Source organism: Burkholderia sp. FL-7-2-10-S1-D7 (genome assembly GCF_001524185.1).
Taxonomy (GTDB): Bacteria; Pseudomonadota; Gammaproteobacteria; order Burkholderiales; family Burkholderiaceae; genus Burkholderia; species Burkholderia diffusa.
Map to the genome: position 1 here is coordinate 115,344 of NZ_LOWY01000090.1, position 54,918 is coordinate 170,261.

The 54,918-nt window shown below is 67.2% G+C and carries 60 protein-coding genes and 2 pseudogenes (1 of these 62 cut by a window edge); 36 read left to right on the forward strand and 26 right to left on the reverse strand.

All coding sequences use genetic code 11. From position 1 onward, the window contains the following. Positions 1–46: 46 nt before the first annotated feature. Positions 47–1,000, forward strand: coding sequence for a LysR family transcriptional regulator (locus tag WS75_RS27035; RefSeq protein ID WP_059685074.1), 954 nt, complete (start codon positions 47–49; stop codon positions 998–1,000). A 48-nt stretch (positions 1,001–1,048) separates the two neighbouring features. On the opposite strand, the gene WS75_RS27040 is transcribed toward WS75_RS27035, so the two are convergent. Then, positions 1,049–1,246, reverse strand: a complete 198-nt coding sequence (locus WS75_RS27040) for a hypothetical protein (RefSeq protein WP_059685076.1) — start codon at positions 1,244–1,246, stop codon at positions 1,049–1,051. Positions 1,247–1,438: 192 nt separating this feature from the next. Here WS75_RS27040 and WS75_RS27045 point away from each other — a divergent pair, with 192 nt between their 5' ends. Further along, positions 1,439–2,344 (forward strand): AraC family transcriptional regulator, encoded by a 906-nt coding sequence (locus tag WS75_RS27045; RefSeq protein WP_059685078.1) that lies wholly within the window; start codon positions 1,439–1,441, stop codon positions 2,342–2,344. 197 nt (positions 2,345–2,541) lie between these two features. Beyond that, positions 2,542–3,429 (forward strand): NmrA family NAD(P)-binding protein, encoded by an 888-nt coding sequence (locus WS75_RS27050; RefSeq protein WP_059685080.1) that lies wholly within the window; start codon positions 2,542–2,544, stop codon positions 3,427–3,429. A gap of 34 nt (positions 3,430–3,463) precedes the next feature. Here WS75_RS27050 and WS75_RS27055 read toward each other — a convergent pair whose 3' ends face one another. After that, positions 3,464–4,666 (reverse strand): benzoate/H(+) symporter BenE family transporter, encoded by a 1,203-nt coding sequence (locus tag WS75_RS27055; protein ID WP_059685082.1) that lies wholly within the window; start codon positions 4,664–4,666, stop codon positions 3,464–3,466. 229 nt (positions 4,667–4,895) lie between these two features. Next, positions 4,896–5,921 carry a fatty acid desaturase gene (locus WS75_RS27060; protein ID WP_059685084.1) on the reverse strand — a complete coding sequence of 342 codons (1,026 nt, stop codon included), beginning with the start codon at positions 5,919–5,921 and terminating at the stop codon, positions 4,896–4,898. A 313-nt stretch (positions 5,922–6,234) separates the two neighbouring features. Between WS75_RS27060 and WS75_RS27065 the strand changes: the two genes are divergently transcribed. Then, complete coding sequence (locus WS75_RS27065) at positions 6,235–7,059, forward strand: phosphate/phosphite/phosphonate ABC transporter substrate-binding protein (protein WP_059685086.1); 825 nt, start codon at positions 6,235–6,237, stop codon at positions 7,057–7,059. Between the two features lie 22 nt (positions 7,060–7,081). On the opposite strand, the gene WS75_RS27070 is transcribed toward WS75_RS27065, so the two are convergent. Next, entirely contained in the window at positions 7,082–7,822 is a 741-nt protein-coding gene (locus tag WS75_RS27070; RefSeq protein ID WP_059685088.1) for a GntR family transcriptional regulator, read from the reverse strand. A 1-nt stretch (position 7,823) separates the two neighbouring features. Beyond that, complete coding sequence (locus tag WS75_RS27075; RefSeq protein ID WP_059685090.1) at positions 7,824–9,509, reverse strand: sigma-54-dependent Fis family transcriptional regulator; 1,686 nt, start codon at positions 9,507–9,509, stop codon at positions 7,824–7,826. Between the two features lie 133 nt (positions 9,510–9,642). Here WS75_RS27075 and WS75_RS34785 point away from each other — a divergent pair, with 133 nt between their 5' ends. The 17 genes from WS75_RS34785 (at position 9,643) to WS75_RS27160 (ending at position 23,516) form a co-directional block, all read left to right on the forward strand. Next, complete coding sequence (locus WS75_RS34785; RefSeq protein ID WP_257129461.1) at positions 9,643–10,029, forward strand: phenol hydroxylase subunit; 387 nt, start codon at positions 9,643–9,645, stop codon at positions 10,027–10,029. A 16-nt stretch (positions 10,030–10,045) separates the two neighbouring features. Then, positions 10,046–11,041: a phenol hydroxylase gene (locus WS75_RS27085; protein ID WP_059685095.1), complete on the forward strand. Its 996-nt coding sequence runs from the start codon at positions 10,046–10,048 to the stop codon at positions 11,039–11,041. 36 nt (positions 11,042–11,077) lie between these two features. Then, positions 11,078–11,347 (forward strand): MmoB/DmpM family protein, encoded by a 270-nt coding sequence (locus tag WS75_RS27090; RefSeq protein WP_059685098.1) that lies wholly within the window; start codon positions 11,078–11,080, stop codon positions 11,345–11,347. Between the two features lie 38 nt (positions 11,348–11,385). Continuing rightward, positions 11,386–12,936, forward strand: a complete 1,551-nt coding sequence (locus WS75_RS27095) for an aromatic/alkene/methane monooxygenase hydroxylase/oxygenase subunit alpha (protein WP_059685100.1) — start codon at positions 11,386–11,388, stop codon at positions 12,934–12,936. Between the two features lie 69 nt (positions 12,937–13,005). Next, a complete protein-coding gene (locus WS75_RS27100; RefSeq protein ID WP_059685102.1) occupies positions 13,006–13,362 on the forward strand; it encodes a phenol hydroxylase subunit P4 in 357 nt (118 codons plus the stop codon). Positions 13,363–13,387: 25 nt separating this feature from the next. After that, on the forward strand, positions 13,388–14,452 hold the full coding sequence (locus WS75_RS27105) for an NADH:ubiquinone reductase (Na(+)-transporting) subunit F (protein WP_059685104.1): 1,065 nt from the start codon (positions 13,388–13,390) through the stop codon (positions 14,450–14,452). A 1-nt stretch (position 14,453) separates the two neighbouring features. After that, positions 14,454–14,810 carry a 2Fe-2S iron-sulfur cluster-binding protein gene (locus WS75_RS27110; protein ID WP_059685106.1) on the forward strand — a complete coding sequence of 119 codons (357 nt, stop codon included), beginning with the start codon at positions 14,454–14,456 and terminating at the stop codon, positions 14,808–14,810. A 25-nt stretch (positions 14,811–14,835) separates the two neighbouring features. Then, a complete protein-coding gene (locus WS75_RS27115) occupies positions 14,836–15,780 on the forward strand; it encodes a catechol 2,3-dioxygenase (RefSeq protein ID WP_059685108.1) in 945 nt (314 codons plus the stop codon). Between the two features lie 20 nt (positions 15,781–15,800). Next, positions 15,801–16,250, forward strand: a complete 450-nt coding sequence (locus tag WS75_RS27120) for a GlcG/HbpS family heme-binding protein (protein WP_059685110.1) — start codon at positions 15,801–15,803, stop codon at positions 16,248–16,250. Between the two features lie 60 nt (positions 16,251–16,310). After that, positions 16,311–17,822, forward strand: coding sequence for a 2-hydroxymuconic semialdehyde dehydrogenase (locus tag WS75_RS27125; protein ID WP_059685112.1), 1,512 nt, complete (start codon positions 16,311–16,313; stop codon positions 17,820–17,822). A 28-nt stretch (positions 17,823–17,850) separates the two neighbouring features. Then, complete coding sequence (gene dmpE, locus WS75_RS27130) at positions 17,851–18,633, forward strand: 2-oxopent-4-enoate hydratase (RefSeq protein ID WP_059604944.1); 783 nt, start codon at positions 17,851–17,853, stop codon at positions 18,631–18,633. Between the two features lie 41 nt (positions 18,634–18,674). Continuing rightward, positions 18,675–19,595, forward strand: coding sequence for an acetaldehyde dehydrogenase (acetylating) (locus tag WS75_RS27135; RefSeq protein WP_059685114.1), 921 nt, complete (start codon positions 18,675–18,677; stop codon positions 19,593–19,595). 43 nt (positions 19,596–19,638) lie between these two features. Next, positions 19,639–20,685, forward strand: coding sequence for a 4-hydroxy-2-oxovalerate aldolase (gene dmpG, locus WS75_RS27140; RefSeq protein ID WP_059685116.1), 1,047 nt, complete (start codon positions 19,639–19,641; stop codon positions 20,683–20,685). Further along, positions 20,682–21,470: a 2-oxo-3-hexenedioate decarboxylase gene (dmpH, locus tag WS75_RS27145; protein WP_059685119.1), complete on the forward strand. Its 789-nt coding sequence runs from the start codon at positions 20,682–20,684 to the stop codon at positions 21,468–21,470. The genes dmpG and dmpH overlap by 4 nt, the downstream gene beginning before the upstream one ends. 24 nt (positions 21,471–21,494) lie before the next feature. Next, positions 21,495–21,689 (forward strand): 2-hydroxymuconate tautomerase, encoded by a 195-nt coding sequence (locus tag WS75_RS27150; protein ID WP_257129466.1) that lies wholly within the window; start codon positions 21,495–21,497, stop codon positions 21,687–21,689. Positions 21,690–21,724: 35 nt separating this feature from the next. Continuing rightward, a complete protein-coding gene (locus tag WS75_RS27155) occupies positions 21,725–22,546 on the forward strand; it encodes an alpha/beta fold hydrolase (protein ID WP_059685121.1) in 822 nt (273 codons plus the stop codon). A 67-nt stretch (positions 22,547–22,613) separates the two neighbouring features. Then, on the forward strand, positions 22,614–23,516 hold the full coding sequence (locus WS75_RS27160; RefSeq protein ID WP_059685123.1) for a SphA family protein: 903 nt from the start codon (positions 22,614–22,616) through the stop codon (positions 23,514–23,516). A 183-nt stretch (positions 23,517–23,699) separates the two neighbouring features. Here the strand turns inward: WS75_RS27160 and dbpA are convergent, their stop codons facing one another. The 5 genes from dbpA to WS75_RS27190 form a co-directional block, all read right to left on the reverse strand. Then, positions 23,700–25,097 carry an ATP-dependent RNA helicase DbpA gene (dbpA, locus tag WS75_RS27170; protein WP_059685127.1) on the reverse strand — a complete coding sequence of 466 codons (1,398 nt, stop codon included), beginning with the start codon at positions 25,095–25,097 and terminating at the stop codon, positions 23,700–23,702. Between the two features lies 1 nt (position 25,098). Next, entirely contained in the window at positions 25,099–25,296 is a 198-nt protein-coding gene (locus WS75_RS27175; RefSeq protein WP_040140903.1) for a hypothetical protein, read from the reverse strand. Positions 25,297–25,718: 422 nt separating this feature from the next. Then, complete coding sequence (gene mqo / locus WS75_RS27180; RefSeq protein ID WP_179948958.1) at positions 25,719–27,380, reverse strand: malate dehydrogenase (quinone); 1,662 nt, start codon at positions 27,378–27,380, stop codon at positions 25,719–25,721. Between the two features lie 503 nt (positions 27,381–27,883). Beyond that, a complete protein-coding gene (locus WS75_RS27185) occupies positions 27,884–28,213 on the reverse strand; it encodes a hypothetical protein (protein WP_059685245.1) in 330 nt (109 codons plus the stop codon). Between the two features lie 66 nt (positions 28,214–28,279). After that, the gene (locus WS75_RS27190; protein ID WP_059685131.1) at positions 28,280–28,768 is read right to left on the reverse strand and encodes an Lrp/AsnC family transcriptional regulator; all 489 of its coding nucleotides are present in this window, start codon (positions 28,766–28,768) and stop codon (positions 28,280–28,282) included. Positions 28,769–28,894: 126 nt separating this feature from the next. Between WS75_RS27190 and WS75_RS27195 the strand changes: the two genes are divergently transcribed. Both WS75_RS27195 and WS75_RS27200 read left to right on the forward strand, forming a co-directional pair. Further along, complete coding sequence (locus WS75_RS27195; protein WP_059685132.1) at positions 28,895–29,932, forward strand: histone deacetylase family protein; 1,038 nt, start codon at positions 28,895–28,897, stop codon at positions 29,930–29,932. Between the two features lie 70 nt (positions 29,933–30,002). Further along, a complete protein-coding gene (locus WS75_RS27200; protein WP_059685133.1) occupies positions 30,003–31,148 on the forward strand; it encodes a branched-chain amino acid ABC transporter substrate-binding protein in 1,146 nt (381 codons plus the stop codon). Positions 31,149–31,197: 49 nt separating this feature from the next. On the opposite strand, the gene WS75_RS27205 is transcribed toward WS75_RS27200, so the two are convergent. From WS75_RS27205 to WS75_RS27215, 3 genes are all read right to left on the reverse strand, one after another. Then, on the reverse strand, positions 31,198–32,085 hold the full coding sequence (locus WS75_RS27205; RefSeq protein ID WP_059685136.1) for a mechanosensitive ion channel family protein: 888 nt from the start codon (positions 32,083–32,085) through the stop codon (positions 31,198–31,200). 334 nt (positions 32,086–32,419) lie between these two features. Then, positions 32,420–33,154, reverse strand: a complete 735-nt coding sequence (locus WS75_RS27210; protein WP_059685138.1) for a fucose-binding lectin II — start codon at positions 33,152–33,154, stop codon at positions 32,420–32,422. 197 nt (positions 33,155–33,351) lie between these two features. Then, positions 33,352–33,741 carry a fucose-binding lectin II gene (locus WS75_RS27215; protein WP_059685142.1) on the reverse strand — a complete coding sequence of 130 codons (390 nt, stop codon included), beginning with the start codon at positions 33,739–33,741 and terminating at the stop codon, positions 33,352–33,354. Positions 33,742–34,192: 451 nt separating this feature from the next. On the opposite strand from WS75_RS27215, the gene WS75_RS27220 reads away from it, so the two are divergent. Further along, positions 34,193–34,597 (forward strand): hypothetical protein, encoded by a 405-nt coding sequence (locus tag WS75_RS27220; protein ID WP_059605000.1) that lies wholly within the window; start codon positions 34,193–34,195, stop codon positions 34,595–34,597. A gap of 114 nt (positions 34,598–34,711) precedes the next feature. Here the strand turns inward: WS75_RS27220 and WS75_RS27225 are convergent, their stop codons facing one another. The 3 genes from WS75_RS27225 to WS75_RS27235 form a co-directional block, all read right to left on the reverse strand. Continuing rightward, positions 34,712–35,521, reverse strand: a complete 810-nt coding sequence (locus WS75_RS27225; RefSeq protein WP_059685144.1) for a TlpA family protein disulfide reductase — start codon at positions 35,519–35,521, stop codon at positions 34,712–34,714. A 227-nt stretch (positions 35,522–35,748) separates the two neighbouring features. Further along, on the reverse strand, positions 35,749–36,762 hold the full coding sequence (locus WS75_RS27230) for a hypothetical protein (RefSeq protein ID WP_059685147.1): 1,014 nt from the start codon (positions 36,760–36,762) through the stop codon (positions 35,749–35,751). Positions 36,763–37,066: 304 nt separating this feature from the next. Then, positions 37,067–37,543 (reverse strand): GNAT family N-acetyltransferase, encoded by a 477-nt coding sequence (locus WS75_RS27235; RefSeq protein ID WP_059685149.1) that lies wholly within the window; start codon positions 37,541–37,543, stop codon positions 37,067–37,069. A gap of 131 nt (positions 37,544–37,674) precedes the next feature. Between WS75_RS27235 and pdxR the strand changes: the two genes are divergently transcribed. From pdxR to WS75_RS27260, 5 genes are all read left to right on the forward strand, one after another. Next, positions 37,675–39,153, forward strand: a complete 1,479-nt coding sequence (pdxR, locus tag WS75_RS27240; protein ID WP_059685151.1) for a MocR-like pyridoxine biosynthesis transcription factor PdxR — start codon at positions 37,675–37,677, stop codon at positions 39,151–39,153. Between the two features lie 125 nt (positions 39,154–39,278). After that, positions 39,279–39,578 carry an ArsR/SmtB family transcription factor gene (locus tag WS75_RS27245; RefSeq protein ID WP_059464945.1) on the forward strand — a complete coding sequence of 100 codons (300 nt, stop codon included), beginning with the start codon at positions 39,279–39,281 and terminating at the stop codon, positions 39,576–39,578. A 20-nt stretch (positions 39,579–39,598) separates the two neighbouring features. After that, entirely contained in the window at positions 39,599–40,951 is a 1,353-nt protein-coding gene (locus WS75_RS27250; RefSeq protein WP_059685153.1) for a pyridoxal phosphate-dependent decarboxylase family protein, read from the forward strand. A gap of 140 nt (positions 40,952–41,091) precedes the next feature. Next, positions 41,092–41,559 carry a cupin domain-containing protein gene (locus WS75_RS27255; protein WP_059685155.1) on the forward strand — a complete coding sequence of 156 codons (468 nt, stop codon included), beginning with the start codon at positions 41,092–41,094 and terminating at the stop codon, positions 41,557–41,559. A gap of 69 nt (positions 41,560–41,628) precedes the next feature. Beyond that, the gene (locus tag WS75_RS27260; protein WP_059685157.1) at positions 41,629–42,450 is read left to right on the forward strand and encodes an SDR family NAD(P)-dependent oxidoreductase; all 822 of its coding nucleotides are present in this window, start codon (positions 41,629–41,631) and stop codon (positions 42,448–42,450) included. A 105-nt stretch (positions 42,451–42,555) separates the two neighbouring features. On the opposite strand, the gene surE is transcribed toward WS75_RS27260, so the two are convergent. From surE to WS75_RS27275, 3 genes are all read right to left on the reverse strand, one after another. Next, positions 42,556–43,335, reverse strand: coding sequence for a 5'/3'-nucleotidase SurE (surE, locus tag WS75_RS27265; protein WP_059685159.1), 780 nt, complete (start codon positions 43,333–43,335; stop codon positions 42,556–42,558). A gap of 193 nt (positions 43,336–43,528) precedes the next feature. Then, entirely contained in the window at positions 43,529–43,831 is a 303-nt protein-coding gene (locus WS75_RS27270; protein ID WP_082729762.1) for an AzlD family protein, read from the reverse strand. Then, the gene (locus tag WS75_RS27275; protein WP_059685161.1) at positions 43,821–44,558 is read right to left on the reverse strand and encodes an AzlC family ABC transporter permease; all 738 of its coding nucleotides are present in this window, start codon (positions 44,556–44,558) and stop codon (positions 43,821–43,823) included. The genes WS75_RS27270 and WS75_RS27275 overlap by 11 nt, the downstream gene beginning before the upstream one ends. A gap of 125 nt (positions 44,559–44,683) precedes the next feature. Here WS75_RS27275 and WS75_RS27280 point away from each other — a divergent pair, with 125 nt between their 5' ends. Together WS75_RS27280 and WS75_RS27285 are read left to right on the forward strand one after the other, a co-directional pair. After that, on the forward strand, positions 44,684–45,142 hold the full coding sequence (locus tag WS75_RS27280) for an Lrp/AsnC family transcriptional regulator (protein WP_006486309.1): 459 nt from the start codon (positions 44,684–44,686) through the stop codon (positions 45,140–45,142). A gap of 217 nt (positions 45,143–45,359) precedes the next feature. Further along, on the forward strand, positions 45,360–45,929 hold the full coding sequence (locus WS75_RS27285) for a hypothetical protein (protein ID WP_059685249.1): 570 nt from the start codon (positions 45,360–45,362) through the stop codon (positions 45,927–45,929). Between the two features lie 80 nt (positions 45,930–46,009). Here WS75_RS27285 and WS75_RS27290 read toward each other — a convergent pair whose 3' ends face one another. From WS75_RS27290 to WS75_RS27300, 3 genes and pseudogenes are all read right to left on the reverse strand, one after another. Further along, the gene (locus tag WS75_RS27290) at positions 46,010–46,870 is read right to left on the reverse strand and encodes a hypothetical protein (RefSeq protein ID WP_059685163.1); all 861 of its coding nucleotides are present in this window, start codon (positions 46,868–46,870) and stop codon (positions 46,010–46,012) included. A gap of 62 nt (positions 46,871–46,932) precedes the next feature. Further along, positions 46,933–47,265 (reverse strand): DUF2322 family protein, encoded by a 333-nt coding sequence (locus WS75_RS27295; RefSeq protein WP_059605037.1) that lies wholly within the window; start codon positions 47,263–47,265, stop codon positions 46,933–46,935. A 44-nt stretch (positions 47,266–47,309) separates the two neighbouring features. Next, positions 47,310–47,558 (reverse strand): annotated as a pseudogene (locus tag WS75_RS27300) (flavin reductase family protein); the annotation flags it as partial. Between the two features lie 130 nt (positions 47,559–47,688). On the opposite strand from WS75_RS27300, the gene WS75_RS27305 reads away from it, so the two are divergent. Continuing rightward, entirely contained in the window at positions 47,689–48,015 is a 327-nt protein-coding gene (locus WS75_RS27305) for a thioredoxin family protein (protein ID WP_059685165.1), read from the forward strand. 10 nt (positions 48,016–48,025) lie between these two features. Beyond that, positions 48,026–48,445: a secondary thiamine-phosphate synthase enzyme YjbQ gene (locus tag WS75_RS27310; RefSeq protein WP_059685166.1), complete on the forward strand. Its 420-nt coding sequence runs from the start codon at positions 48,026–48,028 to the stop codon at positions 48,443–48,445. A gap of 58 nt (positions 48,446–48,503) precedes the next feature. Here the strand turns inward: WS75_RS27310 and atsR are convergent, their stop codons facing one another. Genes atsR through WS75_RS27325 form a run of 3 tightly spaced genes read right to left on the reverse strand, consistent with a single transcriptional unit; the run spans position 48,504 to position 51,752 of the window. Next, positions 48,504–50,315 carry a hybrid sensor histidine kinase/response regulator AtsR gene (gene atsR, locus WS75_RS27315; protein WP_059685168.1) on the reverse strand — a complete coding sequence of 604 codons (1,812 nt, stop codon included), beginning with the start codon at positions 50,313–50,315 and terminating at the stop codon, positions 48,504–48,506. 9 nt (positions 50,316–50,324) lie between these two features. Continuing rightward, positions 50,325–50,825 (reverse strand): molybdopterin-dependent oxidoreductase, encoded by a 501-nt coding sequence (locus tag WS75_RS27320; RefSeq protein WP_059685170.1) that lies wholly within the window; start codon positions 50,823–50,825, stop codon positions 50,325–50,327. A 48-nt stretch (positions 50,826–50,873) separates the two neighbouring features. Then, positions 50,874–51,752, reverse strand: coding sequence for a helix-turn-helix domain-containing protein (locus WS75_RS27325; RefSeq protein ID WP_059685173.1), 879 nt, complete (start codon positions 51,750–51,752; stop codon positions 50,874–50,876). Positions 51,753–52,087: 335 nt separating this feature from the next. Here WS75_RS27325 and WS75_RS34990 point away from each other — a divergent pair. Further along, positions 52,088–52,279: pseudogene (locus WS75_RS34990) on the forward strand (sel1 repeat family protein); the annotation flags it as partial. A gap of 79 nt (positions 52,280–52,358) precedes the next feature. On the opposite strand, the gene WS75_RS27330 reads toward WS75_RS34990, so the two are convergent. Then, positions 52,359–53,375, reverse strand: coding sequence for a 1-aminocyclopropane-1-carboxylate deaminase (locus WS75_RS27330; protein WP_059685175.1), 1,017 nt, complete (start codon positions 53,373–53,375; stop codon positions 52,359–52,361). Between the two features lie 191 nt (positions 53,376–53,566). Between WS75_RS27330 and WS75_RS27335 the strand changes: the two genes are divergently transcribed. After that, on the forward strand, positions 53,567–54,076 hold the full coding sequence (locus tag WS75_RS27335; protein WP_059685178.1) for an Lrp/AsnC family transcriptional regulator: 510 nt from the start codon (positions 53,567–53,569) through the stop codon (positions 54,074–54,076). Between the two features lie 275 nt (positions 54,077–54,351). After that, positions 54,352–54,918 carry the start of a ubiquinone-dependent pyruvate dehydrogenase gene (gene poxB / locus WS75_RS27340; protein WP_059685251.1) on the forward strand. It continues 1,155 nt past the right edge of the window, so the window shows 567 of its 1,722 coding nt (coding positions 1–567); the start codon lies at positions 54,352–54,354; its stop codon lies off the right edge, out of view.

Genomic DNA, 54,918 nt, shown 5'->3' on the forward strand with positions numbered 1-54,918 from the left:
TAGTTTTGAACCTACGCGAACAATTTAATGTTTATAAGCAACTCATATGTATTCACTTATAGGAAAGGCCGCGACGTTCCGGCAGCTGAAGGCGCTGGACATGATTGCGCGGCTCGGCAGCGTGTCGCGCGCGGCCGAGGAGCTGAACCTGACGCAGCCGGCCGTGTCGCTGCAGGTTCGCCTGCTCGAGGAGGCGGTGGGCGCTGCGCTGCTGCAGCGGGTGGGGCGCGGCGTGCAACTGACCGCGGCCGGTGAAATCGTGGCGCGCTATGCGCGCGAGATCCTGCATTTGTGGAGCGAGGCCGGCGACGAAGTGGCCGCGCTGACGGGCGACCTCGGCGGCACGCTGCGGATCGGCGCGATTACGACGGCCGAGTATCTGATTCCGCCGCTGCTGGTGAAATTCACCGCGACGCGCCCGCACGTGAAGACCTATTTCAAGGTCGGCAATCGCGACGACATCATCCGCATGCTCGCGACGCATGAAATCGATCTCGCGGTGATGGGCAGCGCGCCGAGGGAGCTGCGCACGCACGCGGTCGAGTTCGCGAAGCATCCGATGGTGTTCGTCGCGGCGCCCGGCCATCCGCTGATGCAGCGCAAGCGCGTCGCGCTGAAGGATCTCGAATCCGCGCACCTGCTCGTGCGCGAGCGCGGCGCGGGCACGCGCTCGACCGTCGAGAGCCTGTTCAAGACGGCCGGCCATCGTTTCCATGTGGGCTCCGAACTGTCGAGCAACGAGGCGATCAAGCAGATGGCCGAAGCAGGGCTCGGCGTCGCGTTCCTGTCGTTGCACGCGTGTGCACTCGAGTTGCGCACGGGGCTGCTCGGGCAACTGCCGTTTCCGGGCAACCCGATCGAGCGCGAATGGTATGTGGTCACGCTCGCCGACCGGCGGATCTCGCAGGTGACGGGGCTGTTTCGCGACTTCCTGATCAAGCAGGGCGCGCCGGTGATCGACGGCGCGACGGCGGCGCCGCACGAGCGGCGGCGCAAGTAGGCGCACGCCCGGGCGCGGGCGGCGTGTGCGGGCCGTGCGTTCGGTCTGTCAAACGATCCCGAAGTCGTCGTTGCTGTCGGGAATCGACGCGAGCAGCCGTTCGAGGCGGTACCAGCCGATCATGCGCAGGCACCGCGCGGCGAAGGCGGTCCGGTTGTTGCGGGGAGCGGGGCCGGCAGGACGGCGAGCCGTACGGGACGGCGAAGCGAGGATGAACGCCGCACGTTGTGGGCACGAATGGGGCATGACGGTCTCCGTAGGTGTCGGATGAGGCCATCGTAATCGCCGAGGCGCCCGTCCGCGCGCAGGCAAGGATGCGGCGGAGCAGGAAAGGATGATCTTTTTCTGCGCGGCGCGGGAAGGGCGGTGCGCGCCCGGCAAGCGGCCCGGAAAAGCGTCACAATGCGCGTTCGACACCCGATCTGGTGGAGGGGAACCATGAGCGATCCGATTCTCGCCGCGCCGACTGACAACGGCGTGCCGGTCAGCCTGCGCTCCAGCCGCGGGCTCGGCTGGCGCGGCTTCGGCGCGTCGCTGCTGGAGATTCGCGCCGGTACATACCGGATTCCGGCCGCGGATCATCACCGCATCGGCGTGCATATCGGCTCGCCCGTGCGCGCGGATTGCGTGTGCGACGGCGAACGCGTGTCGCGCATCCAGGCCCACGGCGACATCGACGTGATTCCCGCCGGCCTGCCGGGCCAGTGGACCGACAGTGCCGACTGCCGGATCCTGCACGTCGCACTCAGCGACACGTTCGTGCGGCGCACGTTCGAGCAACTCGAGCTCAAGCCGTCGCAGGCGCAGATCCGCCGGCGGCTGCAGGTGCGCGATCCCCGCCTGCAGCACATCGCGTGGGCGATGGCCGCCGAACTCGAAGCGGAAGACGCGTCGGATCCCCTCTTTGCGGAGAGCCTGTGCACGGCGCTCGTCGCGCGGCTGGTCGACAGCCAGCCGGTGTTTCGCGAGCGCCGGCGTACGCTTGCGCCGAAAGCGGCGGCGCGCGTGATCGACTATGTCGAGGCCAACCTCGAACGCCGCATGTCGCTGGCCGAGCTCGCGGCGCTCGTGTCGATCAGCGTGCCGCATTTCAAGGTGCTGTTTCGCGAGACGCTCGGGATGCCGGTGCATCAGTACGTGGTGCGGCGCCGGGTCGAGCGTGCGAAGGCGTTGCTGCTCGAAGGCCGGCTCAGCATCAGCCAGATCGCGCTCGAAGCCGGGTTCGCGCATCAGAGCCACATGGCGAGCTGGATGAATCGCGTGCTGGGCGTGACGCCGACGGAGGTCGCGCGGTCCGGGGCGCGTGGCGGGCTGCGGCTCGCTGATGACGGCGAGGACCGTTGATCGGCCGCTGTGCCGGATTGGACCGCGCGGGCGCCGACGATCGGCGAGACCATGATCTGCCGGAGCAGGCGACGCAGCGGACAACCTCGGCAACCGTGTCATCCGTCATCCGTTCCTGCTCCGATCATCCGTCCGTGCGCGTCACGTTGGCTCTGAGCGCCGACAATCACTGCACCATCATCCCCCGGGAGCGGATCGTGTTCGTGATCTTCGGAGCATCAGGCAACGTCGGGCTGTCGACAGTGACGACCTTGCGCCAGGCAGGCCATCCCGTGCGCGCGGTGCTGCGCGACGCACGCCGGCGCGAACGCTTCGCGCAACTCGGCTGCGACGTTGCGATCGCCGATCTGATGGACGCCGGCGCGGTCGCCGCGGCGATCGATGGCGCGCAAGCCGTGCAGATGCTGTGCCCGGTGCCGATCGCCGACGGCGACCCGGCGGCAACGATGGCGCGGACGATCGACCTCGTGACCGGCGCGCTCGTCGCGAATCCGCCACCCGCGCTGCTCGCGCTGTCGGACTATGGCGCCGAGCGCGACGGCAACACGGGCATCACGCGGCTCTTTCATCGTCTGGAGGAAAGGCTGAGGACGGTCCCGACGCGGCTCACGCTGCTGCGCTCGGCCGAACACCTGCAGAACTGGACCCGCGTGCTGCCCGTCGCACTCGCCACCGGCGTGCTGCCAAGCTTTCACCATCCGGTCGACAAGGTGTTTCCGACGGTCTGGGCGCCCGATGTCGGTGTCGCGGCGGCGCGGCTGCTGCTCGATTCCGCCGAAACCGGCAACGGGCCGCGTATCGTCAGCATAGAAGGGCCGCGGCGGGTGAGCGTGCGGGACATCGCGGATACGCTCGGCGCGGTCGCGGACCACGAGATCGTCGCGCGCGAACTGCCGCGCGACGCATGGACCGCGACGCTGTTGCGCGCGGGGCTCAGCGAGCGTCATGCGCAACTGATCGTCGATCTCTATGACGCGCACAACGCGGGGCAGATCGATGTCGAGGCCGGCGTGTCGGAGCGGGTGTATGGCGCGACGACACCGGCGGAGGCATTCGCAACGCTGGTGCGTGAGCATGCGCGGTGAGCGACGCGGCGGCTGAACGGGCGCGTGCCGCGCGTTACGCCTGCCGCCGCGCCCAGCTCGTCACCGCATACGCGACCGACCCGATCACGATCCCCCAGAACGCGGACCCGAGCCCGAGCCACGTCATCCCCGATGCGGTCGCGAGGAACGTGATCACCGATGCCTCGCGATGTGCCTCGTCCTCGAAGATTCCGTGCACGTTCGCGCCGATCGCACCGATCAGCGCGAGCCCCGCGAGGATCGCGACGAACGCCTTAGGCAGTGCGAAGAACAGCGTGACGATCGTCCCCGCGAAGAGCCCGCCGATCAGGTAGATCACGCCGTTCGCGATGCCCGCGATATAACGCCGATCCGGATCCTCGTGCGCATCCTTGCCGGTGCACAGCGCCGCGGTGATCGCCGCGACGACGATCGTGATCCCGCCGAAGCACGCGACGACGAGCGACATCACGCTGGTCGCGGTGATGATCGGCCGCGCGGGCGTGTGATAGCCCGACACGCGCAGGATCGTCATCCCCGGCAGGAACTGGCCGGTGAGACTGACGACGACGAGCGGCAGCGCGAGGCTGAGCGTGGTGCCGAGCGTCCATTCGGGCGCGATGAAGATCGGCCGCGCGAGGCTCGGCGACACGTTGCCGAGATGCGCCATCCCGAGCAGCGTCGCGAGCGCGGCGCCCGTCAGCAGCACGAGCACGATGCTGTAGCGCGGCAGCAGGCGCTTGAAGATCACGTAGGCCGCGATCATCCCGAACCCGAGCACCGGCTGCGCGGTCGCGGCGGAGAACGCATGCATGCCGAACGGCAGCAGGATCCCCGCCATCATCCCGCATGCGATGCCGCGCGGAATGTGGCGCACGAGCCGGTCGAAATAGCCGGTGATGCCGATCACGAGGATGATCAGCGCGGCCGTGATGTACGCGCCGACGGCCTGGTTCAGCGTCAGCTGCGGAAAGAGGCCGACGAGCAGCGCGGTGCCGGGCGCCGACCATGCGGTCACGATCGGCACCTTCAGCTTCCAGCTCGCGAAGAGGCCCGACACGCCCGCGCCGATCGAGATCGCCCAGACCCACGACGCCACCATCTCGTTGGAGACATGCGCGGCCTGCGACGCCTGAAAGAAGATCGCGAGCGGGCCCGCGTAGGAAATCAGCACCGCGAGAAAGCCCGCGGTCACCGCGGAGACGGACCAGTCGTTGCCGATCGAGCGGATCGCGCCGGGCGAGGTGTTCGGTTGCATTGTCGTAGGGGAGTGCGGCGCGCGGCCGGGCGGCTGAGCCGGGGCGAATGATGGTCGGCGTCCCCGGACGATCCGTCATTCTGGGCATTGCCGCCGAAATTGGCAATTTGCCGATGAAGATCGATGTTGTCGGCTTTTCGTAAGAAATGTGCATCGGGGCGGCCGTGCGGCATTGCGCGGGCGTCGTCGCATCGGGCGCCTTCGCGGCGAAGCGCGATTCACTCAAGCACTACGTACTGATCTGCAGATACCCGTCGACGGCGGCGACCTTCGCACCACTGCCCGTCGACAGCGACGCCGTGCCCTGGTCGAACGGATGCACGGGCGTGTCGGTCGGCGTCCACGCATGGCGCGCCAGCAGTTCGCGATAGCCGCCGCGGATCACGAAGCCGCCGCATTTCTCCGCATACGCATCGCGCCGCATCCTGTATGCGCGCGGCAGGTCGTACCACGGCAGCGACGGCAGGTCGTGATGTACGAGGTGATAGTTGTTGTTCAGGTACAGCAGCCGCATCGCGAAGCCGGCTTCGTTGATCGCGATACGCGCTTTCGGATGCCGCGCGGCGCGATGCTCGTACAGCGAACGGATCATCGCGAGCGACAGCGCAGGCCACGTGATGGCCAGCAGGTAGTACCACCACGGCACGCCGATTGCCCACTGCAGCGATGCAAGCATCGCGACCACGCAGGCGGTGTGCGTGATCCACATCCGCAGATGGCGGAAGTCGCCGCGCCGGAACGCGGCGAACGCGTCGGCGAACATCGCGGCGACGCTCGTCGGCGGCCCGAACACGAGACGTCCGGCGAAGGTGGTGCGCGCAACCGTCAGCGCGCGACGCCAGCGCGGCAGCCGCGCCCACCGCTCGCGCGACACGTAGTTCGTTTCCGGGTCGACGCCCGGCACGGTCAGGTCCTCGTCGCGGTGATGGTCGAGGTGCGTGTCGCGATAGAGGGTGTACGGATACCAGATCGTCAGCGGCGGGTAGCCGAGCAGCCGGTTCACGAACGCGGAACGCGTCGGATGGCCGTGCAGCAGCTCGTGCTGCAGCGACAGGTGCCACGCGCCGAGCAGGATCAGCGGCGGTGTCGCGGCCGCGAGCGACAGGCGCTCGGCGCGTACCAGCAGCAGCATGGCGAGCCAGCCGCCGTAGATCGCGACGACCAGCAGCCACGTCGGCCACTCGGTGCGGGCAGTGAAGCGGGCGTTGAGTGCGGCGATCGCGCGCGCGTGGTCGACGTCGAAGTATTCGGCCATGGTGCTGGGGCGGGATGAAGCGGGTGATGCGGGTGCTATACGGGTAACGGGTAGCGGACAATCGCGCCGGCGTGGGCCGCGATGCGGTTGACAGACACGGGGCGCGGCTCGTAGTCGGCCGCTACGGCGGCTCGCGACGGTGTCGCGACACTGGAACGCTAACCGGCTCGCGTAGTCAGGCCAACCAAGCAATTCGCATTTGCTTATCGTTGCGCGGCAGATAAGCATTGACCGCCTCAGCGCGTGCCGGACCGGCGCGAAATCCAGGCGAACGGGCTTTCTCCAATGCATCGCTGGTGCGTAGAATGCACGCATGAGCCCATGGATCGCCGGACTGCCGATGTACAACGTGACGCCGCGCCACGCCGCACTGTGGCGCGCGTTGCTGCGTGACGCGCTCGATGCGTTCGCGCGTGCCGGCGGGCCTGCCGGCGTCGCGCTGCTCGACGAGCCGTTCGGGGATCTGCACGCGCTGTGGCATCGCAACGACTTGCTGTTGTCGCAGACATGCGGTTATCCGTACCGCATGCTCGGATTGCACGATGCCGTGCACCTGATCGCGACACCTGCATTCGATGCGCCCGGCTGCGACGGCGCGCGCTACAGCAGTGTGCTGGTGGTGTCGGCGCGCGTGCACTCGGGCGGCGCGACGACGCTGGCTGCCTGTCGCGGATTGCGGGCAGCATTCAACGGCGCGGATTCACACAGCGGGATGAACGCGTTCCGGCATGCGGTCGCGCCGCATGCGCATGACGGGCGTTTCTTCAGTTCGGTCGAGTCGTTCGGCTCGCACCTGAACGTGCTGCGGGCGCTGGCGGCAGGCGTTGCCGATTGCGCGGCGATCGACTGCGTAACGTTCGCGTATGTGCGTGACGCGCTGCCCGAGTTGTTGAACGACGTCCGGATCATCGGCATGACGGCGTCGGCGCCGGGCTTGCCGTTGATCGCGTCGAAGGCGCTGGACGCCACGCTGGCAGGCGCGTTGCAGGATGCGCTCGATCGCGCGGTCTCGGTCGATCCGGCGCGGGCGAACGCACTGCGGCTGAAGGGTTTCGAGCGTCTGCCGCCGAGTGCCTACGACACGATCGCCCGGTTCGCGCAGGACGCGGCCGCGCACGGGTATCCCGAGCTGGCGTGAGCGCCGCGTCCGCGCGCGGTGGCTAGAACGGCAACGTGCCGGGCGGCGCGTTGCGTACCACGGCGAGCGTCGTGCCGATATGGTCCTCGAGCGCGAGTGCCGCGCGTGCATCGGCGCGGCGCATCGCGGCCTCGAACAGGCATGTGTGCTCCGCATGCACGTCGCGCTTCGAATCGCAGAGCCCGATGCACACGCGCCGATAGCGTTCGCTTTGCTGCGACAGCATGCGCAGGATCAGGTACGTCCAGGGCGTCGCGGCCGCCGAAATCAGCGCTTCGTGAAAGCGCCGGTTGCACGCTTCCCATGCGGTGCGGTTTTCGATGGACACCGGCTGCTCCCAGGCCGACAGCATGTCGAAACTCTGCCGCACGCGTTGCGCCCATGCGTCGTCGCCGCGCCGCACGGACTCGCGCAGCGCGTCGACCTCGATATGAATGCGCAGCCGCGTGATGGCTTCGAGATCGTCGACCGACATCGGCGTCACGCGAAACCCGCGCTGCCCTTCGGCGACGACCAGCGCATCGCTGACGAGCCGCGTGAGCGCCTCGCGCAGCGTGCCCGCGCCGACGCCGTACGCGTCCTTCAGATGCTCGACGCGCAGCTTCGCGCCGGGCGGGTAATGTCCCTCGATGATGTGTTGCCGGAGCTGGTGATATGCATGCTCGCTGAGCGTGCGGGCATGCGGCTCGGCGGCGTCGGCGTCGGCCGGCTCGAGCGCCGGCGGCGGGTCGTCGAACGGATGGGCGGGCACGATGGTGTTCATGTCACGCGTCCTCCTGATCCTGCTTGCGGTTGAGCCGATAGCTGAGTTGCGCGCGCGTCAGGCCGAGCAAGCGCGCGGCGGCCGACAGGTTGCCGTTCGCGCGGTCGACGGCCTCGTGAAGCAGCGCCCGCTCGAGGCCGTCGAGGCCGCCGCCGCCCTGCAACTGGTCGAGGAGGGAGCCGCAGTCGATCGACATCGCGGCCGCCGGCCGGATCTGCCCGGCCCGATCGACCGTCGCGCCACCGGGCGCGCCGACGCCGGGGAACAGGTCCTTAGCGTCGACCGGACGGTTCGGGCGCGACAGGATCACCGCGCGCTCGATCAGGTTCTCGAGCTCGCGCACGTTGCCGGGCCAGCGGTAGCTGCGCAGCGCGTCGTACGCGTAGTCGGTCAGCGCCGGCGTCGGCTTGCCGTGCACGGCCGCGAAGCGTTCGAGCATTGCGTCGGCGAGCGGCGCGATGTCGTCCTGCCGTTCGCGCAGCGGCGGAATCAGCACCGGGTAGACGTTGATCCGGTAATAGAGATCGGCGCGAAAGGTGCCGTCGCGCACGGCCTGCTCGAGATCGCGGTTGGTCGCCGCGACGACGCGGACGTCCACCTTCCGGCCGTCGGTTGCGCCGAGCCGCTCGACCTCGCCCTCCTGAAGCACGCGCAGCAGCTTTGCCTGTACGTCGAGCGGCAGCTCGCCGATCTCGTCGAGAAACAGCGTGCCGCCGTCCGCGCGCTCGAAGCGGCCGGCGCGCGCGGCTTGCGAGCCCGTGAACGCGCCTTTCTCCGCGCCGAACAGTTCGGACTCGATCAGCGCATGCGGAATGGCCGCGCAGTTGATCGCGACGAACGGCTTTTGCGCGCGCGGGCTGAGGCCGTGCAGCGCACGCGCGAAGCGTTCCTTGCCGACGCCCGTTTCGCCGGTGAGCAGCACGGCGACCTTGGTCGGTGCGGCCGTTTCAAGCAGCGCATAGGCTGCACGAAATGCGTCGGAACGTCCGACGAGCCGGGTCCGGCTGTCGTCCGGCGTGATCTCGAGGCGCAACGATTCGACTTCGGTCTGCAGGTCGCGGATCGTGTTGATCAGCGAGTCGGCCTTGAACCACGACGAGATCTCGTCGGCATCCGGCCATTCCTCGGCAGGCTTGCCGACGATCGTGCAGTGCGGGTCGTGCATGCCGACGCAGGCCGTTTCCTTGAACAGGATCGTCCGGCCGATGAATGCGCTGGTGTAGCCGGTCGCATAGCCGATCAGCATCCAGCAGACGGGTTCGGGCTGCGGCCCGAACGTGCGGCGGTGCACGTCGGCCTCCCATGAATGTTCCCAGCGGTACTCGCAATAGAACGCGCCCGTCGCGGGATCGGCCTCGAACCGCAACGGCGTGACCTGAACGGCGCCTTCGAGCATGTGCAGTTGCGGGCCGACATGGAACATGTCGAACAACGACGCGCCGCTGCGAATTTCGCGGGCGAGCGCGGCGTCCCGTTCTCCGGCGGCGAAGCCGACCCGCGTGAAGAAGCGCCGCGTCTGTGCCGGTCCGACGCTTTCCATCAGTTCCTGGCGCAGCGTCGCCAGCGCGCCGGCATGCAGCAGCACCATCCGCTGACCGGCCAGCCAGATGCGACCGTCGCTCGCCGAAAAATGGATCAGCTTGCGCAGGTCGGTGTCCGGCGGCAATGGGGGCAGGCTGGGCGGCATCTTGTCTCCTCCGTCGAGATTTCTCGTGATTTTCAAGGTTTTCGCCAGCGGCGCCGCAGCGGGCGGATCGATTTGATCATTTCGTCAAATGCGTTCGACCGGGTTGCTCAAATGATGAAAAGCGCCACTGGATATGGGTTCAGGCGCGGTCGCCGGCGAGCGATTCCCGTTCTGGTTAACCGCCATTGTGGATCGCGAATTTGAACTTCGCGTCAGGGCTTTCCCTGAATTATCGAGATTTTTTGGGCGCCTGCCCGGACGTGGCACGGATGCTGCATTGAAGTGCGGCATGGAGGCGACACCGATCATGAATCAGCACCCGACCGACCTTTCCCCGCTCGACCCTGGCCGCAAGTGCGCGCGAGTGACCGGCACGAACGCGCGCGGCTTCGTCGAATTCGAGTTTTCGCTCGGCGGCGCGCCGGATCTGTTCGTCGAGCTGACGTTGTCTCCTGCCGCCTTCGACGCGTTCTGCCGCGAACAGCAGGTGACGCGGCTCGACGTCGAAGCGAACCCATGACCTTGAGGAGCAAGAAGTGACCATCGAGCTGAAGACAGTCGACATCAAGCCGCTCCGGCACACCTTCGCGCATGTCGCGCAGAACATCGGCGGCGACAAGACGGCGACGCGCTACCAGGAAGGCATGATGGGCGCGCAGCCCCAGGCGAACTTCCATTACCGGCCGACCTGGGACCCGGACCACGAGATATTCGATCCGTCGCGTTCGGCGATCCGGATGGCGAACTGGTACGCATTGAAGGATCCGCGCCAGTTCTACTACGCGTCGTGGGCGACGACACGCGCGCGCCAGCAGGACGCGATGGAGTCGAACTTCGAGTTCGTCGAATCGCGCCGGATGATTGGCCTGATGCGCGAGGACGTGGCCGCGCACGCGCTCGACGTGCTGGTGCCGCTGCGCCATGCCGCGTGGGGCGCGAACATGAACAACGCGCAGATCTGCGCGCTCGGCTACGGGACCGCGTTCACCGCGCCCGCGATGTTCCATGCGATGGACAACCTCGGCGTCGCGCAGTACCTGACGCGCCTCGCGCTCGCGATGGCCGAGCCCGACGTGCTCGATGCGGCCAAGGTCAGCTGGACGAACGACGCCGCATGGCAGCCGTTGCGCCGCTACGTAGAGGACACGCTGGTCGTGGCCGACCCGGTCGAGCTTTTCGTCGCGCAGAACCTCGCGCTCGACGGCCTGCTGTATCCGCTCGTCTACGACCGCTTCGTCGACGAACGGATCGCGCTCGCGGGCGGCTCGGCGGTCGCGATGCTCACCGCGTTCATGCCGGAATGGCACGCCGAATCGAATCGCTGGATCGACGCGGTGGTGAAGACCATGGCCGCCGAATCCGACGACAACCGCGCGCTGCTCGCCCGCTGGACCAGAGACTGGTCCGCACGCGCCGACGCGGCGCTCGCACCGGTCGCGGCGCGCGCGCTGCAGGATGCCGGCCGGGCAGCGCTCGACGAAGTGCGCGAGCAGTTCCATGCACGCGTCGCAAAGCTCGGCCTCGCGCTCTGACGCCGCGCATATCCCCTCACCCCAAGGAAAGCCAGCATGTCGAACGTATTCATCGCCTTTCAGGCCAATGAGGAGTCCAGACCGATCGTCGACGCGATCGTCGCCGACAACCCGCGCGCGGTGGTGGTCGAGTCGCCCGGGATGGTCAAGATCGACGCGCCGGACCGGCTGACGATCCGCCGCGAAACGATCGAGGAACTGACCGGCACGCGCTTCGACCTGCAGCAGCTGCAGGTGAACCTGATCACGCTGTCCGGCCACATCGACGAAGACGACGACCAGTTCACGCTGAGCTGGTCGCACTGAACGCCGCGCAACACGTACCGACAACACCGGAGACACGAATGGACACGCCAACGCTCAAGAAAAAGCTCGGCCTGAAGGACCGCTACGCGGCGATGACGCGCGGCCTCGGCTGGGAGACGACCTATCAGCCGATGGACAAGGTCTTCCCGTACGACCGCTACGAAGGCATCAAGATCCACGACTGGGACAAGTGGGTCGACCCGTTCCGCCTGACGATGGATGCGTACTGGAAATACCAGGGCGAGAAGGAGAAGAAGCTGTACGCGGTGATCGATGCGTTCACGCAGAACAACGCGTTCCTCGGCGTGACCGACGCGCGCTACATCAACGCGCTGAAGCTCTTCATCCAGGGCGTGACGCCGCTTGAATATCTCGCGCATCGCGGTTTCGCGCACGTCGGCCGGCACTTCACCGGCGAGGGCGCGCGCATCGCGTGCCAGATGCAGTCGATCGACGAGTTGCGGCACTACCAGACCGAAACGCACGCGATGTCGACGTACAACAAGTTCTTCAACGGCTTCCATCATTCGAACCACTGGTTCGACCGCGTCTGGTACCTGTCGGTGCCGAAGTCGTTCTTCGAGGACGCGTATTCGTCGGGGCCGTTCGAGTTCCTGACGGCGGTCAGCTTCTCGTTCGAATACGTGCTGACGAACCTGCTGTTCGTGCCGTTCATGTCGGGCGCCGCGTACAACGGCGACATGTCGACCGTCACGTTCGGCTTTTCCGCGCAGTCGGACGAATCGCGTCACATGACGCTCGGCATCGAGTGCATCAAGTTTCTGCTCGAGCAGGACCCGGACAACGTGCCGATCGTGCAGCGCTGGATCGACAAGTGGTTCTGGCGCGGCTACCGGCTGCTCACGCTGGTCGCGATGATGATGGACTACATGCAGCCGAAGCGCGTGATGAGCTGGCGCGAGTCGTGGGAGATGTACGCGGAGCAGAACGGCGGCGCGCTGTTCAAGGATCTCGCGCGCTACGGCATTCGCGAGCCGAAGGGCTGGCAGGACGCGTGCGAAGGCAAGGACCACATCAGCCACCAGGCATGGTCGACCTTCTACGGCTTCAACGCGGCGTCGGCGTTCCACACGTGGGTGCCGACCGAGGACGAGATGGCGTGGCTGTCCGCGAAGTATCCCGACTCGTTCGACCGCTATTACCGCCCGCGCTTCGACTACTGGGGAGAGCAGGCGAAGGCCGGCAACCGCTTCTACATGAAGACGCTGCCGATGCTGTGCCAGACCTGCCAGATCCCGATGCTGTTCACCGAGCCCGGCAACCCGACGAAGATCGGCGCGCGCGAGTCGAACTACCTCGGCAACAAGTTCCATTTCTGCAGCGATCACTGCAAGGAAATCTTCGACCACGAGCCGCAGAAGTACGTGCAGGCGTGGCTGCCCGTGCACCAGATCTATCAGGGCAACTGCTTCCCGCCCGATGCGGACCCGAGCGCGGAAGGCTTCGATCCGCTCGCCGCGGTGCTCGATTACTACGAAGTGCAGATGGGCCGCGACAACCTCGATTTCGACGGCTCGGAAGACCAGAAGAACTTCGCGGCCTGGCGCGGCCAGGCCACGAGCAACTGATCGATACACAACCTTGAACGAGACCGGCGTACGCGCGAATGCGCAAACGCCGGCCGACAGGAGACAAACATGGCAGTCATCGCGCTCAAACCCTACGACTTCCCGATCAAGGATGCGGTCGGGAAGTTTCCGGCGCCGCTGCTTTACGTGTGCTGGGAAAACCACCTGATGTTTCCCGCGCCGTTCTGCCTGCCGCTGCCGCCCGACATGCCGTTCGGCGCGCTCGCCGACAAGGTGCTGCCGCCGGTCTACGGCTATCACCCCGACTTCGCGAAGATCGACTGGGGCCGCGTCGAGTGGTTTCGCTCCGGTGAGCCTTGGACGCCGGACGCAGCGAAGAGCCTGGCCGACAACGGCCTCGGGCACAAGGACCTGATCAGCTTCCGCACGCCGGGCCTCGACGGCCTCGGCGGCGCGAGCTTCTGACCGCCACGCGGACGAGCGAACCATCATGAGCCACCAACTTACCATCGAGCCGCTGGGCGTCACGATCGAGGTCGAGGAAGGACAGACGATGCTCGATGCCGCGCTGCGCCAGGGCATCTACATTCCGCATGCGTGCTGTCACGGCCTGTGCGGCACCTGCAAGGTCGCGGTGCTCGACGGCGAAACCGATCTCGGCGACGCGAACCCGTTCGCGCTGATGGATTTCGAACGCGAGGAAGGCAAGGCGCTCGCGTGCTGCGCGACGCTGCAGGCCGACACCGTGATCGAGGCCGACGTCGACGAGGAGCCGGACGCGGAAATCATTCCGGTCAAGGATTTCGCGGCTGACGTGACGCGCATCGAGCAGCTCACGCCGACCATCAAGTCGATCCGGCTGAAGCTGTCGCAGCCGATCCATTTCCAGGCGGGCCAGTACGTGCAGCTCGAGATTCCCGGTCTCGGTCAGAGCCGCGCGTTTTCGATCGCGAACGCGCCGGCCGACGTCGCGGCCACCGGCGAGATCGAACTGAACGTGCGGCAGGTGCCGGGCGGGCTCGGCACCGGCTACCTGCACGAGCAGCTGGCCACCGGCGACCGCATGCGGCTGTCGGGCCCGTACGGGCGCTTCTTCGTGCGTCGCTCGGCCGCGCGGCCAATGATCTTCATGGCCGGCGGATCGGGGCTGTCGAGCCCGCGCTCGATGATCGCGGACCTGCTCGCCAGCGGCGTCACCGCGCCGATCACGCTGGTCTACGGCCAGCGCAACGCGAAGGAACTGTACTACCACGACGAATTCCGCGCGCTCGCCGAACGCCACCCGAACTTCACGTACGTGCCGGCGTTGTCCGAAGGCGCGCCGGATGCCGGCGGCGAAGTCGCGCAAGGGTTCGTGCACGACGTCGCGAAGGCGCATTTCGACGGCGACTTCTCGGGGCACCAGGCCTACCTGTGCGGCCCGCCCGCGATGATCGACGCGTGCATCACGACGCTGATGCAGGGGCGCCTGTTCGAGCGCGACATCTATCACGAGAAGTTCATCTCGGCGGCCGACGTGCAACAGACGCGCAGCCCGCTGTTCCGGCGGGTGTGACATGGATGCGGGCCGCGTATGCGGGACGGTCAGGATCGCGCAGACCGACGAGCGCTATGCGTGCGTGTCGGGCGAGTCGTTGCTGGCGGGCATGGCGAAGCTCGGCCGACGCGGCATTCCGGTCGGCTGCCTGAACGGCGGGTGCGGCGTGTGCAAGGTGCGCGTGCTGCGCGGCGCCGTGCGCAAGCTCGGGCCGGTCAGCCGCGCACACGTCAGCGCGGAAGAGGAGGACGACGGCTATGCGCTCGCGTGCCGTGTGGTGCCGGACGGCGACGTGGAACTGGAGGTGGCCGGCCGGTTGAAAAAGCCGTTCTTCTGCGGCGCGGCCGGTGCCGGCGCGCCGACGATCGACAAGTAACCAGGAAACCAGGAGGAGACACATCATGGGTGTGATGCGTATTGGTCATGTCAGTCTGAAGGTGATGGACATGGAAGCGGCGCTGCGTCATTACGTGCGCGTGCTCGGCATGCAGGAGACGATGCGCGACGCGGCGGGCAACGTCTATCTGAAATGCTGGGACGAATGGGACAAGTATTCGCTGATCCTGTCGCCGTCCGATCAGGCGGGGCTCAAGCACGCCGCGTACAAGGTCGAACACGACGCCGACCTGGACGCGTTGCAGCAGCGTATCGAGGCCTACGGGATCGCGACCGAGATGCTGCCCGAAGGCGCGCTGCCGGCGGTCGGCCGTCAATTGCGGTTCCTGCTGCCGAGCGGGCACGAACTGCGGCTGTTCGCGAAGAAGGCGCTGGTGGGCACCGCGGTCGGCTCGCTGAACCCCGATCCGTGGCCTGACGACGTTCCGGGCTCGGCCGTCCACTGGCTCGACCACTGCCTGCTGATGTGCGAACTGAACCCCGAAACCGGCGTGAACCGTGTCGAGGAGAACACGCGCTTCATGGCCGAGTGCCTCGACTTCCATCTGGCCGAACAGGTGATGGTCGGCCCCGGCAACACGATCCAGGCCGCGACGTGGATGTTCCGCAGCACGACGCCGCACGACATCGCGTTCGTCGGCGGCCCGCGCAACGGCCTGCATCACATCGCGTTCTTCCTCGACGACTGGGCCGACGTGCTGAAGTCGGCCGACGTCATGGCGAAGAACAAGGTGAAGATCGACGTCGCGCCGACGCGGCACGGCATCACGCGCGGCACCACCATCTATTTCTTCGATCCGAGCGGCAATCGCAACGAGACGTTCGCGGGGCTGGGTTATCTCGCGCAACCCGATCGCCCGGTCACGACGTGGACCGAGGAGGAGCTCGGGCGCGGGATCTTCTTCCACTCCGGCGAGCTGAACGAAGCGTTCACGACCGTCTACACCTGAGCCGCGAGGAGCCCAGCGTCATGGATCGAAACGACACGAAGCGGAGCATCGACATGCGCACGATCGCCTGGCCCGCCGCGGCGCGCGCGGCGCAAGCGGCGGCCGAGGCCGCCGAACGGCTCGGCGTGCGCGTCAACGTCGCGGTCGTCGATGCGGCCGGACTGCTCGCGGCATTCGTCCGCATGCCCGGCGCACCGCTGCATTCGATCGATATCGCGATCGACAAGGCGTACACGGCCGCGAGCTTCGGTCTGCCCACCGGCGCGTGGCACGCCGCATTGGCGTCGCACTCGGACGCGGTGCGGCAGGGCCTCGTGCTGCGGCCGCGCTTCGTCGCATTCGGCGGCGGGTTGCCGATCGTCGAAGACGGCGCGTTGATCGGCGGCATCGGCGTATCGGGCGGCAGCGAGGCGCAGGACGAGCAATGCGCGAACGCGGGGCGCGACGCGGCCGGCTTCGGCGGGCCATGACGCACGGCACGAAAGCGCGCTCCACGAACCCACGGATTCACGACTATCGGCACACACATCATGTACGACACCGAACCCATCGCCGCGACACGCGGCCCCGCCGGCGGGCAGCCGGAACCGCGGCTCGTCCGCAACTTCATCGACGGCGACTATCGCGCGGGTGAACGCTGGTTCGACAAGCGCTCGCCGCTCGACAACGCGGTGATCGCGCGCGTTGCCGAAGCGAGCCGCGCGGACGTCGACGCGGCGGTACAGGCCGCACGCGCGGCGCTGGCCGGCCCGTGGGGCGGCCTGACCGTCGCGCAGCGCGTCGAGCTCCTGTATGCGGTGGCCGACGGCATCACGCGCCGCTTCGACGATTTCCTCGAAGCCGAAGTGGCCGACACCGGCAAGCCGGTGAGCCTCGCGAGCCATATCGACATCCCGCGCGGCGCCGCGAACTTCAAGGTGTTCGCCGACGTGGTGAAGAACGTGCCCGGCGAAACCTTCGAGATGGCGACGCCGGACGGCGCGGGCGCGCTCAACTACGCGATCCGCCGGCCGGTCGGCGTGGTCGGCGTGATCTGCCCGTGGAATCTGCCGCTGCTGCTGATGACGTGGAAGGTCGGGCCCGCGCTCGCGTGCGGCAACGCGGTGGTCGTGAAGCCGTCGGAGGAAACGCCGCAGACGGCCGCGCTGCTCGGCGAGGTGATGAACGCGGCCGGCGTGCCGCGCGGCGTCTACAACGTCGTGCACGGCTTCGGGCCCGGCTCGGCTGGCGAATTCCTGACGACCCATCCGGGTGTGAACGCGATCACGTTCACCGGCGAGACGCGCACCGGCGCGGCGATCATGAAAGCCGCGGCCGACGGCGCGCGGCCCGTCAGCCTCGAGATGGGCGGCAAGAACGCGGCGATCGTGTTCGCCGATTGCGATTTCGATGCGGCCGTCGAGGGTACGCTGCGCTCGTGCTTCGCGAACGCGGGGCAGGTGTGCCTCGGCACCGAGCGCGTGTATGTCGAGCGTCCGCTGTTCGAGCGCTTCGTCGCCGCGCTGAAGGCTGGCGCCGAACGGCTGCGGCCCGGCCGTCCGGAAGCGGAGTCGACCGGCCTCGGCCCGCTCATCAGCCAGGAGCATCGCGACAAGGTGCTGTCGTATTACCGCAAGGCGGCCGAACTCGGCGCGACGGTCGTGACGGGCGGCGGCGTGCCCGACATGCCGGCGGACCTGCGCGGCGGCGCGTGGGTGCAGCCGACGATCTGGACCGGCCTCGGCGACGATTCGCCGATCGCGCGCGACGAGATCTTCGGGCCGTGCACGCTGGTGATGCCGTTCGATTCCGAAGCCGAGGTGATCGGCCGCGCGAACGCGAATGCGTACGGGCTGTCGACCGCGATCTGGACGACCAACCTGTCGCGTGCGCACCGCGTCGCGGCGTCGATCGACGTCGGCATCGCGTGGGTCAATTCATGGTTCCTGCGCGACCTGCGTACCGCGTTCGGCGGCGCGAAGCAATCGGGCATCGGCCGCGAGGGCGGCGTGCATTCGCTCGAGTTCTACACGGAGCTCCGCAACGTCTGCATCAAGCTCTGACCCCTCTGTTAACGACCGGAAAACTCTTATGGACTCCACGTTGATTACCACGCTGGGCGACCGGCTGTACGACGCGATGACGTCGCGCGAGCCCATCGCGCCGCTGACGTCGCAGCACGAGGATCTGTCGGTCGACGACGCGTACCGGATCCAGCAGCGCTTCGTGCAGCGCCGCCTGGATGCGGGCGAGACCGTCATCGGCAAGAAGATCGGCGTCACGTCGAAGGCGGTGATGGACATGCTCGGCGTCTACCAGCCCGACTTCGGCTACCTGCTGTCGGGCATGGTGTACGGCGAGGGCGAATGCATCGCGCTCGACACGCTGATCCAGCCGAAGGCCGAAGGCGAGATCGCGTTCGTGCTGAAGCGCGACCTGCTCGGCCCGGGCGTGACGAACGCGATGGTGCTCGCCGCGACCGAGTGCGTGATGCCGTGCTTCGAGATCGTCGACTCGCGCATCCGCGACTGGAAGATCCGCATCGGCGACACGGTGGCCGACAACGCGTCGTGCGGCGTGTTCGTGCTCGGCGACCGGGCGGTGAGCACGCGCAGCGTCGATCTGTCGACCTGCGGCATGGTGCTCGAGAAGAACGGCGACGTGATCGGCACCGGCGCCGGCGCGGCCGCGCTCGGCTCGCCGGTCAACGCCGTCGCATGGCTCGCCAACACGCTCGGCCGCCTCGGCATCCCGCTGAAGGCCGGCGAAGTGATTCTGTCCGGCGCGCTCGCTGCGATGGCGCCGGTCGGGCGCGGCGACAACTTCCGCGTGTCGATCGGCGGGATCGGCGCGTGTTCGGTGCGGTTCGCGTGAGCGCCGCCCGTTCCCCTTTCCACGCAAACGAGGAATTCCCCATGACCCGAAAGATCCGTTGCGCGCTGATCGGCCCCGGCAACATCGGCACCGACCTGCTCGCCAAACTGATGCGCAGCCCCGTGCTCGAACCCGTGTGGATGGTCGGCATCGATCCCGATTCCGATGGCCTGAAGCGTGCGCGCGAACTCGGCCTCAAGACCACCTCGGACGGCGTCGACGGCCTGCTGCCGCATGTGCAGGCCGACGGCGTGCGGATCGCGTTCGACGCGACGAGCGCATACGTCCACGCGGAAAACAGCCGCAAGCTGAACGCGCTCGGCGTGCTGATGATCGACCTGACGCCGGCCGCGATCGGCCCGTACTGCGTGCCGCCCGTCAACCTGAAGGATCACATCGGCTCCGGCGAGATGAACGTGAACATGGTCACGTGCGGCGGCCAGGCGACGATTCCGATGGTGCGCGCGATCTCCCGCGTGCAGCCGGTCGCGTATGGCGAGATCGTCGCGACCGTGTCGTCGCGCTCGGTCGGCCCCGGCACGCGCAAGAACATCGACGAATTCACGCGCACGACGGCCGCGGCCGTCGCGCAGGTCGGCGGCGCGAACGAGGGCAAGGCGATCATCGTGATCAACCCGGCCGATCCGCCGCTCATCATGCGCGACACCGTGCACTGCCTGACCGAAACCGCGCCCGACGAAGCGCGCATCGTCGAATCGGTGCACGCGATGATCGCCGACGTGCAGCGCTACGTGCCCGGCTACCGGCTCGTCAACGGGCCGGTGTTCGACGGCAACCGCGTGTCGGTCTATCTCGAGGTCGAAGGTCTCGGCGACTACCTGCCGAAATACGCGGGCAACCTCGACATCATGACGGCCGCTGCCGCGCGCACCGCCGAGATGTTCGCCGAGGAACTGCTGGCCGGCCGCCTCACGCTGGCGTCGGCCGCCCAGGCGGCCTGACGCCGGCAGACGCGACTTCCACGACCGGACGAAAGGAACGGAAATGAATCTCAAAGGCAAACGAATCACCGTCCACGACATGACGCTGCGTGACGGCATGCACCCGAAGCGTCACCAGATGACGCTCGACCAGATGCGCTCGATCGCGAGCGGGCTCGACGCGGCCGGCGTGCCGCTGATCGAAGTCACGCACGGCGACGGCCTCGGCGGCTCGTCGGTCAACTACGGCTTTCCCGCGCATACCGACGCGGAATACCTCGGCGCGGTGATCCCGCTGCTCAAGCGCGCGAAGGTGTCGGCGCTGCTGCTGCCGGGCATCGGCACCGTCGACCACCTGAAGGAGGCGCACGCGCTCGGCGTGCATACGATCCGCGTCGCGACGCACTGCACCGAGGCGGACGTCTCCGAACAGCACATCGCAATGGCGCGCAAGCTCGACATGGATACCGTCGGCTTCCTGATGATGAGCCACATGAACAGCCCCGACGGGCTGGTGAAGCAGGCGAAGCTGATGGAGTCGTACGGCGCGAACTGCATCTACATCACCGATTCGGCCGGCTACATGCTGCCCGACGACGTGAAGGTCCGCCTCGGAGCCGTGCGCGACGCGCTGCTGCCTGAAACGGAACTGGGCTTCCACGGCCACCACAACCTCGCGATGGGCGTCGCGAACTCGATCGCCGCGATCGAGGCCGGTGCGAACCGGATCGACGGCGCGGCGGCGGGGCTCGGCGCCGGCGCGGGCAACACGCCGCTGGAAGTGTTCGTCGCCGTCTGCGAGCGGATGGGCATCGAGACCGGCGTGGACGTGTGGAAGATCCAGGACGTCGCCGAGGATCTCGTCGTGCCGATGATGGACTTCCCGATCCGCATCGACCGCGACGCGCTGACGCTCGGCTATGCGGGCGTGTACGGCTCGTTCCTGCTGTTCGCGAAGCGCGCGGGCGAGAAGTACGGGATTCCGGCGCGCGACATCCTCGTCGAGCTCGGCCGGCGCGGCATGGTCGGCGGGCAGGAGGACATGATCGAGGACACCGCGCTGACGCTCGCGAAGGCGCGCGCGGCGCGACCGAAGCGGGAGGCCGCATGAATCTGACGACCGACACGATCGAGTCGCTGGCCGCGCATCTCGACGACTGCATGCGCGAGGCGCGCGACACGCCGAAGATCACCGACCGTCATCCGGAGATGGACTGGGACGACGCGTATGCGGTGCAGGATGCGATCCGCCGCCGGCAGCTTGCGCGCGGCGCGCGGATCGTCGGCTACAAGGCCGGCCTGACGTCGCACGCGAAGATGCGGCAGATGGGGGTGGACACGCCCGTGTTCGGCTTCCTGACCGACGTTCATGACCTGCCCGACGGCGGCGAGTGCGATACGTCCGCGCTGATTCATCCGAAGGTGGAGCCGGAGATCGCATTCGTGACGAAGGCCGAACTGAAGGGGCCCGGCTGCCATGTCGGCGCGGTCCTCGCCGCGACGGACTTCGTTGTCGCCGGGATCGAGGTGATCGACAGCCGCTACCGCGACTTCAAGTTCGACCTGAAGAGCGTGGTGGCCGACAACACGTCGGCCGCGCGCTTCGTCGCGGGCGGCCGGCCGCTGGCTGTGGACGGCGTCGACCTGCGCACGCTCGGCATCGTGCTCGAGAAGAACGGGCTGCCGGTAGCGTTCGGCGCCGGTGCGGCCGTGCTCGGGCATCCGGCCGCCGCGATCGCGATGCTCGCGAACCATCTCGGCGCGCGCGGCGAATCGATTCCGGCGGGCAGCCTGATCCTGTCGGGCGGCATCACGGAGGCGGTGGCCGTCGCGGCCGGCGACAACGTGACGCTGCGCGTGCAGGACATCGGGTCGATCGGCCTGCGATTCATCTGAACGTTCCGAACGCAAAGGGAGGCCATCGTGCCGGTAGCCCATCTGTACATCCTGGAAGGCCGCGACGACGACAAGAAGGAACGCCTGATCGCCGAAGTCACCGAAGCCATCCATCGCTCGCTCGACGCACCGCTCGAATCGGTGCGCGTGATCATCACCGAGATGCCGAAGGCGCACTTCGGGATCGGCGGGCAAAGCGCGAAGAAGCGCGGGCGCTGACGCGCCCGCACCATCGAAATCGACTGGAGGAAGTCATGTCAACCAATCCCGAACTGGGCCGCCGGATCGTCGCGGCCGGTCTCGACACCAACTATCACGACGTCGGCGACGGGCCGCCCGTGCTGCTGATCCACGGTTCGGGGCCGGGTGTCACGGCCTACGCGAACTGGCGGCTCACGATGCCCGCGCTCGCCGAGCGGTTTCGCGTGATCGCACCGGACATGGCCGGATTCGGCGAAACCGAGCGGCCGCGCGATTACGTGTATTCGATGGACCACTGGGTCGACCACGCACTCGGCGTGCTCGATGCGCTCGGCGTCGAGCGCGCACATGTGATCGGCAATTCGTTCGGCGGCGCGCTGGCGCTCGCGCTGGCGATCCGGGCGCCGGAGCGCGTCGGCCGGCTCGTGCTGATGGGCGCGGCCGGCACGCGCTTCACGCTGACCGAAGGGCTCGACGCGGTGTGGGGCTACACGCCGTCGATCGCGAACATGCGCGGCCTGCTGGACGTCTTCGCGTTCGATCGCACGCTCGTGAACGAGGAGCTGGCGAAGCTGCGCTACGACGCGAGCGTGCGGCCCGGCTACCAGGAGGCATTCGCGAACATGTTTCCGGCCCCGCGCCAGCGCTGGGTCGATGCGCTCGCGAGCGACGAGGTGAAACTGCGCGCGCTGCCGCACGACACACTGATCGTCCATGGCCGCGAGGATCGCGTGATTCCGCTGTCAAGTTCGCAGAAGCTGTTCGAACTGCTGCCGAATGCACAGTTGCATGTGTTCGGCCGGTGCGGGCACTGGACGCAGATCGAACACGCGGCACGGTTCAACCGGCTCGTGATCGATCACTTCAGCGAGTAGCCGGCGGAGGCGGCGCGCAGGACGACCATAAAAAATCAAATCAGTAAAACGAATATTGGAGACATCGATGAAACGAAAGGCTGCATTCGGACTGGTCTCGCTCGCCGCGTGCGCGGGCATGGTGCTGAGCACGGGCGCATCGGCGACGGAGGGCGGCAGCGATACGATCGGCGAGGGCGCGGAAGCGTTCTTCGCCGGCGCGCTGCCGCCGGCCGGGCTATACACGCTGTTGTACTACACGCATTACCATGCGTCGCGCTTCGACGATTCGCATGGAAACAGCTCCGTTCCGGGTTTCAAGCTCGATGCCGACGTGCTGATTCCTCGCGTCGTCTGGATGTCTAACCTGTCGGTGCTCGGCGGGCGCTACGGCGCGTATGCGGTGCTGCCGATGGAGCACCTGGCGCTGGACGCGGGCGGCCAGTCGTTCGACCGCACCAATCTCGGCGACCTGATCGTCAGCCCCGCGCTGATCGCATGGGGATCGGGCGCGCTGCGCACCGTCGCGGCGATCGAGTTCGTGTTTCCGACCGGACAGTACGATGCACACGCGGCGCTGAACACCGGGAAGAACTATTACACCGCGCGGCCGGTGTTCGGCGTGTCGTGGTTGCCGAACGAGAAGATCGAGGTGTCCGCGAAGATGACCTACAGCTTCAACTCGCCGAACAACGACACCCATTACCACTCGGGGAACCTGTTCCACATCGATTACTCGGCGAGCTATGCGGTCACGCCGAAGGCGCGTGTCGGACTGTCCGGTTACTTCGTCAAGCAGACCACCGACGACATGCAGAACGGGCAGCCGGTCGCGGGCGACGGCTTTCGCGGACAGACGTTCGCGATCGGGCCCGGCTTCCGTTACCAGTTCGGCAAGATCAGCGTGGAGGCGCGCGTCGTGAAGGAGTTCTTCGTGCGCAACCGGCCGGCCGGCGAGGCCGTGTGGGCGAAGGCCGTCATTCCGTTCTGACGGCGCCGTCGTTGCCGAGCAGCACGCTGTCCGTGCCGGCGTTGGCGGGGGCCGGTCTCGGCGTGGCGCTGGTGCCGGCAGCGCGCTGCCGGATCGGCGGGGAATGGGGGGAGGTACAGCAGTATCTGGCGATGCTGGGCGGGCGCGCCGCGTAAGCGTGCGGCCCGCGCCGGCATCACGTGGTCATTCCTCGTCCATCAACCGGACCTTGACCCGCTTGCCCTTGATCTTCCCCGCATTGAGCTTGCGCAGCGCGTCGCGCGCGACGCCGCGCTCGATCGCGACGTAGGTCGAGAACTCGGTCACGTTGATCTTGCCGATCTGCTTGCCGTCGAACCCCGCGTCGCCGGTCAGCGCGCCGAGCACGTCGCCCGGCCGGATCTTGTCCTTGCGGCCCCCGAGGATCTGCAGCGTTTCCATCGGCGGCAGCAGCGTGTCGTTGCCGGCCGGCTTCAGTTCCGCGAGCGGATGCCATTCGACTTCGCGCTTCTGCGCCTGCTCGATCGCGCCGACGCGCCCCATCTCGTCCATGCTGGCGAGGCTCAGCGCCCAGCCTGCCTGGTCCGCGCGGCCGGTGCGGCCGATGCGGTGCACGTGCACTTCGGGGTCGGGCGTCACGTCGACGTTGATCACCGCCTCGAGCTGCGCGATGTCGAGCCCGCGCGCGGCGACGTCGGTCGCGACCAGCACCGAGCAGCTGCGGTTCGCGAACTGGATCAGCACCTGGTCGCGTTCGCGCTGGTCGAGCTCGCCGTGCAACGCGAGCGCGTGGAAGCCCTGTGCGTGCAGCACGTCGAGCAGGTCGCGGCATTGCTGCTTGGTGTTGCAGAACGCGATCGTGCTCACCGGACGGTAGTGGTTCAGCAACTGGCCGACCGCGTGCAGCCGCTCGGTTTCGGTCACTTCATAGAAGCGTTGGCGGATCTTGCTGTCGTCGTGGCGCTCCTCGAGCTTCACTTCCTTCGGATTGCGCAGGAACTGCTGGCTCAGCTTCGCGATGCCATCCGGATAGGTCGCCGAGAACAGCAGCGTCTGGCGCGTCGTCGGGCACATCCGCGCGACCTTCGCGATGTCGTCGAAGAAGCCCATGTCGAGCATCCGGTCGGCTTCGTCGAGCACGAGCGTGTTCAGCGCGTCGAGCTTCAGGTTGCCGCGGTCGAGGTGATCCATGATGCGGCCCGGCGTGCCGACGACGATATGCGCGCCATGCTCGAGGCTCTGCGCCTGCGGCCGCATCGGCGTGCCGCCGCAGAGCGTCAGCACCTTCACGTTTTCCTCGGCGCGCGCCAGGCGGCGCACTTCCTGCGCGACCTGGTCGGCGAGCTCGCGCGTCGGGCACAGGATCATCGCCTGCACGTCGAAGCGGCGCGCGTCGAGGCGCGCCAGCAGCGCGAGCGAGAACGCGGCGGTCTTGCCGCTGCCCGTCTTCGCCTGCGCGATGAGGTCCTGGCCAGCCAGCGCGATCGGCAGGCTCGCGGCCTGGATCGGCGTCATGTCGACATAGCCGAGCTGCGCGAGGTTCGCGAGCGAGGCGGGCGTCAGCGGCAGTGCGCTGAACGGTGTAGCGGTCGATTGGGTCATGTCAGGAGAGATCTCCGAGGTAGGGGCGGCCTTCCATCTGTTCGTAGACGACGTTCCCTTCATCGTCCTCGAAACGTTCGAGATAGTTGCGCGCGCCGCACAGCGGACAGCGGAACAGCAGCCCCTGGCCTTCGTCCTTGATGACGACGTCGGACGTCTCCCACTGCGTGCCGCAGCTCTGGTTTCGGCAGGTAAACACGGTCTTTCTCCAGCTGAATTCGGTTGATGGCGCGCCCGGCGGGCGCGGCAACGGCGTGCGGCGCTCGCGCGGCTCGGGCGCGGGCCGCATCGGGCGTCGCTTAGATTGCGTCGATGCGGATGATGGATCGGGCGGCGACGGGGTCGCGCGTGCCGCAATTCTAGCGGAAGCGAGGAGGCGAATGCGGACGATCGGCTGCGGGGGGCCGGTTGCGGACGACCGGCTGCGGACGAGCGGTTGCGGGCGACCGGCTGCGGGCGACCGGCTGCGGGCGATGCCTGCAAGGACAGCGCGCATTCAGCGTCCGTTGTTTCCGGAAAACAGGCCCCGATCGCCGCCATGACGAAAAATGGCCGCCCCGGAGGGCGGCCGTGTCGTGCGGCGCAACGGTGCCCTGCGGTGCCGCGCGGCACCCGGACGCGTTACAGCGCCACGTCGGCCGCTGCCTTTGCGGGGCGCGCCGGGGCGGTGCCCGTCGCCTGCGACGGCGCCGTCAGGTCGATCTTCGGCGGCGGCGAGAGCTGCAGCACGTCGCTCGTGTACGTCCATTCCTCGACGACCTTCGCCGGGCTGTCGTTCAGCTTCGTGCCGTAGCTCGGCACGATCTGGCGGATCTTCTGCTGCCATTCGGGCGTCGCGACCTTGTCCTTGAACACCTTCTGCATCAGGTTCAGCATGATCGGCGCGGCCGTCGACGCACCCGGCGATGCGCCGAGCAGGCCCGCGATGCTGCCGTCCTGCGAGCTGACGATCTCGGTGCCGAGCTTCAGCACGCCGCCCTTCTTCGGGTCGCGCTTGATGATCTGCACGCGCTGGCCGGCCTGCCACAGGCGCCAGTCTTCCTTCTTCGCGTCCGGGAAATATTCCTTCAGCGCGTTGAAGCGGTCGTCGTCGGACAGCATCAGCTGGCCCGCGAGGTACTGGACGAGCGGGAATTCGTCGACGCCCACGCGCATCATCGGCGCGACGTTGTGCAGGTTGGTGCTCTTCGCGAGGTCGAAGTACGAGCCGTTCTTCAGGAACTTGGTCGAGAACGTCGCGAACGGCCCGAACAGGATGATCTTCTTGCCGTCGATGATGCGCGTGTCGAGGTGCGGCACCGACATCGGCGGCGAGCCGACCGACGCCTTGCCGTACGCCTTCGCGAGGTGGCGCTTCACGACCGCGGGGTTGTCGGTCACGAGGAACGAGCCGCCGACCGGGAACGCGCCGTAGTCCTGCGCCTCGGGGATGCCCGACGCCTGCAGCAGGTGCAGCGCACCGCCGCCCGCGCCGATGAACACGAACTTCGCGTCGACGGATTGCGGCGGCTCATCCGAATGCAGCTTCACCCACGACACGTGCCACGTGCCGTCGGCGTTGCGCGTGATCTCGCGCACTTCGCTCGACAGCGACAGCGTGAAGTTCGGCTGCGTCTTCAGGTAGCCGACGAACTGGCGCGTGATCTCGCCGAAGTTCACGTCGGTGCCGATCGGTGTCCACGTCGCGGCGACCTTCTGCTTGCGGTCGCGGCCTTCCATCATCAGCGGCACCCACTGCTTGATCTGGTCGTAGTCTTCCGAATACTGCATGCCGCGGAACAGCGGGCTCGCCTGCAGCGCGTCGTAGCGCTTCTTCAGGAAGCGGACGTTGTCGTCGCCCCACACGAAGCTCATGTGCGGTGTCGAGTTGATGAACGAATGCGGGTTCTTCAGCACGCCCTGCTTGACCTGCCACGCCCAGAACTGGCGCGAGATCTGGAACGACTCGTTGATCTCGATGGCCTTCGAGATGTCGATCTTGCCGTCCGCCTTCTCCGGCGTGTAGTTCAGCTCCGCAAGCGCCGAGTGGCCGGTGCCCGCGTTGTTCCAGCCGTTCGAGCTTTCCAGCGCGACGCCGTCGAGGCGTTCGACCATCGTCATCGACCAGTCGGGCTGAAGCTCGTGCAGCCACACGCCGAGCGTCGAGCTCATGATGCCGCCGCCCACCAGCAGGACGTCGACCTTCTTCGTATCGGCCGCGTGCGCGGACGACGCAGCGACGCACAGCGCGAGCGCCGACAGTATTACCCGTAACGTTTTGATCACAACAGATCCCTTCTTCAACTTGGATGTATCGGTTTGCCATGCCGCCCGGCCGATGCGGATTCGCGTTCGGCCCGCGCATCCGGATATCCGGACCGCGAATCCGGAACTCCGGACCGGCCGCGTTCGCCGTTGCATTTGCGCACGCGAAGCCGTTGCGAAGGACACCTTCGGATCGGCTTCATGCGCGCACGCAATCGCATGCTTCACGTTCGCGCCACGCGTGCGCAAGCCTGTGCCGCAGGCCTCGCCGGACGGCGCTTCAGGCTGCGTCGAAAGAGGGCGCGCACCATGCGTTCCGCGGGGGCGGGATGGCAAGGGGCGCGTAATATAACCGAACTCGATTCCCGTGTCGCACGCGCGGAATATCCTTGTTTTCGTGGGGTTTTTTGCGTGTCCGGGTTTCCGGAATGACGATGCGCGGAACCGGAAAAACGGCGGGGACGGACGGGGCGCGACGCGCGCGATATCGATACTTCATCCGGACCGCGGCGTTGCACCGCGATCCGGTTCCGATCACTTCCTCACTTGGACGAACCGCTCCGGCAGAACTGGTCGTACCCCAGCGCCGAATTCGCGAAGCCTTGCGCCTTCGCGAGTTCCCACGGACGCTCGCATTGCTGCGTTCGCTCGCACCATGCGTAGCCGGCCGAGCCGATGCAGCCGTGCACGTCGCGATCGCCGCCGACGACCGGCGGCGCGGCCTGGGCTGTTTGCGCCGTCTGCGCGGCCTGTGTGTCGTGGCCGGCGACATCGGGCGGGAGCGGAGAAGCCGGCTCATTCGCGCACGCGGCCAATGCAAACGCGCAGGCGATCATGGCGGCAATCGACGCGGAAGAAATGCAATGCTTCATACGGTAGCGCTCCATGGGATGAGGTTCGACGGTGGATGCCCGCGCACGGGCGCTTGAACGATTCGATCACGCATCCGGCACCGGCACGCGCGACGAGAACTTGACCTCGCGCAGCGCGAGGCTCGACTGGATCGACGACACGCCGGCCTGCTTCCTCAGCACGCGTTCGACGAATTCCGCATACGCGTCCAGATCGGCTGCGACGACCTGCAGGATGTAGTCGGCCGCGCCGGTGATCTTGTGGCACGACGTCACTTCGTCGTAACGCCGCATCACGTCCTCGAAGTGGTCCGAATCCTGGTCCGAATGCATGGTGAACGTGACCTGCACGAACGCGAACACGTTCATCCCGAGCGCGCGGCGGTCCAGGTTCGCCTGGTAGCCGGTGATCACGCCTTCGTCCTCGAGCCGCTTGCGCCGCCGCCAGCACGGCGTGACGCTCAGCGACAGCCGTTCGCCGAGCGTCGCGTTGGAGAGCGCGCCGTCTTCCTGCAGCAGGCGGAGCATCGCGCGATCGACGCCGTCCAGTTCCACCGAAGCGCGATTTTTGCTCATTCCAGAGTCTCCGTAGGCGATTTTCTCAAAATTGTATGAAACGGGGAGGTGAAAAGCAAAGTTATTGCCAGCTGGCGTCAATAGACTGTTGCCACCCCCTTGAAGCATTCAATGCAAAGGTCAACCATGCTCACGGTCTACAGCAGCGATCACCATCTGCATCGCGGCGTCGAACTGAAGGACGGCGCGATCACCGATTCGTTCGAGAACCCCCTTCGCGCCGAGACGGTGCTCGCGCAGGTCCGCGCGTCCGGTCTCGGCGACGTGATCGCGCCGCGCGCGTTCGACCGCGCGTGCTATGCGGGCGCGCACAGCACGCGCTATGTCGACTTCCTCGCCGGCGCATGGGACGAATGGACCGCGACCGGCCGCACCTGCCAGGCGCTGCCGCTCGTATGGCCGGTGCGCGCGATGCCGTCGGCCGCGACGCTGCCCGACTTCATCGACGGCAAGCTCGGCTTCTTCGCGATGGATGCCGGGGCACCGATCAACGCCGGCACGTGGGACGCGGTGAGCGCGAGCGCGAACTCGGCGCTTACCGGCACCGACCTGCTGTCGAACGGCGGTGCGCGCGCGGCATTCGCGCTGTGCCGCCCGCCCGGCCACCATGCGGGCCGCGAGTACATGGGCGGCTACTGCTACCTGAACAACGCGGCGATCGCCGCGCAGCACGGCATCGCGAGCGGTGCCGCGCGCGTCGCCGTGCTCGATGTCGACTTCCACCACGGCAACGGCACGCAGGACATCTTCTACGCGCGTTCGGACGTGCTGTTCGCGTCGCTGCACGGCGAGCCGGCCGTGTCGTACCCGTACTTCTCCGGCTACGCGGACGAGCGCGGCGCGGGCGCGGGCGAAGGCTTCAACCTGAACCTGCCGCTGTCGAAGGGCGCGCAGTGGGATACCTATGCGACGGCGCTCGGCCAGGCCGCCGCCGCGATCGCGAAGCACGCGCCCGACCTGCTCGTCGTGTCGCTCGGCGTCGATACGTTCGAGCACGATCCGATCAGCCATTTCAAGCTGCGCTCGCCCGACTACCTGCGGATCGGCGAAGCGCTCGCGCGCCTGAACCTGCCGACACTGTTCGTGATGGAAGGCGGCTACATGGTCGAGGAAATCGGCATCAACGCGGTGAACGTGCTGCTCGGCTTCGAAGGGTGCGCGTGACCGCATCGCTTCGCCTGCAATCAACGACGGTCCTGATCACGAACCAGGAACAACAAGGAAGGAGACGAACATGAATCGACATCGGAAGACAGCGGCATGCGCGAGCGCGGCCGCGCTGGCGTGCGCATGGCCTGCGTTGTCCGCGCACGCGGACGACGTCGTGCGCATCGGGCACGTCGCGCCGCTGACCGGCGCGATCGCGCACCTCGGCAAGGACAGCGAGAATGGTGCGCGGCTCGCGGTCGAGGAGATCAACGCGAAGGGGCTCGTGATCGGCGGCAGGAAGGTCACGCTGCAGCTCGACGCGCAGGACGACGCAGGCGACCCGCGCACCGCGACGCAGGTCGCGCAGCGGCTCGTCGACGACAAGGTGGTCGGCGTCGTCGGCCATCACAACTCGGGCACGTCGATCCCGGCGTCGCGCGTCTATCGCGATGGCGGCGTCGTGCAGATCTCGCAGGCCGCGACCAACCCGACGTACACGCAGCAGGGCTTCAAGACGACCTATCGCGTGGTCGCGACCGATGCGCAGCAGGGGCCCGCGCTGGCGATGTATGCGGCGAAGAACATGGGCATCAGGACGGTGGCCGTGGTCGACGATTCGACCGCGTACGGGCAGGGCCTGGCGACCGAGTTCGAGAAGGCGGCGAAGTCGGCCGGGATCAAGGTCATCTCGCGCGACGCGACCAACGACAAGGCGATCGACTTCCGCGCGATTCTCACGAAGATCAAGGGCGAGAACCCCGACGCGATCATGTACGGCGGGATGGACGCAACCGGCGGCCCGCTCGCGAAGCAGGCGCGCCAGCTCGGCATTCGCGCCAGGATCCTCGCCGGCGATGGCGTGTGCTCGACCGACCTGCCGAAGCTCGCGGGCCCGGCATCGGACAACGTCGTGTGCTCGGAAGCCGGCATCGCGCTCGAGAAGATGCCGGGCGGCGCGGCGTTCGTGAAGCGTTACGACGCGCGCTATCACCAGCCGATGCAGGTGTATGCGCCGTTCTCGTACGACGCGGTGTACATCATCGTCGACGCGATGAAGCGCGCGAACTCGACGGATCCGGCGAAGGTGCTCGCCGCCATGCCGGCGACCGATTATCGTGGTGTGATCGGCGAAACGAGCTTCACGCCGCAAGGCGATTTGAAGCATGGCGCGATCTCGGTGTTCACGTACAAGAGCGGCAAGAAGGCGCTGCTCGATATCGTCCGGATGTGACGCAGGCGGGGCGCACGGCGCGGCTTGCGCGCTCGCGCGCCCGGTTGCGTCACGACGCGCGTGACGACGCCTGCACGCGGCGCGGGTCGGCCCGGCGCTGCTGTTCGGCGTCGTGCACGATGTGCAGCTCGCGCGTGCGGATGGGCAGTACGCAGTCCGCATCGGCAAGCGTCTTGCGCACCTGACGCGCGAGGCGCCAGCGCAGCGCCCAGAACGTGTCGGTGTGCGTCCACACACGCATGTTCGCGATCGCGGTGCTGTCGTCGAAACGCATCACCATCACGTCCGGTGCGGGCTCTTGCAGGACGTCGGGGTCGGCCTCGGCCAGCGCACGCAGCGCGTCGAGTGCGCGATCGATGTCGTCGTGCACCGACACTTCCACTTCGAGATCGAGACGGCGCGTCGGATTGCGCGTGTAGTTGCGGATCGCGCTGCCCCACAGCGCGCTGTTCGGCACGTATTCGCAGATGCCGTCCGGCTTCGTCAGCCGCGTCATGAAGAGCCCGACCTCGTCCACCGTCCCGGCGACGCTCGCGCCGCCGTCGATGAAGTCGCCCACCTTGAATGGCCGCAGCAACAACAGCATGATGCCGGCCGCGATGTTCTGCATCGTGCCCTGCAACGCGAGCCCGATCGCGAGGCCGGCCGCGCCGAGCACCGCGACGACGCTCGCGGTTTCGATGCCGAGCTGCGACAGCGCGCCGACGATCGCGACGATGCGGATGCCCCACACGGCGACGTCGCAGAGGATCGGCCGCAGCGTGTCGTCGACGCGCTCCTTGTTCGCGAGCAGCCGGTTCAGCCAGCGGCCGATGCGTTTCGACAGCCACCAGCCCGCGACGAGCAGCGCGAGGGCGGCGCAGAGCCTGAGCGAGAGTGTGGACAACGCGTTCCACAGGAACGTCCAGCGTTCCGGATGAAGATGATCGAGAAACATGACGGGATTCCGGGTTGAGCGGGCAAGCGCGTGACGGGTGCCGGCGTCCGTCATGGACGGACGGGCATGCGCTCGCGCGTGGGCAACCCTCGACTGTACACGGCGTGCGGGTTTTCGCGCGAACGCATGGGTGACGGCACGCGATCTCCGGTTTCGCGGCCAGCGCGGTGCGGCGGTGTGGTTTTCCGCGGAAACGGGCTCGTCGGATGCCCGCGCTACGACCTCGATCTCGACCGCTCGCCGCTCGCAGACGCACGGTCCGCGATGCCGGCCGCAAGCGGCGATGCGGTCGCCACGCCGGACGGCGTGGCGAAGATCGACGGGATCGCGCAGCTTAGCCCAGCGGCCAGTTCAGGATCGCGATGCCGTCGTTGTAGTCGCCGTCCGTGCCGTCTTCCGAGCCGACCAGCCCGAAGTAGGTTTTCTTGAAAATGTCGACCTGGCGCGAGCCGATCTTCGACGGCTTGCCGTTCGCCGTCACGATCACGCGCACCTTCCCCTTGCCCGAGTTCAGGATCTGCGTGTTCAGGTTCGCGTCCTGCGTGCCGGCGCCCTGGAACGTCGCGGCCGGCTTCGGGTTGTCGTCGACATAGACTTCGATCGTCTGCTGCGCGGACGAATTGACCCGCGCCGTCACGCCGAACGCGATGTTCGGCGGCAGGTTGAAGACGCCGTCGCGCTCGCCGCCGCCGGTCGTTGTGGGTTCCGGCTGCGCGGGTTGCGGCGTCGCCTTCGAGAAGTAATTGACGACCGCGCCGACGCCGAATTTCGCCGCCGCGCCGGGCAGGACACCGGGCGCGCCGGCCCACGTCACCGTGCACGCGATCACCTGGCCCGCCGCGTCGGCCTTCACCTTGTTCTGCCAGCTGCCGACGTCGAAGCTGTACGGGATGGTCGCGATGTCGACGAACACGTCGTATTGCGGCAATTTTTCCACGAGCTGCGCGGTCATGAACTGATGCATCCGGTCGAGCACCGCCTGGTCGCCGTTCGCCTGTACGGCGTTTGCGTCGTTGCCGGCGAGTTGGAGAAGCGCATACAGGTCGTCGTGGGTAAAGGGTTGTGTCATGTCGTCCTCGTTTTGATGGATTGTCTTGCGTGACGCGGCCGGCGATCGGATTTCGCCGTGTCGCGCGTGGCGCGGCGCGCGGGCAACCGATGGCGGCCCGCACGGATCGCAATGCGCGGTGGGCTCCGCCGTCATTGCGATCCGGAAAGCGGCGCGCCGGGCATGCCGCGCCGCGAATCTTCTTCAGCGTGCGTCGGTCAGCCGATCGGCCATTGCAGCACGACGATGCCGTCGTTGTAGTCGCTGTCGTGACCGTCTTCCGACACGACGATTCCGAAGTTGACCGTGAACGGCGAGCCGTCCGATTTCTTGCCGTTGATCGGCGCGAGGCGGGCATCGGTGGCCGACTTCTTGCCGTTTACCGTCACTTCGAAGCGGAGCTTGCCGTTGCCGGAATTCAGCGTGGCTTCGCGCGGGCCGTCGCGCGTGGTCAGCTTGTGATAGGCGGCGGGTTCCTTGCTGTCACCGATGAACAGCTTGATGTGCTGCTGCTCGGCGGCATTCGCGAAGAAAATCGCGCGGAAGTCGGTATTCGGCGGAATCGAAAACTCGCCGGCGCGATTCGAGGACGTTTGAGAGTCGGCCATGCTTGCCTCCTGAAGGTCGATGGATAAAGCATTTTGTGCGTCGCGCAAACGTTTGCCGTTTCAAACGCGACGCGGCCAGCATGGCGAAAAATAAATAAAAAAATATTCGACTGGGAATGGAAATTGTCCAGAAAATCGGATATCGAAACAGTTTTATTTAATGATGCGGGTTTAATCGAATAGGGTTCTGAATATCCGCGAAATGATATCGCTGCGCGTCACGCTTATTTGAACAATGAATGGGCGCGCGCGGAAATGGCGGGAGGATTGGGCCTCGGTGCCCGTCGGAACGGGCTGATTCATTCGTTCGATGTTGCGATGCGCTCGCCTGATACACCGGACAGGCGATTAATTTCGAGATTAGAGATATCGTGCACGGAGCGCGCGCGCTCGATATTCGGCGGCTTTTATTCAATTGGCCCGCTTGCCGGGCCCTCACGAGGATAGTGCGATGACGAAACCCGATATTCTGAAAGGCGAGATCAAGGGGCAGGCTCAGGACGCAGACCGTCACAACCTGGCGCGGCCCGCGGTGAATGGCGCGTTGTGGGCGCGCGGCCTGACGACGCAGCGCGTGGCGGACCTGTTCAGAACCCTGCCGGGCCTCCCGGGGCACTGGATGCAGCTGCAGAACGAAGTCAACGCAGGGAATCGCTATTTCTACGGTGTCCAGAACGGCCACCAGACGACCGACGAAGGAAAGGAACTGATCCGCTGGATCGCCGACGCGGTGGTCAGCGCCGCGCAGCGGGCGGGATTCGATTTTCCGTTGCAGCAGCTTAGGTTCACGGCCGATACGGGCTGGTTGAAGCTTCAGCGCGTGTCGGGGCGCGTGATGGTGTTGTCGCGGCCGTAAGCGTGGCGGACGGCTGTCGGCGTATCGACAGGTCGTGGGCAGGGCAGCCGCGGCAGCGGGAACGCGCGCGGCCATCGACGATCGATCATGGCCTCGCGCAGGCTGCCGACGGGATTACTGACCGAAGCGCTCTGCCACGGCGTCCTTCAACCGCGCGGCGGTGATCTCGCCCATGTGCGATTCGACGAGCTCGCCCTTCGCATCGAAGAACAGCGTCGTGGGCAGCCCGCGCGACCCGTACGCATGCATCGCACGCAACGGCGGATCGAGCAGCACGTTGTCGAAGCGTAGCCCCTGCTGTTCGAGGAACGCGCGCACCGCTTGCGCGTTTTCCCCCTGGTTGAGCATCAGCACCGTGATGCCGGGATGCTCGCGCTGCGCTTGTTCGAGGATCGGCATCTCGCGCCGGCAAGGCGCGCACCACGTCGCCCACAGGTTCACGACGACCGGCTTGCCGGCAAAGCGTTGCGGCAGCACGGGCGTCGAATCGAGCGCTTCGAGCTGCATCGCGGCGAACGGCGGCGCGGTGCGCTGCAGCGTCGCGAGCGTGCCTTGCTCGATGCCCCATGCGGCGAGACCCGCGACGATGCCGGCTGCCACCGGGCGGCGCAGGGCGGGCAGGCGACGCAGCCGCCACACGGCGAACACGAGCGCGGCGGCGACGCCGATGCGCCAGTCGAAGCCGCCGTCGCCGAGCGCGATGATGGCGCGTGGCGCCGCCGCATATTCGCGCCACCATCGCACGACATAGCCGACGCGCGCGGCGACCAGCCCGAGCAGCAGCACGTCGAGGATCAGGCTCGATGCGGTCTTGTGCTGGCCGTCGGGCGGGCGGCGCTGGATGAAGCGGGCGACGAGCCACGCCAGCAGCGCGGCGGCGGCTACCGCGACGACGCGGATCGAGAAGGGACCGATGCTCAACATGGGAAGAAAAAGGTGCGGGGATCGTGGATCGACCGGTGAAGGCGACACCGTTGCCGGTCATGTGGCGTTTCGACCCTGCGCGACACACGCGGGTTCCCGTTGCGCGCGCGACATGCGTCGCCCTGCGCCCGCGCATTGCATGCTGAGTACCCGCATTCAGGATGACGTTGCATTCGTCGAAGCATCTCGAAGCATCAGGTCGACTGACGATCGCGCGGCACCGGCAATTACTGCCTGTTTCCGCCGGAGCCAGGCGACGCGCCGCCGAGCCGGTACGCTGTGAAGAACTCGTACCACGGCGAACCCTGACCGACCGGCACGCCGAGTGTCGACGTCCGCTGCTTCAGTGCCGCGAACACGTCGTTGATGCGCGCGGCCTGCGCCGCATCGCTGAACGGACGCGCCTTCGCCCTGCCGGCCGCGAACGCGCCGTAGGCGATCGCGAGCAGGCGCGCGCTGTCGTCGATCGAGAAGATCGACCCGCTGATCGCTTCGACGAAGCGCGGCCGGTCCGCTTCGCGCGATGCGGCGATGCACTGGAACACGATCGCCGACACTTCGTGCAGGTCGTTCGCGTGCAGCAATGCCGGCAGGCGTGCGGCGATCCGGTCGGCCGGTTCCTCATGCAGCGCGGCGCCGAAGTCGAGCACCGCGGCCATCGGGTTGCCGTCCTGCTTCACGCGATCGAGCGCGGATGCGGACGCGGCGGCCGCTGCTTGTGCGACGGCGCCGGGCGCGCCGCGCAGCACGTCCGCCACCTGCTGCTGCCACTCCGGAAAGATCATCCGCACGTTGCCGAATTGCTCGCCGCCTTGCGCGGCCGGATTCCACCGGTAGACGATCGTGCCGCCGTGAATGAACGGCGAATACAGATGCTCGGGCGTTTGCGGCAGCGGCCGCCGGTTGATCGGCAGCCATGCGAGCGTCAGCCAGTCGTAGCGGCCGGTGGCAGGCACCGACGGGCTCGAACTCGCGACGACCTGCCAGGTGCCGCGGTTCGCATATCGCCGGCGCGCGTCGGGCACCGCGACGGTTTGCTGTTTCGCGGTATCGAAGTAGGTCGTGCCGGTCACGTTGTCGCCGCTGTCCGGGGCCGGCGTGAGGGTGGCGATGACCCACGATGCACCGTCGGCCGAACGATAGTCCGACGGCTGCAGCGTGGCGACGTCGTGCACCATGCGCGTTTCGGCGGCGACGGGGCTCGGCGTGAGATGGGCGGGACCGGCGACGATACTCGGCATGGACATTCCTCGGAATCGGGTGCGTATCGGCGCACGCGACGCAACGTGAAAGTGGGCGGCGCCGCATGCCGTCTCTCGTGACTGTAGGACGCCGCCGCCGGAAACGGAAACCGGCCGCGGCAGCGGCCACGCACTGGCAATCGGCTGCGGCGCGCGACGGGTTGTCGAAGCATTTCGCGGGCTGATCGCTGCCGCCGCCTGACCGCGTCGACCCGGACACGCAGAAGCCGTGGTCGCGCGCGCCGCTGTTCCGGTAGATCAAGGCGCGGCCGCTAGCGTGAAGCCGCCGCCGCATGCGGCATGATCAACGTGGCAAGACCTTCCGGTAGATCACGAATCCGGTCTTTTCCGCGACGGTGTCGTAGAGCCGCATCGCCGTGTGATTCGTCTCGTGCGTTTGCCAGTACACGCGTTCGGCGCGTTGCGCCTGCGCGGCGTCGTACACGGCTTCGATCAACGCGCGGCCCACGCCCTTGCCGCGTTCGCTCTCGAGCGTGAAAAGATCCTGCAGATAGCAGGTTGGCCCGATCAGCGTCGTGCTCCGGTGATACAGGAAATGCACGAGCCCGACGAGCCGGCCGTCGCGTTCCGCGACACGCGCATGCACGGGCTCGTAGCCGTCGAAGAAGCGCGACCACGTGAGCTGCGTGATCTCGCGCGGCAGCGCGGTGTCGCCGAAGCGGCCGTAGAAGCGGTTGTAGCCGTCCCATAGCGGCAGCCAGTTGTCGAGATCGTCTTCGCGCACGGGGCGGACGATCAGGCCGGTGTTGGTAGCGTTCATGGTCGCGAACCTTTCGAGGATGGATGAAATGAAGCGTTGCCGGCGCGGCCGGAAACGAGAACGGACATCCACGATAGAAAGTTCGTGGCACCATGTGTAGACCCATGACATTCCCACATTCTGGAGCCACGATGGATTACGCGGTGCTGCTGTCCACCTTCGAGCGCGAGGCGGGGCCGCACGCTGCCGCGCGGATGTCGCAGCAGCAGCGGCTGTACGCGTGTCTGCGCGACGCGATCCTGAGCGGCCGGATCGCCGAAGGCGCGCGGCTTGCCGCGTCGCGCACGCTGGCCGACGAACTCGGCATCGCGCGCAACTCGGTGCTGTACGCGTACGAGCGGCTCGCGTCGGAAGGGTTCGTGACCGGCACGCGGCAGGGCACGGTGGTCGCCCGGATGGGTTTGTGCGGGTCGCGGATCGCCGCTGCGGCGCCTGCCGGCGATGTGGCGATGCTGTCGCGGCGCGTCGCGCAGGCCGAGCGCGCGACGAGCGGCCTCGACGAATCGCTGCCGTTCATGCCGGGCGTGCCGGCCGTCGACGAATTCCCGCTCGCGCAGTGGCGGCGCTGCGTCGAACGCGCATGGCGCACGGCGGGGCCGGCGCAGCTCGGCTATCAGTCCGCGGAAGGTGACGCGGTGTTGCGCGACGCGATCGCCGGCTATTTGCGCGCATCGCGCGGCGTGCGTTGCGACGCCGCGCAGGTGATCGTCACCGACGGCACGCAGGGCGCGCTCGACCTGTGCGCCCGCGCGCTGGCGGACGCGGGCGACGTCGCATGGATCGAGAACCCCGGCTACCACGGTGCGCGCAACGCGTTTCTCGCGGCCGAGCTGCGCGTCGAGCCGATCGGCGTCGATGCGCAGGGGCTGGCGCCGCATCCGGACGACTGGCGCGATCGTCCGCCGAAGCTCGTCTACATCACGCCGTCGCACCAGTATCCGCTCGGCGCGGTGATGAGCCTCGAACGGCGGCTCGCGCTCGTCGCGCAGGCGCGCGCGGCCGGCGCATGGATCGTCGAGGACGACTACGACAGCGAGTTTCGCCACCACGGCGCGCCGCACGCGGCCGTGCAGGGGCTCGCGGACGATGCGCCGGTGATCTACCTCGGCACGTTCAGCAAGGTGATGTTTCCCGCGTTGCGGCTCGGCTTCATGGTCGTGCCGCCCGCGCTTGCGCGGCCGCTGCGCGACGCGGCGGGCGCGCTGATGTTGCAGGGCCGCGCGGTCGAGCAGCGCGCGCTCGCGGATTTCATCGAGGCCGGGCATTTCACGCGGCATCTGCGGCGCATGCGCCGCGTGTATGCCGAGCGGCGCGACGCGCTGCACGACGCGCTGGCGCGGCGATTGAGCACGCGGCTGACGGTGTCGGGCGGCGCGGGCGGCATGCATCTGTCCGCGCGGCTCGACGTGCCGGTGGCGGACACGGCGCTGAGCCGCGTCGCGCAGGCGCACGGGCTGATCCTGCGGCCGCTGTCGTCGTTCTGCCTGCCGGGCACGGCGCACGGCTACAACGGGCTCGTGCTCGGCTACGGCGGCGTGCCGGCCGAGCGGATGGACGCGCTCGCGCGGCGGATCGGCGAGATGATCGACCGCGCGTTGGCCGGGCGGTGACGTCCGATGCGGCGCGGTAGCGGGCGACCCGGCTTCGCGCGCGACCACGAACGCGGAAATCCCGGAAGCAGTTGCCCACGTTTCGTCATTTAGCTAATATTCGAAACGTTAAACGAGGCCGAACCATGGACGACGTCACCCGCATCAGCGCACTGGCCAACGAAAGCCGTCTGGCCGTGATGCGCTGGCTCAAGCAGCCGCGCAAGCATTTCCCGCCGCAGCCGCATGGCGACTTCGACGAACTCGGCGTGTGCTGCACGTACATCACCGAGAAGCTCGGCATCGCGCCGGCGACGACCACGCGCCACATGCGCATCCTCGCGGATGCCGGGCTCGTGCAGGCGACGCGCGTCGGCAAGTTCACGTACTACAAGCGGATCGACGATGCGCTGCATCAGTTGGGCCGCGATCTCCTGCAACTCTGATCTTCCCAGAGGCAAACGACATGGACGAACTCGCCCTGCTGGCCGACGCCGATCGGCGCGCGCACGCGTATCTCGCCGCGACTGGCGAACGGCGCGCCTATCCCGATGCGGCCGCGCTCGCCGGACTGTCGGCCTTCGATGAACCGCTGCCCGATACGGGCTACCCGGCCGACGACGTGTTGCGCCTGCTCGACGAGCGCGGCACGCCCGCGACGGTCGCATCGAACGGCCCGAACTACTTCGGCTTCGTGATCGGCGCGACGCTGCCGGCCGCGGCGGCGGCCGAGCGGCTGATGCTTGCGTGGGACCAGTGCGCGTCGTCGTTCGCGAATTCGCCGGTGGCCGCGACGATCGAGCGGCAGGCCGCGCGCTGGGTCGTCGACGTGCTCGGGCTGCCGCAAGACAGCGCGGTCGGCTTCGGCACGAGCGCCACGGCCTGCACGCTGGTTGCGCTGGTGGCCGCGCGGCGTGCGCTGCTCGCGCGCAAGGGCTGGGACGTCGACGAAGAAGGCCTGATCGGCGCGCCCGAGGTGAAGGTCGTGCTCTCCGAGCTTGCGCACATCACGGTGAAGAAGGCGCTGCGGGTGCTCGGCTTCGGGATGAAGCACCTGATCGTCGCGCCGGTCGACGCGCACGGCCGCATCGATCCCGCGCAATTGCCGCCGCTCGACGACATGACGATCCTCTGCGTGCAAGCCGGCGAAGTGAACACCGGCGAGTTCGATCCGTTTGCGGCGCTGATTCCGCGCGCGCAGGCCGTCGGCGCGTGGGTGCATGTGGATGGTGCGTTCGGGCTGTGGGCGCGCGCGTCGTCGAAGCGCGCGCTGACCAACGGCATCGACGGCGCGGACAGCTGGACCACCGACGGCCACAAGTGGCTCAACACGCCGTACGACGGCGCGATGGTCATCTGCCGCGACGCGGCCGCGCTCGCGACCGCGATGAACAGCGATGCCGTTTACCTGAGCGGCGCGCAGGACGCGCAGAAGAACCTCAACCTCGAGTTCTCGCGGCGGGCGCGCGGCATTCCGGTGTGGGCCGCGTTGCGCGCGCTCGGCCGCGCCGGCGTGGCGACGCTGGTCGAACGGCATTGCGCGCAAGCCCAGCGCGTCGCCGACGGTCTGCGCGCGGCCGGCTACGACGTGCTGAACCGCGTCGTGCTGAATCAGGTGCTCGTGCGCGCCGGCACCGACGACGAGACGATCGCGATCCTGCAGGCCGCGCAGGATTCGGGCGACGTATGGTTCGGGCAGACCGTGTGGCAGGGGCGGCCGGCGTTCCGGATCAGCGTGTCGTCGTGGCGCACGGAGGACGAACACATCGATCGCCTCATCGCGTTGCTGACGAAGCTGCGCGGCGTGCGCGCGGGCTGATCGACGTCGCCGGGTCGCGGTCGACGACGCGCATGCCGGTGATCTCGTCCGCGTGAAAATGTCGGACAATAGCGCGGCATGCTCGCCGCGCCCGCCCGGGCGGCGCGTTCAACCGCTGCATTGACGCTGACGAGATCCCCATGTCCACGACACCTCCCCGGGAACTGCTGAAAGCCGCCGACATCGCGAAAATGGAACCGACCCGCGCGGTGCATTCGCTCAATCCCAACGCCGTCCGCCTCAAACGACAGCTCAGCGACCTGACCGGCCTCACGCAAATCGGCGCCCACCTGCTCACGCTGATGCCCGGCCACGAATCGGCCGAATACCACCGCCACCTGTACGAGGAAGAATGCGTGTACGTGCTGTCCGGCACCGGCACGGCCACGATCGGCGAACGCACGTGCGAAATCGGGCCGGGCGACTTTCTCGGCTTTCCGCGCGGCGGCGATGCGCACACGTTGCAGAACACGGGCGACGTGCCGCTGGAACTGTTCATCCTCGGCCAGCGCCTCGAACACGACGTCTGCGAATACCCGAGAATCGGCAAGCGGCTTTACATCGCCGGCGAGCTCGAGGATTTCGTCGAGCTGCCGAAACGGCCGTAAACGGCACGCATCCGCATCGGCCGTCGTCATGCTTATGATGCGGGAACGCCACTGACAGGATTCCACGCCATGGACGCGCCGCATCCGCCGATGAATGCCCCCATCTTCGAAACGGAACCTGAAACCGAAACCGTCACCGAGCCGCGCGCGTCGCGCGTGCAGCGGCCCGTCGCGCTCGTCACCGGATCGACGTCGGGGATCGGCGCGGCCATCGCGCGACGGCTGGCGGCGGACGGTTATGCCGTGATCCTGCATTCGCGCAATTCCGCTGCAACCGGTCGCGCGATGGCGCGCGAACTCGGCGCGGCCTACGTGCAGGCGGATCTCGCCGACGATGCGCAGCGCGTGCGGCTGATCCGCGACGCGGTGGCGGTGCATGGCCGCCTCGACGTGCTGATCAACAACGCGGGCGTCAGCCGCGTGATTCCGCACGACGATCTCGCCGCCGCGACGCCCGACGTGTGGCACGAGATGCACGAAATCAACGTGATCGCGCCGTTCCGGCTCGTCGCCGAAGCGCAGCCCGCGCTGCTCGCAGCCGCGTCGAGCGGGCGCGCCGGGTGCGTGATCAACGTCAGCTCGCATGCGGGCGTGCGGCCGAAGGGCGCGTCGATTCCGTACGCGGCGGCGAAGGCCGCGCTCAATCACACGACGCGCTTGCTGGCGCGCACGCTCGCGCCGGCGATTCGCGTCAATGCGGTGGCGCCGGGGCTCGTCGATACGCCGCTGACCGCCGACTGGACCGCCGCGCAGCAGCTCTGGCGCGAGCACGCGCCGATGCGCCGCGCGGCGACGCCGGACGACGTCGCGCAGACGGTCGCGATGCTCGTCGCGTCCGATTACGTGACGGGCGAAATCGTGATGCTCGACGGGGGATTGAACCTGACGTGACCCGGGCACAGGTGATGCGGCCGGTGCGGTGAGGCGGCGGGGGCGGCTTTGTGCCGGGGTGCTGCGCGCCGGCGGCGAAGCCGCCAGCCGGTATCACCCCCGAGGTCAGCCGAGGCTCGACCGCAGCCGCGCGAGCGCCTGGTCGTGCGTGCGTTCGAATTTCAGCGGCGTGACCGCGATGTAGCCTTCGTCGAGCGCGACCGTTTCCGAATCCGCATCGTCGTCGCGCGGTGCGCGCGCGAGTTTCAGCCAGTGGTATTCGATGTCGCGCGGATCGCGCCCCGATACGATTTCGACGCCCTGCAGCGTGCCGGCGCCCTGGTTCGTCACCTTCAAGCCAAGCACGTCGTCGGCCGGCCGCGCCGGGAAATTCACGTTGAGGCATGCGTCGCTGTCCCAGCCGGCCGCGACCAGCCGGCGAATCACGTCCGGCGCATGCGTGAGCGCCGTATGCCACGGCACCGCGTTGCGGTCGCGGAACGCCTGGCTCAGCGCGATCGCCGGCACGCCGACCAGCATGCTCGTCATCGCGGCGCCGACGGTGCCCGAGAACACCGTTTCGGTGCCGAGGTTCGCGCCGCGATTCACGCCGGACAGCACGACGTCGGGCCGTGCGTCCTTCATCAGGTGGCTGACCGCGATCGCGACGCAATCGCCCGGCGTGCCGCGCACGGCGAAGCGGCGCTCGCCCTTGCGATGCACGCGCAGCGGTTCGTGCAGGCTCAACGAATGCGACGTGCCGCTCTGGTCTTCCGCCGGGGCGACGATCCAGACTTCGCGTGCCAGTTGCGTGGCGACCTGTTCGAGCACTTCAAGGCCGGGGGCGTCGATTCCGTCGTCGTTGGTGAGCAGGACGCGGTCGAACAGCGGGCGGGTTTCTTGCATCGGGACGATCCTCGCAGGCAGGCAATGAGGGGGAAGGCATCGCGGGTACAGCCGCAAGGCTAGCATCCCGTCGTGACGCGTGCCGCGTCATGCAGCGCCGCAGCCGGCGCGCGGATGCGAAAACGGGCGCATGGCGCGCCCGTTTTCCGGTTCGAGGTGCCGCCCGCGCGGCGTTCGGAACCGCGTTCGCCGATTACCCGAGCAGATGCCGCAGCAGGCCGGCCGATGCGACCCCGACGATGACGGTCGGCAGGATCGACAGGCGGGTCGCCGCGATCAGCGTGACGGCGAGTGCGAGCAGATCGGCCGGGCGCGTCGACACGAAGGCCGGCGCGATCACCGAGATCAGCACGCAACCGGGCACGTTCTCCATCACCGACGCCATCCGCGGGCTCAGCGTGCGGTTGCGCAGCAGCACGTAGCCGAGGATGCGCGACAGGTAGGTCGTCGACGCCATCAGCACGATGGTCGCGACCGTCGCGAAATCAGGCAGCATCGCGCGGCTCCCACAGCAGTGCGGCGATCAGTCCCGCGCACGCGCCGGCCGGGACGTACCACGCGCCGGGCACGGCCAGGTGTGTGGCGGCCGCGACGACGAGGCTCACGAGCCACGGACGGCTCGCGCGCATGCCTTTCCACATCCCGCGCAGCAGCACCAGAAACACGGCCGTGAACGCCATGTCGAAGCCGTACTGCTCGACGTTGCCGATCGTCGGGCCGACCGCGGCGCCGAGCGTCGTCATGGAGATCCACGTCAGGTACAGCCCGGCGCATACGCCCGCGTAATACGGAACGCTGATGTGCGTGGCGGAGCGCGAACGCGCGTCGGCGAGCGACATCGCCCAGCTTTCGTCGCACATGAAGAACAGCGCGGCGAACGCGCGGTGGCGCGGCAGGCGCCGGATGTACGGCGCGAACGCCGCACCCATCAGGATGTGGCGCGAATTCACGAGGAACGACATCGCGACGATCAGCGCAATGTGCGGCGGCGACGTCCACAGATGGATCGCCGCGAATTCGGAGCCGCCGCCGAAATTCAGGCCCGTCATCATCGGAACCTCGAACAGGCTCAGCCCTTTTTGCGCGGCCTGCGCGCCGAGCACCAGCGCGAACGGCACGAAACCCAGCATGACGGGCAGCGCCGCGCGCAATCCGCGGCCCATCTCGGCGACATAGGCGGGCTTGTCGCGAAGCCCGGACGACGTTGAAACGCTACTGCTCATTGCTCCTCCTACGGGGAGGAGGATTGTCTGCTTTTTTGACTCGAATCGGGTTGCGTTGCGGATCGATATTCATGAAAATTTGGCATTGAGTGAGTGATTTGCGATTTTTTTGGAATTTGATGCCAATGAAGCTTGACGCTATCGACCGTCGGATCCTGAGCGCGCTGCAACGCGACGGCCGCATGCAGAACGTGGAACTCGCGCACGAGGTCGGGCTGTCGCCGTCGCCGTGCCTGCGGCGCGTGCGGCTGCTCGAGGAAGCGGGCGTGATCGAGAAATACGTTGCCGTGCTGAACCCGGCGAAGGTCGGCAAGGGGCTGACGATCTTCACGCGCGTGTGGCTGAAGGGGCAGGACGCCGAATCCGTGAACCGCTTCGCGGAGGCCGTCCAGCAGATGCCGGAAGTGGTCGAATGCCACCTGATGGCCGGCGACTGCGATTTCCTGCTGCGCGTGGTGGCGGCCGACATCGACGACTACCGGCGCTTCCAGATGGAATACCTGACGCGCATCCCGGGCGTGCTCAGCGTGAAGACCGACATTCCGATGCAGAAGGTCAAGCTCACGTCGGCGCTGCCGACATAACGCGGCACGGGCGCATGACGACGACTCGGCGAGTCGTCACCGGCCGGTGACATTTGGCCGATACACTGGGAGGACGAGCCGCCTCGCCGCGCGCCGGCTGCATCACGGTGCGATTTCGATGCGCAAGCAACTAACGGTCAACCGCGAAGGGATCGACGAATCCGCGCGCAGCGCGATGCGATCCGCCGGGCGGTGCGTTCCTCTTGTCGAGCCATTCATGCAGCCGTTCAACAATCCGTGGAATTCGCTGGAAATCGTCAAGCTCGTGCTCGGCGTGCTGACGCCGTTGTCGGTCGCGTGTCTCGGCTGGCTCGTCGCGCGCCGGCTGAAGCGGCTCGAGCTCGTGCAGTGGACCAACCAGCGGCTGATCGAGAAGCGGCTCACGCTGTACGACACGGTCGCGCCGCAGCTCAATGCGCTGCTGTGCTTCTACACGTGGATCGGCTACTGGAAGGACATCTCGCCGGACGACGTGATCCGCGCGAAGCGCGAGCTCGACCGCACGTTTCACATCTACCGCTACCTGTTCGACGACGACGTGTACGACGCGTATCACACGTTCATCCACGCGTTGTTCGAGATGCATACGGGGCCGGGGCGCGACGCGCGGATTCGCTCGCTGATCCAGTCGCCGGACGGCGACCGCAGCGTGCACGGCACGTATGAGTGGAAGGCCGCGTGGTCCGAGCGGTTCTCGACCGCGAACGTGACGGACAAGGCCGATGTGGTGCGGCACTACACGCGGCTGATGGAGCGGCTGCGCGTGGCGCTCGGCGCGAATCGCTGACGATTGCCGACGCGGCAGCGCGGGCCGCTCGAGCAACGGGCGGCCGGGAGCGATGAATCAAGCGAACGCCACCGCGCCGATCACTGTTTCCTGCAAGCCACCTGATAATCGATCACGGTATTCGCCGACGGCGTGTCCGGCTCGCCGCCGGCCGTCGTCACACCGAGCACGCCGGCCGCGCTCCGATACCGCAGCGCGCAATACCCCATGCCGGTGCCCGAGCACGCTTCGGCTTCGATGACCCCGTGCTTCGCGAGCGTGGCCGCGCCGTCCAGCGGGTCCGGCTTCTCGCGCGGACGCAGCGGCTGCCAGCCATGCGAGATCAGGATCTTGCGCGCCGCGTCGAGTGGCTTGCCGTACACGTTGGGCACGACCGCACGCCCGTGGCAGTACGTGCGTTCGGCGGCGACCGCGGTCAGCCGCAAGCCGCCATGCGCTTCGCGCAACTCGCCGACGGGCGCCGACGGGCCATCGCCACCCCAGACGAGCAGCGCGCCGCTTTCCAGCAACTCGACCGAGCCGAGCTGCCAGCCGGCCGAGCGTGCCGTATAGCCGAGCGCGACGAGCGTCGTGCCGTCGAAGACGCCGATGTTTGCGTTGCGCGCGTAACAGATCGCGCTTGTGCCCGGCTTGAAACCGCTCGCGAACGTGACGACCGTGTAGCGGCCGAGCGGCGCTTCCGACGTCACGATCCAGCCGAGCTTCGCTACGTCGCGGCCGGCCGCGGTTGCGGTCTTGGCACGATATTGCGCACAGAACGCGTCGAGCGTGCCGTTCTCCGGCGAGTGCGGCAGCGCGCCGAGCGGAACCAGCGACGCGCCGGCGATATCGGAAGCCGTGCGCAGCGTCTCGGCGGATGCCGCGCCGACGAGCGCGATACACGCGAGGGCGGCGATCGATGCAACGCGACGGGCAATCGGCTGGACAGTCATGCGACGCATGTGGAGGGTCTTCGGGAAAGAACGGGCATCGACCGTTTGCGTGCGTGCCCGTCGTTGGACATTCAGGCCTTCGCGACCACGTCGATCCGCAGCGCCTCGCCGCCGTCGACGATCGCCAGCAGACGATCGACGTTCGGGTGTGCACCCGGGCGGTTACGCGCGTCGGCGGTGTGCTCCGCGAACACGGCGAGGCCGTGCTCGGCGGCCTTCGCGTCGAGCGTGCCGAATGCCTGCTTCAGGTAGTTGTACACCGCGAGCGAGCCCTGCTTGCCCGGCTGATTCTCGATGCTGGCGACCACGTCGCCGTTCGCGCCGACGAGATCGATGCGCGCGACGCCTTCGATGGCCGGCAGTTGCGCGAGGTTGTCCTTGAATACTTGGGTCGGTTGAATCACTGAAACACTCCGTCGGTTCGGTCATGGGTCGATCGGCCCGTATCTTATCCGATCGACATGCCCGCTTCGCGCGCGCGATCGATGTCGGGGCTGCGATAGGCGCGCTCCGGAATCCCGGCGAGCCGTGACGCATGCACCTGATGCGGCGCGAGGCCATAGCACTTCTGAAAACGCATGATCAGCGGCGACCATTTGTCCGGATCGATGCGGTCCGGATGACCGTCCATCAGCAAGTCGGGACGGACGTGAACGCGCTGGATGCGCACCTCGAATGCGCAGATGCGGCCGCGCAGGGCCGCTCGCACAGCGCGGCCGCCTGCGGCATCGCGCGTGCTTTTCCGCTACAGTAGGAAACCGAAGGCCGCATGTGTCGCCCACGCCGGCACGCCGTGGCCACGCTCCGCAATTGCACACGAGGGCCCGATGGACATCGAGCAACGCTACTCCGCCAACGCGCCGACGCGCGCGGAAGTCGACGCACTGGCCGGTGCGACCGTCATCGAATTCGGCACGAACTGGTGCGGAATCTGCGCGGGCGCGCAGCCTGCGATCGTCGCGTCGTTCTCCGCGCATCCGGCCGTGCGGCACCTGAAGATCGAGGATGGCCCGGGTCGGCCGCTCGGCCGTTCGTTCGGCGTGAAGCTGTGGCCGACGCTGGTATTCCTGCGCGACGGGGTCGAAGTCGCGCGCGTCGTGCGCCCCGCCGATGCCAGGCAGATCGAGGCCGACGGCTTCGCCGCGCTCGCCTGAGGTCGTCGTCATGCAACAGGCCATCACGCATATCGGTGTCGACGCGCGCGGCAGCGGCCTCGTCGAGTTCACGCCGCAAGTGCGCGCATTCGTCGACCAGCACGCGATCCGCACCGGGCTGCTGACCGTGTTCTGCCGTCATACGTCCGCGTCGCTGCTGATCCAGGAGAACGCGGATCCGTCCGTGCAGCGCGATCTCGAACGTTACTTCGCGACGCTCGCACCCGAAGACGACACGCGCTATGAGCACGACACGGAAGGCCCCGACGACATGCCCGCCCATCTGCGCACGGCGCTCACGCAAGTGCAGCTGTCGATCCCGATCGAGCACGGACGCATGGTGCTCGGCACGTGGCAGGGCATCTATCTGTTCGAGCATCGTCGCGCCGCGCATCGGCGTGACATCGTGCTGCATTTGATCGGCGAGTAAGCGGGAAACGCGCAACGGGCAGGCCAGAAGGCCCGCCCGTCGCGCATCGCGGCCACGCTCAGCCGAGCAGCTTCTCGAGGAGCGCGCCAAGTTCGCGCAGGTGAACGGGCTTCGGCAGGAATTCGTCGAACACCCGCTGGTTCTCGCGCAGCGCGGCCGATTCGTATGCGCTGACACCGAGAATCGACGGAAACTTTCCGTCGTCGTCCGGTTGCGCGACCATCCGGATGCGGCGCGCGACTTCGAAGCCACTCACGTCCGGCAGTTCGAGATCGAGCACGACGAGGTCGTAATGCGTCTCGCCGAAACTGGCGATGCCTTCCTGCCCGGTGCCGCACAGGTCGACGTCGAGGCCGAGCGCCGAGAGCATCGCGCCGAGCGTTTCGCGCGCGTTGTCGTTGTCGTCGACCACGAGCGCGCGACGGTTGCGATGCGCGGCGGCGGCCGGCCACGCGGGCGCGTCGCCGGTCGTGTCGCCGGCATCCGGCACCTCGGCCGGCAGCGTCACGACGAACTCGCTGCCTTCGCCGACGACGCTGCGCACGTCCACGTGGCCGCGCAGCGTCGTCACGATCTCGCGTACGACCGCGAGCCCCATCCCGATTCCGTCCACATGCAGGCCGACCGCGTCGTTCGCGCGGTAGAACGGCTCGAAGATCTTCGGCAGATGCTGCTTTGCGATACCGGCGCCCGTGTCCCGCACGGCGAGTTTCAGTTGCCGGCCGGCCGGCGCGTCGACGAGCATGATCGATACGTCGATCGATCCGTCGACGGTGTATTTCACCGAATTCTCGATCAGGTTCGACAGCACCTGACGCAACAGCTTGCGATCGGAGCGGATCGCCAGGTCGTGTGGCTCGACGCGCTGCGCGACGGCGATCCGCTTCGTCGCGATCTTCTCGCGCAGCGGATCGAGCACCTCGGCGAGCAGCGACGCCATGCCGACCGTTTCGGTTTCGGCGAGGCGCTTGGTCGAGCGCAGCTTGATGTAATCGGTGAGGTCCTTGACCAGCGCTTCGAGCGACGACGCGGAATTCTGCAGCCGCCGGATCGTCTTCAGGTTGGCGTCGGACTGCGGCCGCGCGAGCAGGATCTCGATCGAACCGCAGATCGCCTGCAGCGGCGTGCGCAGTTCATGGCTGACCATCCCGAGGAATGCGTTCTTCGCCTCGATCATCTCGAACGCGCGATCGGATGCCTTGCGCTCCGCATCGAGCGCGGCGTCCTGTCGTTCGAGCAGGTCGTCGCGCGTGCGCATCGTGTAGAACAGCAGCAGGAACAGCGCGCACAGGATCACGCCGAGGATGATGCCGAGCGACACGATCGCCCGCTGCTTTTCCTTCAGCTGATGGAACGTGAAGTCGCGCTGCGCCATCTCGATCGCGCGGAAGTAGTTCGCAAGGCCGTTGACCTTCGGCCAGTTCGCGTTGACGTCGTCGATCACGTGCGGCGCATCGTTCGGTGCGTCGCGCAGCAGCGGCACGTCGTGCTTCAGGCGCGCCATGAATGCGCCGAGCACCGCGATTTCCGCGCGGGCGCGCGGGATGCGCAACCAGTATTCGGACACTTCAGACGGCCGCTGCAGGAATCCGAACGACACCGACAGGCTGTCGAGCTGCATCTGCACGTGGTCGAAGTCGTCGTCCATGTGCGTCGAGTAGAGGATCAGCTGGCGGTCGAAGCGCGTGTAGGCGTTCCGGTATTGCGCGGCCGTCCAGAACACACCTTCGCGCGGTCCTTCGAGCACGCCCTCGTTGACCGAGGTCGCCAGCAGGTCCCACAGCAGGAATGCCCATGCGGCGAATCCCAGGATCCACAACGATCCCAGGACGAGGATGATCTTTCTGTTTTTCCACCGGCCGCGCATCATGTTGCGCGTTTACTTCACGGTCAGGCCGATGATCTGCCATGCGAACTTGGCTTCGCCGAGCGGCGTCTTCAGCTCGTCGGGATACTCGTCGCGCGGATACATGATCCACAGCGGGCCGTAGTTGTCGTTGCCGAGCACCTTGCCGTTCATCGTGCGCGCGAGGATCACGCCATACTGGTCGGCGTCCGACACGGGGATCGTGAACGTGTATTCGTCGATGCAGCGAAACTCGATCTGCGTGCCGTGCGCGTCGACGGCCTTCAGCACGTCGGACAGGCGCGGGCCGGTGAAGGTCGCTTTCGGTGTCCAGCTCGTCGACGTGACGATCGTGTGCTGCGGCAGTGCCATCAGCGCCTGCTCGGTAAAGACGAACGTCGTCTTGCCGGGCTGGTTGCTGCGGCCGATCTTGCCGTCGACGGTGAACGTGAACGACGCGGCCCAGCTCGCGGCGGCCATGCCGAGCAGGCCGGCCGTGATCAGGCTCTTGATCCAGAGGGTCGAAATTCGCATGTGTTTCCCTTTATCGTGTTCGTGGAATGGCCGGTTCTCGTCGTGGTCTCAGCTCGCGGTGGCGGCCGTGGTCACCGCCTGTGTGATCTTCAGTTCGCGCGCGACTTCGGCGAACAGGATCGGCAGGCGCACCGGCTTTTCCTCGCAGCGCGCGTTGTAGTGCGACACGATGTGCGCGATCTCGTCCTCGCTCGCTTCGCCGGTGGAGATCTTGCCGGTCAGCAGGAAGATCGGCGCGCCGCCGTTCTCGCTCGAGCGGATGCCGCGCACGAGCTCGGCGGCCGTCTGGTCGCCGAGCATCCAGTCGAGGATGTAGCCGTCGAAATCCTCGACTTCCAGCGCCTTGCGGAACGACGCGCCGTCAAGGTACGGAATCGCGTTCACGCCTCTCTCGATGAAGTATTCGCACACGGTCTCGGCGACGTCCCGCGAATCGTCGACCACGGCGATCCGCGCCGCGTACACGGTCGGCTGGCTCGAGCGCAGTTCGATGACGTCGACCGGATAGAGGCGGCCTTCGCGCGCATGCTGGCGTTCGGTGACGATCCATTCGCCCTGCCACTGCAACGCGACGAAATCCGTTTCGGTCTGGCTGCTGGCCTTCGCCGAGATCGCCGCGCGGCAGCGGAAACGGCGCGACTCGATCACGAGCGTCGCGTCGATCATCTCGGCGGCGGCCGGCTGTGTGCCCTTGTCGTCGAGCAGGATCGCGGGCGGCACACCGAAGTGCGTCGCGATCTCCTGCAACTGCGACAGGTTCCACGGGATCAGGCCTTTCATCTTGCGCGTGACGACCGAGAAACTGAGGCCCAGCACGTTCGCGATCGTCGTGTTGTGACTGCGCGGCGGAATTCCGTTGCGTGTCAGCAGATCGCGCACCTTGGTTGCGGTAATGAGATCGGCATTGGCCTGCTCGCTGTTGGACATCTCGACGGGGTCTCCTGATTTTAGCGACGAAGAGCATATTCAAAAGTGACGCGATGTGCAAACTTTGAAATCGCGATTCACCTTGACATGCCATTTTTCTCCATTATTATTGCTCACCACGTCACTATTGTTTGCCGCGTCAGGTTTGGGTGCCGGTGTCGACAACGGCCGGCCCAGCGAAAGCGGCAGCCAGCGCGTGACTGAACGATTCGAAGAGAGCCTGAGAGAGCCTTGGACCGCGTGTCGGCGTGGGTGAATTGTATTCGCCCCGCCGCGCGCGAGCCGGGTACGCGCGCGAAGCAGTGCGGCGCAAATAGAACGTGGGAAAAACAAGAATGGTTCGCCGTTTTCTGGCGTCGGGGCCGTTGCGGTTGGCCGCGTGCGCGCAGGATTCGTCCGTCACCGGCAACACGGTGCGGATCTGCGATGACACCGGGGGTTCTGATCGCCCTAAAGATCAGGTTTCCTATCGAAAAAGGGACGATTCAGACGGTCGCGAGGATTCGCGCATGCGCTCGGCCGTCCAGTGGAAATCGGCAAGAAGCGGCAGACCGACGAGGCCGCGCCGACTTCGCGCATGCCTCGCCGGCGTGCCGCATCGCGCGATCAGCCTTCCCGAAAAATCCCGCTATATGCACTCAACGCGGGCACCCCGCCAAGGTGCGCATACAGCACCTTCGATCCCGGCTCGAATTCCCCGCGCCGCACGTGGTCGATCATCCCGTGCATCGATTTCCCTTCATAGACGGGATCGGTCAGCATGCCTTCCAGCCGCGCACACAGACGAATCGCCTCCAACGTGCCATCGTTCGGCAGTCCGTATTCCGGCCCGGCATAGCGCGTGTCGAGCACCACGTCCTTCTCTTCGATATCGCGCCCCAGCCCGACCAGTTCGGCCGTGTGCCGCGCGATGCGCGTGATCTGTTCATGCGTGCGCTCGGGCGTTGCCGACGCGTCGATGCCGATCACGCGGTCCGCGCGTCCGTCGGCCGCGAAGCCGACGACCATCCCCGCCTGCGTGCTGCCCGTGACCGAGCAGACCACGATGTAATCGAACTTGAAGCCAAGTTGCGCTTCCTGCTCGCGCACTTCTTCCGCGAAGCCGACGAACCCGAGCCCGCCGAGCGGATGCTCGGAACACCCGGCCGGAATCGGATACGGCTTGCCGCCCGCCTGCCGCACGCTCTCCATCGCTTCTTCCCAGCTGCGGCGAATGCCGATGTCGAAACCGTCGGCAACGAGCCGCACGTCGGCGCCCATCATGCGTGACAGCTGGATGTTCCCGACGCGGTCGTACACCGGATCATCGTAGTTGACCCAGTGCTCCTGCACGAGCACGCACTTCATCCCGAGATGCGCGGCGACGGCCGCGACCTGGCGTGTCTGGTTCGATTGAACGCCGCCGATCGACACGAGCGTGTCGGCGCCTTGCGCGAGCGCGTCGGGGACGAGGTATTCGAGCTTGCGCGTCTTGTTGCCGCCGAAAGCGAGGCCGCTGTTGCAGTCCTCGCGCTTCGCATACAGCTCGACCTTGCCGCCGAGGTGCGCGCTCAGACGCTTGAGCGGCTGGATCGGCGTCGGGCCGAACGTGAGCGGATAGCGGGGGAAACGTTGCAGGTTCATCGACAAGCTCCGAAAGGCGGTGGGCGGGAATTCGCATCGGACGGGGGCGGCCGGCACGCCGTGTCCCAATGGAAAAATGATAGGCAGGACGACGCGAAATGAGCTTGCGAAATTAATAACGCGAGCCTACGTTGTCGATGAGATGAGGATCAGACAGATAATTTTCGTTCGCAAAAAGTCCAGGAGACGCAATGAAATTAGATCGCGGCAATGCCTCGCCGGCCGCCGCCGCGCCGGTGCTCGACCGCATCGACCGCATCGACCGCGCGATCCTGCGGCAGTTGCAGCAGGACGCCTCGATCTCGAACGTGAGCCTCGCCGCGAAGGTGAAGCTGAGCGCGCCGGCGTGCCTGCGGCGCGTCGAACGGTTGAAGGAGATGGGGTTGATTCGCGGTATCGTCGCGCTGCTCGACCCGAAGCCGCTGGGTGCCGGGATGCTGGTCGTGATCGGCTTCGTACTCGATCGTTCGACGCCGGAGGCGTTCGCCGAATTCGAGAAGGCCGCGCAGAAGGTGTCGGGGTGTGTCGAATGTCACGTGGTGACCGGCGAATTCGACTACTTCATGCTGGTCCGCACGCGCGACAACGAGAGCTTCAACCGCTTGCACGCGGAACAACTGCTGTACCTGCCCGGCGTGCGGCAGGTGCGTTCGTTCATGGTGCTCAAGGAGATTCTGTCCACGCATGCGTTGCCGGTGTAGCGCATCGCGATGTGGTCGGCCGCGCGGGCTGCGTTGACGGCATGCGGGCCCGGGAGCGCGCCGCCTCGCAGGGCAGCGCCGTTGAGAAAACGACTGGCGTGCCGCGCGCTGCGTTGCCACGGCGCCGCGCCCGTTAGCCGCCGCATCGCCGCGCGTGACGCTCGCATCGTCACGACGCCGCGCGACACGATCGCGTATGCTCGTTCCGTCAGCGGCGACGGCGGCTGCCGTAGCCGGATCAATCGTGTAACGACCGATCAATGAGCGAGGGCATGATGGCTAGACAGACGATGGCGGAATACCTGGCGAAGACGCTGGCGGCGGCGGGCGTCGAGCGCATCTGGGGTGTGACGGGCGATAGCCTGAACGGGCTGTCGTTCAGCCTGAGCCAGATCGGCTCGATCCGCTGGATGCATACGCGGCACGAGGAAAGCGCCGCGTTCGCGGCCGGCGCCGATGCCGCGTCGACCGGCCGGCTCGCGGTGTGCGCGGGCAGCTGTGGCCCCGGCAACCTGCACCTGATCAACGGCCTCTACGACTGCCATCGCAATCACCAGCCGGTGCTAGCGATCGCCGCGCACATCCCGTCGACCGAGATCGGCCTCGGCTACTTCCAGGAAACCCATCCGCAGGAGCTGTTCCGCGAGTGCAGTCATTTCGCGGAACTCGTGACCAACGCATCGCAGTTCCCGCGCGTGCTCGCGCGCGCGATGCGCACCGCGATCGAGGAACGCGGCGTCGCGGTGATCGTGCTGCCGGGCGACATCGCGCTCGGCGACGGCCCGGAAGAAGCGCCTGCGTGGAGCGGCTCGGCGCCGCCGTCGATCCTGCCGGCCGACGCT

Excerpts from the sequence above, each read along its gene's own strand:
- WS75_RS27220 (WP_059605000.1), top strand. The coding sequence starts at position 34,193 with ATGACGAAACCCGATATTCTGAAAGGCGAGATCAAGGGGCAGGCTCAG.
- surE (WP_059685159.1), bottom strand. The coding sequence starts at position 43,335 with ATGCAAGAAACCCGCCCGCTGTTCGACCGCGTCCTGCTCACCAACGAC.
- dmpE (WP_059604944.1), top strand. The coding sequence starts at position 17,851 with ATGGACTCCACGTTGATTACCACGCTGGGCGACCGGCTGTACGACGCG.
- WS75_RS27045 (WP_059685078.1), top strand. The coding sequence starts at position 1,439 with ATGAGCGATCCGATTCTCGCCGCGCCGACTGACAACGGCGTGCCGGTC.
- WS75_RS27210 (WP_059685138.1), bottom strand. The coding sequence starts at position 33,154 with ATGACACAACCCTTTACCCACGACGACCTGTATGCGCTTCTCCAACTC.
- WS75_RS27035 (WP_059685074.1), top strand. The coding sequence starts at position 47 with ATGTATTCACTTATAGGAAAGGCCGCGACGTTCCGGCAGCTGAAGGCG.
- WS75_RS27120 (WP_059685110.1), top strand. The coding sequence starts at position 15,801 with ATGGATCGAAACGACACGAAGCGGAGCATCGACATGCGCACGATCGCC.
- WS75_RS27320 (WP_059685170.1), bottom strand. The coding sequence starts at position 50,825 with ATGCGAATTTCGACCCTCTGGATCAAGAGCCTGATCACGGCCGGCCTG.
- WS75_RS27215 (WP_059685142.1), bottom strand. The coding sequence starts at position 33,741 with ATGGCCGACTCTCAAACGTCCTCGAATCGCGCCGGCGAGTTTTCGATT.
- WS75_RS27100 (WP_059685102.1), top strand. The coding sequence starts at position 13,006 with ATGGCAGTCATCGCGCTCAAACCCTACGACTTCCCGATCAAGGATGCG.
- WS75_RS27245 (WP_059464945.1), top strand. The coding sequence starts at position 39,279 with ATGGACGACGTCACCCGCATCAGCGCACTGGCCAACGAAAGCCGTCTG.
- WS75_RS27065 (WP_059685086.1), top strand. The coding sequence starts at position 6,235 with ATGAGCCCATGGATCGCCGGACTGCCGATGTACAACGTGACGCCGCGC.
- WS75_RS27115 (WP_059685108.1), top strand. The coding sequence starts at position 14,836 with ATGGGTGTGATGCGTATTGGTCATGTCAGTCTGAAGGTGATGGACATG.
- dbpA (WP_059685127.1), bottom strand. The coding sequence starts at position 25,097 with ATGACCCAATCGACCGCTACACCGTTCAGCGCACTGCCGCTGACGCCC.
- atsR (WP_059685168.1), bottom strand. The coding sequence starts at position 50,315 with ATGATGCGCGGCCGGTGGAAAAACAGAAAGATCATCCTCGTCCTGGGA.
- WS75_RS27230 (WP_059685147.1), bottom strand. The coding sequence starts at position 36,762 with ATGCCGAGTATCGTCGCCGGTCCCGCCCATCTCACGCCGAGCCCCGTC.
- WS75_RS27260 (WP_059685157.1), top strand. The coding sequence starts at position 41,629 with ATGGACGCGCCGCATCCGCCGATGAATGCCCCCATCTTCGAAACGGAA.
- WS75_RS27105 (WP_059685104.1), top strand. The coding sequence starts at position 13,388 with ATGAGCCACCAACTTACCATCGAGCCGCTGGGCGTCACGATCGAGGTC.
- WS75_RS27225 (WP_059685144.1), bottom strand. The coding sequence starts at position 35,521 with ATGTTGAGCATCGGTCCCTTCTCGATCCGCGTCGTCGCGGTAGCCGCC.
- WS75_RS27190 (WP_059685131.1), bottom strand. The coding sequence starts at position 28,768 with ATGAGCAAAAATCGCGCTTCGGTGGAACTGGACGGCGTCGATCGCGCG.
- WS75_RS27195 (WP_059685132.1), top strand. The coding sequence starts at position 28,895 with ATGCTCACGGTCTACAGCAGCGATCACCATCTGCATCGCGGCGTCGAA.
- dmpH (WP_059685119.1), top strand. The coding sequence starts at position 20,682 with ATGAATCTGACGACCGACACGATCGAGTCGCTGGCCGCGCATCTCGAC.
- WS75_RS27185 (WP_059685245.1), bottom strand. The coding sequence starts at position 28,213 with ATGAAGCATTGCATTTCTTCCGCGTCGATTGCCGCCATGATCGCCTGC.
- WS75_RS27160 (WP_059685123.1), top strand. The coding sequence starts at position 22,614 with ATGAAACGAAAGGCTGCATTCGGACTGGTCTCGCTCGCCGCGTGCGCG.
- WS75_RS27200 (WP_059685133.1), top strand. The coding sequence starts at position 30,003 with ATGAATCGACATCGGAAGACAGCGGCATGCGCGAGCGCGGCCGCGCTG.
- WS75_RS27310 (WP_059685166.1), top strand. The coding sequence starts at position 48,026 with ATGCAACAGGCCATCACGCATATCGGTGTCGACGCGCGCGGCAGCGGC.
- WS75_RS27335 (WP_059685178.1), top strand. The coding sequence starts at position 53,567 with ATGAAATTAGATCGCGGCAATGCCTCGCCGGCCGCCGCCGCGCCGGTG.
- WS75_RS27090 (WP_059685098.1), top strand. The coding sequence starts at position 11,078 with ATGTCGAACGTATTCATCGCCTTTCAGGCCAATGAGGAGTCCAGACCG.
- WS75_RS27110 (WP_059685106.1), top strand. The coding sequence starts at position 14,454 with ATGGATGCGGGCCGCGTATGCGGGACGGTCAGGATCGCGCAGACCGAC.
- WS75_RS27075 (WP_059685090.1), bottom strand. The coding sequence starts at position 9,509 with ATGCCGCCCAGCCTGCCCCCATTGCCGCCGGACACCGACCTGCGCAAG.
- dmpG (WP_059685116.1), top strand. The coding sequence starts at position 19,639 with ATGAATCTCAAAGGCAAACGAATCACCGTCCACGACATGACGCTGCGT.
- WS75_RS27280 (WP_006486309.1), top strand. The coding sequence starts at position 44,684 with ATGAAGCTTGACGCTATCGACCGTCGGATCCTGAGCGCGCTGCAACGC.
- WS75_RS27055 (WP_059685082.1), bottom strand. The coding sequence starts at position 4,666 with ATGCAACCGAACACCTCGCCCGGCGCGATCCGCTCGATCGGCAACGAC.
- WS75_RS27135 (WP_059685114.1), top strand. The coding sequence starts at position 18,675 with ATGACCCGAAAGATCCGTTGCGCGCTGATCGGCCCCGGCAACATCGGC.
- WS75_RS27125 (WP_059685112.1), top strand. The coding sequence starts at position 16,311 with ATGTACGACACCGAACCCATCGCCGCGACACGCGGCCCCGCCGGCGGG.
- WS75_RS27070 (WP_059685088.1), bottom strand. The coding sequence starts at position 7,822 with ATGAACACCATCGTGCCCGCCCATCCGTTCGACGACCCGCCGCCGGCG.
- WS75_RS27330 (WP_059685175.1), bottom strand. The coding sequence starts at position 53,375 with ATGAACCTGCAACGTTTCCCCCGCTATCCGCTCACGTTCGGCCCGACG.
- WS75_RS27205 (WP_059685136.1), bottom strand. The coding sequence starts at position 32,085 with ATGTTTCTCGATCATCTTCATCCGGAACGCTGGACGTTCCTGTGGAAC.
- pdxR (WP_059685151.1), top strand. The coding sequence starts at position 37,675 with ATGGATTACGCGGTGCTGCTGTCCACCTTCGAGCGCGAGGCGGGGCCG.
- WS75_RS27275 (WP_059685161.1), bottom strand. The coding sequence starts at position 44,558 with ATGAGCAGTAGCGTTTCAACGTCGTCCGGGCTTCGCGACAAGCCCGCC.
- WS75_RS27095 (WP_059685100.1), top strand. The coding sequence starts at position 11,386 with ATGGACACGCCAACGCTCAAGAAAAAGCTCGGCCTGAAGGACCGCTAC.
- WS75_RS27270 (WP_082729762.1), bottom strand. The coding sequence starts at position 43,831 with ATGCTGCCTGATTTCGCGACGGTCGCGACCATCGTGCTGATGGCGTCG.
- WS75_RS27060 (WP_059685084.1), bottom strand. The coding sequence starts at position 5,921 with ATGGCCGAATACTTCGACGTCGACCACGCGCGCGCGATCGCCGCACTC.
- WS75_RS27325 (WP_059685173.1), bottom strand. The coding sequence starts at position 51,752 with ATGTCCAACAGCGAGCAGGCCAATGCCGATCTCATTACCGCAACCAAG.
- WS75_RS27290 (WP_059685163.1), bottom strand. The coding sequence starts at position 46,870 with ATGCGTCGCATGACTGTCCAGCCGATTGCCCGTCGCGTTGCATCGATC.
- WS75_RS27235 (WP_059685149.1), bottom strand. The coding sequence starts at position 37,543 with ATGAACGCTACCAACACCGGCCTGATCGTCCGCCCCGTGCGCGAAGAC.
- WS75_RS27285 (WP_059685249.1), top strand. The coding sequence starts at position 45,360 with ATGCAGCCGTTCAACAATCCGTGGAATTCGCTGGAAATCGTCAAGCTC.
- WS75_RS27255 (WP_059685155.1), top strand. The coding sequence starts at position 41,092 with ATGTCCACGACACCTCCCCGGGAACTGCTGAAAGCCGCCGACATCGCG.
- WS75_RS27305 (WP_059685165.1), top strand. The coding sequence starts at position 47,689 with ATGGACATCGAGCAACGCTACTCCGCCAACGCGCCGACGCGCGCGGAA.
- WS75_RS27040 (WP_059685076.1), bottom strand. The coding sequence starts at position 1,246 with ATGCCCCATTCGTGCCCACAACGTGCGGCGTTCATCCTCGCTTCGCCG.
- WS75_RS27250 (WP_059685153.1), top strand. The coding sequence starts at position 39,599 with ATGGACGAACTCGCCCTGCTGGCCGACGCCGATCGGCGCGCGCACGCG.
- WS75_RS34785 (WP_257129461.1), top strand. The coding sequence starts at position 9,643 with ATGGGTTCAGGCGCGGTCGCCGGCGAGCGATTCCCGTTCTGGTTAACC.
- WS75_RS27155 (WP_059685121.1), top strand. The coding sequence starts at position 21,725 with ATGTCAACCAATCCCGAACTGGGCCGCCGGATCGTCGCGGCCGGTCTC.